Genomic DNA, 56255 nt, shown 5'->3' on the forward strand with positions numbered 1-56255 from the left:
TTCTCGGGCGGATCGGCGCCCGCCGGGGCGTCGCCCTCGGGTGCCCCCGCGGCGGCGGCCGGATCGCCGGCCGGCGGCTCCGCGGGCTGGTCGCCGGGCTGCTGGGCCGGAGCGTTGGTGTCGGCCGGCGGGGCGGTCGTCGACGTGGGCGTCGTGGACGAGCGCGGCGTCGCGGTGCTCGACGGGGTCGGTGACGACGAGTCCGCACGGCTCGCCGTGTCGCCCGGGTCGGACCCCGCGACCGGGGTGAACGGCCCGAACGTCTGGCGTGGCGTGTCGTCCAGCGCCTCGTCCATGAAGGACTTCCAGATCTCGCTGGGCAGACCGTGGCCGTACACCGGGCGCCCGTCGGAGGTCTTGATCGGCGTGTTGTCGTCGGTGCCGACCCACACGGCCGTCGAGGCTCCCGGCGTGTAGCCGGCCATCCAGGCGTCGTTGTTCTGGTCCGCGACGTGCGACTGCACGGTGCCGGTCTTCGCCGCCGACTGCCGGCCGCCCTGCAGCGACACCCCGTCGTAATCGGGGACGTCCCGCATGGCCTCGGTGACGTTGCGCGCCACGCGCGGGTCGATGCGCTGCTCGCCCTGGTCGGTCGACTGGTCGAACAGCACCTCGCCGTTGGCCGTCGTGACGCGCTGGACGAGGTGCGGGCGGTGGTAGACGCCCTCGTTGGAGAACGTCGCGTACGCCGACGCCAGGTCGACGGCCGTCGTCTCCTGGTTGCCCAGCGCGATGCCCGAGTTCGGGTTGTCCATCGGTTGCGAGATGCCGGCCTGCCGCGCCGCGGCCGCGACGGCCTGCGGCCCGACCCTGTTGCCGAGCGCGTTGTAGACGACGTTGTTCGACAGCGTCATCGCGCGCTTGAGGCTGCAGTTCGCGCAGTCGGCGCCGTCCACGTTGCGCGGGGTCTGGCCGGGGATCGCGCGGCCGTCGAACTCGGTCGAGATACCGATCGGCGGGTCGTGCTGCAGCGCCGCGAGCAGCACGAACGGCTTGAACGTCGAGCCGGCCTGCTTCTCCACGCGGGCGTAGTCGAGGCCCGAGCCGTTGGCGCCGCCGAAGTAGGCGAGGATGCCGCCGGTCCGCGGGTCGATCGACACCGTCGCGCTGCGCAGGTTGTCCGGCTGGCCGCGCATCTGCCGTTGGTTCGCCTCGGCCGCCTCGCGCTGCGCCTGGGGCTGGATCGTCGTCTGGATCTGCAGGCCCTGCGTCACCAGCGCGTCCTCGTCGATGCCGAGCGTGCGCAGCTCGTCGCGGACGGCGCTGTAGATGTGGCCGCGGTCGTCGTCGGGCACGCCGCCGGTGACCCGCCGGGGCGGCACCGTGGCCGGGAACTGCGCCGCCGCGCGTTCCGGCGCCGGCAGCCAGCCCTGGGCGACCATGCCGTCCATGACGTAGTTCCAGCGACGCACGGACTCGTCGAGGTTCTGCGCCGGGTCCCACTTGGACGGCGCCTGGATGACCCCGGCCAGGAGCGCGCCCTCGGCCGGGTTCAGCGTCTCGACCGGCTTGCCGAAGTAGGCCTGCGACGCCGCCTGGATGCCGTAGGCGCCGCGGCCGAAGTAGATGCTGTTGAGGTAGTCCCCCAGGATCTCGTCCTTCGAGCGCTCCTGGGAGATCTTCAAGGAGATGATGAGCTCCTTGTACTTGCGCGTCAGCGAGTACTCGTCGCCCACCATCGCGTTCTTGACGTACTGCTGCGTGATCGTCGACCCGCCGCCGCTGCCGCCGGTGAGGTTCTTGTAGACCGCGCGGCCGAAGCCGGTGATGTCGAAGCCGCTGTTGGAGAAGAAGCTGCGGTCCTCGGCCGAGAGCACGGCGAAGCGCACCGGCGGCGGCACCTGGTCGAGGTTGACCTTCTGCCGGTTGCCCTGCTCGCCCGGCGCGATCCGCGCGAGCACGGAGCCATCAGCGAACGAGACGGTGTTGAGCTGGCTCTCGACGGCGTCGTCGGCGTTGGGCACCGGGATGAAGATGAAGCCCAGCACCATCGACAGCACGGGCGCGGCGACCATCGCGGCGAGGCCGGCGTAGACGCTGCGGCGCACCCGGCGCCAGCGCAGGGCGGTCGCCGTGAGCGCCTCGGGGTGCGGGCCGTCGAGGTAGAGCACGGCCCGGTCGCGCATCCGGCGGCCGAACGCGACGACCCGCTCCCCGCCGGGGAGGCCGACGATCCGCGCGGCGACGGCCGACAGCACCGTCGCGACGAGGACGGCGAACCGGCCGCGCGGGACCGTGCTGACCGGCGCGCGGGAGCCCGCCGTGTTCCGGGCGGCGGTGGTGCGGCTCGCACCGGCGCGGCCGCCGCCGCGGGTCGTGGGGCGCTTCGCGGGGTTGCGCGAGCGCGTCGTGGACCGGGCCGAGGTGCGCGACGTCGCCCGGGCGGCCGCGCCGTGGCGGGCGGACGCGCGCCCGGTGCGCGAGGCGGCGCGGGTGGCGACGTCGTCCTCGTCGTCCTCGAGGTCGTCCTCCTCGGGGAGCTCCTCGAGGTCCTGCTCGTCGAGCTCGTCGTCGTCGCGGTCGCGGCGTCCCTTGCGGTCGCGCGGGAGCGGGCCCGACCCCGGCCCGCGGGGCGAGGGCGCGTCGACGGCGGGCATGGCGGCCGTGCCGGTGGGGCGCGCCGGGCGCTGCGGGGCGGACGTCGTGTCGGTGCTCGTGGGCGGCGCGGCCAGGGCGGTGCTCGTGGCGGCCGCGGTGGTCGTCGTCGCCTGCGCGGGGCGTCCGGGCGCGTCGCGGCCCGGGCCGGCGGTGCTCGGGGCGCCGCCGGGCGGCGGGCCGCCCGGGCGGCCGGGCGCCGCGGCCGGGGGTGCTCCCGCGCCGGCCGAGGGAGCGGACGCGCCGGCGGGGCCGGTGGGACGTGCCGGCGCGGCCAGCGGGCGGGGCCCGGCGGTGCCGGTCGTCGCGGGTGGGGCCGCGGGCGCACCGGTCGGACGCGCGGGCGCACCGGCGGGGCGGGCGGGGCCGGCCGGACCGCCGGGGGGAGGCGTCGCCGGGGCGGACGGGCGGACGGGCCGGTTCCCCCGCGGCGCTCCGGCGCCGGGCGCACTCCCCGGAGGAGCGGCGGGAGCGACTCCCGCACCGCGGGGACCGGGGCCCTGAGGCGCCGCGCGGCCGGGCGCGGCGCCGGCGGGAGCGGTGCCGGTCGGGGCCGGGCCACCGGGAGCGGGGCCACCGGGCGCGGGGCCACCGGGCGCGGGGCCGGCCGGAGCCGCACCGGCCGGAGCCGGGCCGCCACCGGGTGCACGCCCCGGCGCGGGCCCGGCCGCGGCCGCACCTCGCGGCGGCGCGCCGGCGGGCGGCTTCGGTGCCTGGCCCTGCGGCGGCCGGCCGTCCGGGGTGGGCGTCGCGGGCGGCGGTGTCGGGTTCTGCGTTGCGCCCGGCGGCGTCCGTCGCTGCGTCGGGTTCTGCGGCGGAGCCTGGCCCGCCCCCGGGGGTCGCGCGCCCGGCGTCCCGGCGCCCGGGGGGCGTCCGGCCCGCGGCGCGGCGGTGGCCTTCGGCGGAGGCGGCGGGACGGTGGGCGGCGCGGCGGGAGCGCGCCCCGCCGCAGCCGGAGGGGAGGAGGCCGACGGACCGGACGAGGTCGCCGGGCTCGACGAGGACGCCGGCCGGGACGCCGCGCCGGCCCGGGTGCTCGTCGCGGCCCGGCCGCTCGCCGCGCCGCCGCTCGTCGCGGCCCGGCCGCTCGCCGCGCCGCCGCTCGTCGCGTCGCGCGCGCTCCTCGCGTCGCGGGCGCTCGTCGCGTCGCGGCCGGTGGACGTGGCGCCGCCGCCGGCGCGGGTGCCGGACCGCGCGCCGGCGAACGTGCCGGTGCTCGTGCGGGAGCGGAAGGAGCCGGTGGAGAGGGCGGAGGGGAAGCCGACGGGGGGCGAGGACGGGGCCGGCTCGCCGGTGATCCGCGCGCGGACGACGTCGCCGTAGTCGTCGTCCCGGCTGTGCCGCTCGGGAGGCGAGGGCAGCTCGGACCGTCCGCGGTCGTCCGCGGCGCGGGAGCGCCGGCCGCCGGAGGCGCCGTGCGTGCCCCGGTCGGCGTCGTCGCCGGGTTCGACGGGGTCGACAGCGTCGACGGCGTCAGCGGCGTGGCGCCGCCCCGACGAGCGCGCGTGCGTGCCCGCCACCGAGCAACCACCTCCCCGTGTCGCTCGAAGTCACTGTCCGTGCACACGACCGAGTCGGCGTGTCGGCTCGGCCGCGGGGCCCGACGCAGGACGTTCGGACCCGCACGAAGGCAACGCGCCAGCAACGGCCGCGTCGCGCCCGGATCGGGGTGCCGTCCACGACCGGAGCGCACGATGCGGTGAGTGGTGGTGTGATGTCACTCCGTCGTGAGGTCCGGCCGCTGGTCTCGGACCGTCGCGCTGAGTGGCGACCGCCGCCACCCACTGCTAACGGCGGAGCGCTGCCGACCGATGACCGGTTCGACGATGCCCCGGCGAGAGGACACACGCGGCATGGACCCCGACCAGGACCGGCCCTGGGTCCCGCGCCCCCGCGAGGGCGGCGAGGACACCGGTGACGCGTGGTTCCCCGTCGTCCCGGCCCCGCGTGCCGCGCCCGTCCTCGAGCAGCTGCCCGGCCGGGTGGCCACGCTGGCCGAGCGCCCGGCCGCCGCGTCCGCCCCGACCGCGGCCCCTGTGCCCGTGGCGCCGCGGTCCACCGCCCTCGCCGTGCGCGACGCCGGCGTCCCCGGCCTGCTGCTCGCGTGGCGCCGCGCCGCGGTCCGCCTCGTCCGCGCGGCCGTCGACGGTGTCCGCTCGGTGATCGGCCTGCTGGTGGCCGCACCGGGCTCCCCTTAGAGCTGCACCCCGCGCGTCAGCGCACCGTCGACCACGAGGTTCGTGCCACTGATGAACGTCGCCGCGGGGCTGGCCAGGAACGTCACCGCCCGCGCGATCTCCTCCGGCCGCGCCATGCGGCCGGTCGGGTTGAGGCCGAGCGCGTGGTCGTACAGGTCGCGGTTGTTCTGCTCGATCGACTCCCAGACACCGCCCGGGAAGTAGACGTTGCCCGGCGAGACGGTGTTGGCCCGCACCTTGCCGGCCAGCTGGTAGGCGAGACCCTGCGTGTAGTGCACGATCGCGCCCTTGAACGTCCCGTAGGGCCCGGCGGCGAAGTCGATCTCGCGACCGGAGACACTCGAGATCGTCACGATCGCCCCGGCGTCGCTGGCCTCGAGCGACGGGAGCGCCGCCTCGACGAGACGCACCGTGCCGAGCATGTCGGTGGTGAAGCTCGCCGCCCAGTTCTCCTCGGACGACGGGATCGCGAGCGCGGAGACGTTGGCGACCACCACGTCGATGCCGCCGTGGGTCGCCGCGCTGTCGGCCACCCACGCGCCGAGCGCGTCGCCGTCCGCGACGTCGACCGTGGTGCCGTGCACGTCCCGGCCGGCCTCGCGCATCTCCTCCTCGGCGGACCGGACCCCGTCGGCGGAGCGCGCGCAGAACGCGACCGTCGCGCCCTCCGCGGCGAGAGCCTCCACCACCGCGCGCCCGATGCCGCGGCTGCCACCCGTCACGAGCGCGGTGCGGCCGGTCAGCTGCAGATCCATGGTGGGCTCCTCTAGATCACCGACGCCGCACGGGCGCGCAGGTCCGCGTGCAGGCCGTCGAACGGGCGCAGTCCGGGCACGAGCGCCTTGGACACCTTCGTCACCGCGCTGTAGTTGGTGTCGACGACGTTGGCGAGCGGCGCCAGCGCGGTCTGCGTCAGCAGCTGGTAGGCGTCGAGGCGGTCGAGGCCGAGCAGCCCGCTCAGCCAGGTGATCATCTCGACCTGGCTGATCCGCCAGGCGTCCTCGAGGGGCCGCGACGAGCCGACGACGAGGATCTCGTCGTCGTTCTCGAGCCGCGGCCACGCCGGTGCCGTCGCCGCCGACGCCTTGACCAGGTCGACGAGGAGCGTGACGTCCATGGCGCCCTCGACCGCGGTGCCGCAGGCCTCGCCCTCGCCCTGCCGGTAGTGCCCGTCACCGACCGAGAAGATCGCGCCCGGCGTGTTCACCGGCAGGTAGCAGGTGGCGCCCGCCCGCATCTCGGGAGTGTCCATGTTGCCGCCGAACGCGTCCGGTGTGAGCGACGAGCGCACCTCACCGAGGGCGGGCGCGACGCCCACCGTGCCCAGCATCGGGGCGAGCGGCAGGTCGATCGCGAGGTCCGCCCGCTGCGCCGAGAACGTGACCGTGCTCCGTGCGCGGTCGACCTCGTAGATCCAGGTCCGTTCCTCGAGCGGCTCGTTCAGCAGGGCCGTGCGGTCGGTCCCGGTGAGCCCGCCGAAGAACGGGACGAGCGTCGAGGCACCCCAGTCACGGGCCGGGGTGAGGTCGACGAGGTGCAGGACCAGGGTGTCGCCGGGCTCGGCGCCGCGCACCGAGAACGGGCCGGTCTGCGGGTTGAGGAAACCCATCCGCAGGTTCGCGCTCGCCAGGTCGGACGTCGAGCGGATCGTCCCGCCGAACGCGTCGTCGCACCACAGGCGCAGGACGCTGCCGGGCTCGACCTCGCGGATCGGGGCGGCGCCGCCGAAGGTGTACGCGTACTGCGACGGCTCGGGCCGGAACTCCACGACGTCCACGACGACCTCCCGCGATCAGTACTCGTCGGATCCCGTCAGGGCGTGCTCGAGCTGGTCAGCAATGCGGGTGACCAGCCGGAACGGGCCGTCGAACTCGGCGAACGAGAGGTCCTCGATCGGCGTGGCGTGCCGGAACACCGCGACCCCGCCCACGGCCGCGGCACCGCCCACCACGGCGTCCTCGGCGAGCTCCAGCAGACGGCGGGCGTCGATGTCGTCGAGGCGTCCGATCGGCGACTCGATCTGGAGCCAGTCGTGCCCGTCGACCTCGCCCTTGTGGTGAACGTAGACCAGCTGCGTGCGGTCCTCGGACGTCGGGAGGCGGAACGTGAGGCTGTGCCGGTCCTGGGCCATGACCTCGTAGCGCACGCGGACCCACGTCACGAGGTCGTCCCACGAGGCCACCGACCACTCACCGTCCTCACGCCGGCCCTCGGAGCCGGAGCCGTCAGACCCGTCCGGGCGGCGCGCCGGGCGGAGAGATCGCACCGTAGCAGCGCGTGCCGTCGTCGATCGTCGTCCGCGGTCGGTCACCGGACGCCCCCGCCGACCAGCCGGTCCCAGCCCGCCGGGTTGACGGCCGCGGTCGCGCCGCTGCGGTCGAGCAGGCGCAGGAGCGCCGCCCCGTCCCGGGGCCGGTCGCCGACCTCCTGGGCGGTGGCCCGGCGCAGCACCGGCACCAGGCGCGGGGAGAGGCGGTGCACCGCCGCGAACGCCTCCGGGCCCGGTCCGTCGAGGATGCGCCGGGCGATGTCGAGGATGTTGTCGCCGTCGAACAGGTGGTCGCCGCGGGCCGCGAACACGACGCAGCAGGCCCACGCCCACACGTCCGTGGCGGGTCCCGCGCCGTTGCCGGTGACCTGCTCGGGCGCCATGTAGCCCGGCGTGCCGACCATGTTGCCCGCCGGCGTGTGGTGCGTCTGCCCGACGACGCGGGCGATGCCGAAGTCGACGACCTTGGGCCCGGCGGAGGTCAGGAGCACGTTGCCGGGCTTGAGGTCCCGGTGGGTGATGCCGTCGGCGTGCAGCGCGGCGAGCGCGCGGGCGAGCGCGATGGCGGTGCGGGTGAGCATCTCGCCGTCGGTGACCGCGCCCGAGGCCGCCACGAACGCGTGCAGCGACGGGCCGTCGAGGCGCTCCATGACGATGTAGGGCATCGAGCCGTCGAAGCCGACGCCGAGCACGCGGGCCGTGTAGTCGCCGGTGACCTTCCGCAGCGTCTGGCCCTCCCGCAGGAAGCGGGTGCGGGCGTCGACGTCGTCGAGCAGGTGCGGGGCGAGCACCTTGATGGCCACGACACCGTGGGTGCCGGCGCGGTGCCCGAGGTAGACGGTGCCCATGCCGCCGGACCCGAGACGTCCGGTCAGCGTGTACTCGCCCACCGTGCGGGGGTCGTGGGGCGTGAGCGGCTGCTCGGGGGCGGCCAGGTCGACCAGGCGGGTCGACGGCCCGATCGACGGGCCCATCGAGGGTGCCGCCCGCGGCGCGGGGGGCGGCGGGACCGAGGGCCGGCCGGGGCCGGGCGCCGCGGCGGGCAGGGCCGGGCGCTCCGGCGGCGCCTCGGACTGCGCCGACTTCCGGGCACGCAACAGGCGGCGCTCCTTGACCGCCGGCAGCCGGGCCGCGCGCAGGGCCTCGGGCACCACCGGTGCCTCGCGGCAGGCCCGGGGCCGCCCGCCCCGCGCCACGATCTGCTGGGCGAGCAGGAACAGGGCCGCCCCGACACCGATCCCCGGGGCCGCGAGCGTGCCGCCGACCGCGACGAGGACGCCGAAGACCACGACGGCGAGCAGCACCGTCGCCTTGCCACGGCTCGTCGGCCACGGGCGCGTCACCGGCATGGCCCGGCGGCGCTCGAGGTCGAGCCCGCCGACGTAGAGCCCCGCCACCGCGAGCGACAGCAGCGCGAGCAGCACCAGCCCGCCGACCGTGACCGTCGGGCCGCTGGTGGTCGGCGCCGGGAGGCCGGCGTCCTCCAGGCGGCGGACCAGCGCCCGCAGCGCGGTGCGCCGCCCGTCGGCGAGCTGCTCGGCGACCAGCGAGACCGTGAGCGTGCCGACGAGCGCCGTCACCGCGGCCGTCAGCGCCGTCAGGCCGAGCGCCCGCGGGACGGGCAGGTCGGCCGCACGGTGCAGGTGGCGACGGGCCCGGCGCCGCTCGGCACCGGAGAGCCGCGACACGCGGTCGGTCACGACGCGGTCGACGAGCATCGCCGTGCGCCGGTGCGCGGCCGCACGCCGGTGCAGCGGCGCCATCGCGAAGCCCGTCAGCACCCCCGCCGCGATCACGACGAGAACGGGCAGTCCCGGGCCCAGCTCGGCCAGCCCCACCGCACGTCCTCCTCTCGTCGATCCCGGCACCGACTTCTTCCGCGACGGTACCGGGGGTCCGGATCATCCCTGAGCGCGTCGTCCCGGCGTGGCGTCACCCTCACGCGTCAAGGTGGTTTTCCCGTGTCACGGCCCGGCGCCGGTGCGTTGAGCGCCCTGCTCATGTATCCGGCTCCGTTCCGCTGCGCGCCCGGGTCATCGGTCCGGCTCCGCTGCGCTGCGCGTCCTGCGCCCCGGGCGCCACCGTGACTTGCGGGGATGTCGGAGCACCACGTCACCGAGGCTGTGGCGCCCGCGGACGACGACGTGCGGCACCCCGCGCTCGCGACGGTGCGCGGTGTCGTCCTTGACCTTGCCGGCCGCGATCCGCAGGTCGTCGACGTCGGCGGTCGCGTGGTCCGGCAGCACGAGCAGGGGCGAGCAGAGCCCGGTCGCGAGCTCCACGATCACGACCGGCGCCGTGAACTCGGCGCCGGTGAAGTCGAGCGTCACCCCGCCCACCCAGCTGTGGACGCGCACCAGCGGCGGGACGCGCCAGTAGCCCCGGCGTGTGATCGCCCCGGCGAGCCCGGCCTGCAGGTCGAGGACGTCGACGGGGCGGGTGGCCTGCAGGGACGCGCCGGGCAGGTCGTCGAGCAGGCCGTCGAGGTCGCCGCGCACCCGGGCGGCCAGGGCGGTCGCGCTGCGGTCGGAGTACTCCGCGGGCGTGATCTGCCCGGCCACCATCGCGCGCGCGAGGAACTGCTGCACCTGCTCGCGCTCCACGTCGGAGACACGCAGGGACGCGGGGTCCCCCGGCTCCGGACTCGCGGACGTCACAGTCGCGATGATAGGGCGCCGCCGGCGAGGGTCCGGGGGCCGCGAGGGAGGTGAGCGGGTGCCGCGAGGCCTGCGTGTCGTCCTCGCGGTGGTCGCGGCCGCCGTCGTCGCCACCCCGCTCGCGGGATGCGGGAGCGCCGGGCGGGCGTCCCCGCTCACCGGCCTGCCGGTCGCGTCCGACCGGCCGGTGCTCGCCGTGAAGGTCGACAACTCGCCCGCCGGGCGGCCGTGGACCGGGGTCGAGGACGCCGACGTCGTCTACGTCGAGCCCGTCGAGGGCGGCACGACCCGGCTCCTCGCGGTGTTCTCGTCGCGCCTGCCCGCGTCGGTCGGACCGGTCCGCAGCGCGCGGGAATCGGACGTCACCGTGCTCGCGGCCTACGGCCACCCGGCGCTCGCGTTCTCCGGCTCCGCCCCCGAGCTCGCCCCGACGCTCGCCGGCGCGCCGATCGCGGCGGTGACCCCCGAGACCGCGGCCCCGGCCTTCCGCCGGGATCCCGCGCGGCGGGCTCCGTCCAACCTCTACGCCGACCCGGCCGCGCTGCTGTCCGCCGCGGGCTCCGCCGGTGGCGCGTCGCCGCCGCGGGACGTCGGCTTCCGCTTCGGGGCGCTCCCGTCGGGCGGGGAGGTCGTCCGCCAGCGCGACGTCGCCTTCGGCACCGGTGAGCTGGTGCTGACGTGGGACGCCGTGCGGGGGCGCTGGATCGTCGAGCCTGGCGCGGCGGGCCCCGTCGTCCCGGCCACCGGCGGCGACCCGGTCGGCGCCGCGACCGTGCTGGTCCAGCACGTCACGACCCGGCCCTCGGCGATCCGTGACGTCGCCGGCGCCGTCTCGCCCTACGCGGTGACCGTCGGGGAGGGCGCGGCCGAGGTCCTGCGGGACGGCCGGTCGTTCCCCGCCCGGTGGTCCCGGCCGACACCCACCGACCCGACCGCGGTGCTGGGCGCCGACCGCCTCCCCGTGCCCTTCGCGGCCGGCCCGGTCTGGGTGCTGCTGGTCCCGGACGGTTGAGGACCCCCTCCGATCGGGTAGGCCCGCGGCATGGGTGCTGACGACAAGATCGACAACCAGGCCGACAAGCTCAAGGGCAAGGTCAAGGAGACCGCCGGGACGCTCAACGGTGACGAGGAGCTCCGCACCGAGGGCAAGGCCGACCAGACCAAGGGCGACATCAAGCAGGCCGGCGAGAAGATCAAGGACGCCTTCAAGTCCAACTGACGCGTCACGGCCCCGGGAACCGATCGGTCCCGGGGCCGACGTGTGTCTAGTAGCCGCGCGACTCCCGGCGTCCGGTGAACCCGTAGACCGGCGTCCCGTCCTGGTCGCGGCGCGTCAGGCGATGGACGGCGAAGACGTTGATGCCGGGGATCGAGCCGCCGAACACGTCGCTGACCTTCTGGCGCGGCCCCTGCTCGACCAGCACCAGGAACTCCTCGGGGAGGTTCACCCCCTCGGCGATGGTGAGGTCGTGGTCGCCCTGACACGGGCCGTCGGCGAGTCGGATGCGCATGCGGCCCTCCCCTCGAACTCGTCGGCTGACCGGCGTCATGGTGGCACGTCCAATGGGCCCGGTCAGATCGTCCGGGCCCGCTCTTTGCAGCTGTACTTGCACATGCAAGGATGATCGCCGCCGGTCATGCCCCCCGTGATCGGCATGGACCCGGTCGGTGTCCCCCCGCCGGCCGGGTCCCCCCTTCACCCGTCGGGCGAGCCCGATCTCACGCCCGACGAGCATTCCGGGCTGGATTGGACCGGGCCGCGAGCGGACACTCTCAACCCGTTCCCCGAGTGATGGGTGAGAGCGGACGTGCAGAAGGACGAGGCGGCGGCCAGGCTCGCGCGGCAGGCATCGGATGCGCTCACCGCGCTGCTCGAGCACACCCGCACCCGCCCGGCGACGTCCGACCGCTTCGACGCGTGCAGTGACTCCCTCGACGAACTCGCCCGGGCCGTCATGGCGATCGGCGAGATCGTGGACGGGTGCACCGCGCCCTCGGGCGGCGACGACGAGGACGGCGTCGCCGACCGCACCCGCGAGCTCGCGACCGTGATCGTGCGCCGGCGCAACTCCTTGCTCGCCGAGAACGCGACGGCTCGTCTGCGTCGCGCGGCCACGGTGCCGGTGCGTCGGGCGGGCTGACCCTCACGCCGCGGGTGCACCGCCGAAGCCGATCTCGTTGCCGTCGGGGTCCCGGTAGACGACCTTGCGGACGCCGCCGGGGTAGTCCTCGTGCCGGGACGGCTCCACGCCCCGGCCGCGCGCTCCGTCGACCGTCGCGTCCAGCTTCTCGGGGAAGATCGTCAGCTCGCCGTGCCCGGCGTGCGCACCGTTCTCCTTGATGTAGAGCCACCGGTGCTCGGCGAGCTCCCAGACGGCTTCGGTGTCGGAGGCGAGGAAGCTCGGCTCTCGTCCGAGGAGGCGCTCGTACCAGGTCTTCGACGGCCCGAAGTCGCTGACGAAGAGACCCGCGAAGAGGTCGAGCTCGGTGCTCATGACGCCGGAGTCCACAGCCCGACGCGCGTCCCGTCGGGATCGAGGACGACGGCCATCGTGCCCATGCCCGGGACGACCCACGGTTCGACGGCCGTCGTCGCCCCGAGTCCGACCGCCCGCTCCAGCGCGGCGGGGACGTCGTCGACGGTGAAGTACGTGACCATCCCGACCGGGTGCCGGTGCGCGTCCCCGGCCTGCCCGATGCCGCCCGGCAGCCGTTCCGCACCAGGCGGGACCACGCCGTAGTCGATCTCCTCGAGGACCTCGACCGGCCACCCGAACAGGCCCGCGTAGAACGTCCGCGACCGCCCGGCGTCGGACGCGGTGATGTCGATCCAGGCCGCGGGACGCGTCATCGCCTATCTCCTCCATCGCACCGTCGAGTCCTGTTTCAGGACTGGACGGTAGCAGGATCGCTAGGAGCTGGACGAGCGGCGGCGCCGCGCCTCGTGCGCCGCGACCTTGCTGCGGTTGCCGCACACCTCCATGGAGCACCAGCGCCGCGCGCGGTTGCGGGAGGTGTCGAGGAAGACGAGCACGCAGGTGTCGTGGTTGGCGCAGCGCCGCAGGCGGTCGAGGCGGTCGCCGGCGAACAGGCGCGCGCCCGCGTCGGCGAGGAGCCACGGCAGCACGGCGGGGTCGGCGTCGAGGTCGGTCCGCACCCCGTAGCGCAGCGCGCCCTCCGGGCCGCGAGTCAGCTCGGTGCCGGGCCCGGCGGCGAGGACCGCGTTGAGGGTCTCGATCGTCGCGTCGGGCACCGGCCCGCCCTCGACCACCGCGTCGACCCAGGCCCGTACCGCGTGGCGTATCGCGAGCGTCCGCGCGTGGACCGCCGGCGGGATCGCGGACGGGGCGCCGTCCAGCGGGGAGGCGGCGACCCAGTGGGCGAGCTCCTCCGGCGTCGCCACGGTGTCGACGAGCGCACCGCCGTCGACGAGCACGGTGTTGACGAGGTCGAGCGCGAGGGCTCCCGCGAGGAACACGAAGCGCTCCTCGTGGCGTTCCCGTCTCGACATGGCTAACCTTCGTCAATCGTTGATGGTGGTTAGCACGATACGACGGGAGACGTCATGGCGCACCGCGGGCTCGTCGACACCGGGTTCCACGAGGGCGAGCTCCGCGTCCAGCAGCGGGCCGGGGTCGCGGACGACGCGGACCGTCTCGCCGGGATGCTGACGACGCCGCACCTCGGCGAGGGCATGAGCCGGTTCGTCGCCGAGCGCGAGCTCGCGTTCATCACCGCCGAGGACGATCACGGGCGCCTGTGGACCTCCCCGGTGTTCGGCCCGCGGGGGTTCGCGTCGGGGAACGGGCAGACGCTGACGCTCGCGAGCGCCGTGCCCGAGGGCGACCCCCTGGCGGGACTCCCCGCCGGGCGGCAGGTGGGCGTCCTCCTGATCGACTTCGCGCGGCGACGGAGGCTCCGGGTGAACGGGGTCCTGAGCTCGGTCCGCTCCGGGGCGCTGACGGTCGCCGTCGAGCAGGCGTACGGGAACTGCCCCCGCTACATCCACCCGCTCGACGACACCGCCCTGGCCGGCGCCCACCCGGCCGGACGTGGCGACGGGCTCCGGAGCGAGGACCTCGCGCAGATCGCCGCCGCCGACACGTTCATCCTCGGCACGAGGCATCCCGACCGCGGCGCCGACACATCCCACCGGGGCGGCGATCCCGGGTTCGTCCACCACGCGGACGGCCGCCTGTGGTGGCCCGACCACCCCGGCAACAACCTGTTCAACACGCTGGGGAACCTCGAGGTGGACCCGTCGGCGTCGCTGCTGTTCCTCGACCCCGGCCGCGGGGCGATCCTCCAGCTCTCCGGTACCGCCGTCGTCGAGTGGACCGACGACGAGGAGACCGGGCGGCGCGTGTGGTTCACGCCCGAGCGCGTCGCGAACTCCGCGGTGGGCGACGCATGATCGCCGCGGGGACCTCGCGTCAGCGGCTGAGTCTTCCGGCATCGGAGCTGCGCTGACAGGATCACCGGCGATGCCAGCGACACCGGATCCCGACCAGCTCCGCCAGCTCCTCCACGCGTTGTCCTCGGACGACCGCGATGACCGTCGACCCTGGGCGGATGCGCTGGGCGACTGGTGGCGTGGAGGTCAGCTCGATCCGCAGACCGCGAGCACCCTCGGCACGGTGGTGACCTGGTGCGCGATGGTCGACGACGACGCCGGCGGCATCAGGGCCCGGGTCCTCGACTCCCTCGCCGCGCTCGCCGAGGACGGGCGCCTGCCCGAGGCCGACCTCGACCGGCTCACGCGCGGCGTCGACGCCCAGTGGGTGCCCGACAACGAGCAGGCGGCGGTCAAGACGCTGCGCGGCGCCCTGGGCCGCTCGCCCGGCGGCCGGCGAGACCCCAAGGGCTACCTCTGGACGCTCGTCGACCACGTCCACGCCCTCACGTCCCCCGACCAGGCCCAGCGCGAAGCTGCCGTGGGCCCGGCTGCTGCCGAGCCCGGCATCGGTGCCGCGGACGCCCAGGCCCTCGCCGTGGTGTCCGGGTGGGCGAACGCCTGAGGACCTGACCAGCGACGACGCCGGTTCCCCGAACGCACTGCTACGGGGGCGCCGCTGTTCCGACTGCGACACGTGAGCCGGCGTCAGCTGATGTTGTGCAGGTCCTCCGCGGCCTGGCGCTCGGACCGGCCGGGCTGCAGCTCTCGCCACGCGGTGTCGGTCAACTTGCTCAGTTGAGCGCCCGCGTCGACCACCAGCGACCACCAGCCGCCTCCTGGCGAAGCGCAGCGAGCTTCGGACTCCTGCTCCCGGCCGAGCTCGTGGAGGTCCCTCATCACCTGTGCGGAGATCGGCATGCCCAGCCGTTCGTAGGAGTCAGCTCGCTGCCTCAGGGTCGGCGGCTGCGGCTGGGTCGGGTGCTGGAACGGCGCGCTCGACTGCTGCCACGGTGCGATCCACTGCTGCCACTGTGCGGCGCACTGCTGGGACAGCTCGGTCGCGCGCCGCACCAAGGTGGGCGGCTGCTGGGCCTTCCATGCCTCGTACGCCTTCCATGCCTCGTGCTCCTTGCGGCGCTTCTGTGCATAGATCCCGATGCACACCCCGATGATCAGCATTCCGGGGACCGCCGGCGGCGAGGCGATCGCGGAGACGAGCAGGATGCCGTAGATCACCCACACGGCGTTCGGCATCGGGCTTTCCCGACGCCGACGTGCGCGCTCCGCCCTCCGAGCTTCCTTGCGCTTCTGCTGCGCCTTCCCCTCGAGGTGGAGCAGCGCGCCTGCCGCCAGCCAACCGATCACGTGAACCCCCTCGGTGTCGACCAGCTATCGCAGAGATCCAGTCGCCGTTACGACACCGCCCGACTTCGGGGTCTTGCGGCGGGGGTCGCCTCGGTCGTGCCGCGCAGCGTTTCGGGCTGCACGACCTCCGGCACACGTGCGTGAACCTGCTCCCGGCGCTCGGCGCCCACCCGCCGGACGGTGACGAGCTGGGCGCGTGCGCCGTGAACTGCACCGGCTCGTTGCTACACGGCGCTGCTCCAGGGGCCCAAGACAAAGGGGCCGCAGCGTTGCTGCGACCCCTCTGTGCTGCCTCGACCGGCGCGCGCCCGAAGGGATTCGAACCCCTAACCTTCTGATCCGTAGTCAGATGCTCTATCCGTTGAGCTACGGGCGCATGTCTGTGGTTGTGAAGCCCCGACCCTGTCCGGACCGCGGCCGCGGAGGCTCCGGGATTTGAACCCGGGAGGGAGCCGAACTCCCAACCGCATTAGCAGTGCGGCGCCATAGACCAGACTAGGCGAAGCCTCCCGAGGTCCCCCTGGGGCCTCCGTCGGGAAACAGTACACACCGCCGTCCGCCCGCCCGGCCGCCACCCCCCGTCAGGCGTGACGTGTGCACGTCCCTGCATGCCTGCCCGGCGGCCTCGGGTAGCCCACAACCGAATCGATCCCGGAGGAAGGACTGCATGAAGGCGACGCTGATCTACGGAGCGGGCGACATCCGGGTGGAGGACGTGCCCGACCCGACGCTGCAGAGCTCCACCGACGCGATCGTGCGGATCACGCACTCGTGCATCTGCGGCAGCGACCTCTGGCCGTACAAGAGCCGCGAGCAGACCGAGCAAGGCGACCGGATCGGCCACGAGTTCATCGGGGTGGTCGAGGAGACCGGCTCGGACGTGAGCCGCATCCGGCGCGGCGACCTGGTGGTCGCGCCCTTCTACTACGGCGACGGCACCTGTGAGTACTGCCGCCAGGGGCTCACCAGCGCCTGCCCGAACGGCAACGCCTGGGGAGCCGAGACCGACGGCGGCCAGGGCGAGGCCGCCCGGGTGCCGTACGCGGACGCCGTGCTGATGAAGCTCACCGTGCCGCACGACTCGGAGCTCATGCCGAGCCTGCTCACGCTCTCCGACGTCTTCGGCACCGGGCACCACGCCGCGGTCTCGGCGAGAGTCGGCCCGGGCAAGGACGTCGCCGTGATCGGTGACGGTGCCGTGGGCCTGCTCGCGGTGCTCGCCGCCAAGCGCCTCGGCGCCGAGCGCATCGTGCTCATGGGTCGTCACCAGGACCGCACCGACCTCGGCCGCGAGTTCGGCGCCACCGACGTCGTGTCCGAGCGCGGCGAGGAGGGCGAGCAGCGGGTCCGTGACCTGCTCGGCAGCGACGGGGTGCACTCGGCGATCGAGGCCGTCGGCTACGAGCAGTCGCTGACGTCGGCGATCAATCTCACGAAGCCCGGCGGGCACGTCGGCATCGTGGGCGTGCCCCAGAGCGGCGAGCTGCCCAACCTGGCGCAGAAGTTCTTCAAGAACGTCACCGTCGCCGGCGGCATCGCCCCGACCCAGGCGAACATGTACGAGCTGCTGCCCGACGTGCTCGACGGGCAGATCGAGCCGGGCAAGGTGTTCAACCGGACGATCAAGCTCGACGAGACCCCGGACGGCTACCGCGCCATGAACGACCGCGAGGCCCTCAAGGTGCTCGTCCGGCCCTGAGGTGCGCTGCGCGCGCGTGAGCACTTCGGAGTGCTCTGGCACTCCGAAGTGCTCACATGCGCCGGAGGCGCACCTCAGGTCCGGCGCAGGAGGCGGAGCAGGGTCGGCGGGCGCCCGCCGTACCCCTCCGCCTCGAACGCCGCGACGGCGATGCGCGGCAGGTCGCGGACGGCGTCGAAGACGAGGAACCGCGGCAGCCACTCGGGGCCGAAGCGGGCGTTGAAGCGGTAGAGCGTGTCGATCTGCCACCAGCGCGAGGCGATGCGCAGCAACCGTGCCCACAGACGCGCGACCGGGCCGGCGCCGATCTTCTCGCCGCGCTCCAGCGCCGAGCGGAACACCGCGAAGTTCAGCGACACCCGATCCACGCCCAGGCCTCGGCAGGCCGCGAGCAGGTCGGCGATGAGCAGCTCGTTGAGACCGTTGTCGGGCACCGCGGGGTCGCGGATCATGAGGTCGAGCGAGAGCCCCTCGGTGCCCCAGGGCACGAACTGGAGCAGGCCCCGGGTCGCTCCCTCGGCGGTCGCGACGACCACCACGGCCTCGGGGTCGGCCTCGCGGTCGGCGACCCGCGAGAGCGCCATCGAGAACCCGCGCTCCGCCGGCCCGCCCCGCCACTGCGCCACGAGCTCCCGCAGGGCGGCGAGCTCCTCGTCGTCGATGTCGTGCAGCCGGCGCACCGTGGTCTCGTAGCCCGCGCGCCGGACCCGCGAGACGGCCTGCCGCACGGTGCGCATCGACCGGCCCTGCAGCGAGAACGTGGTCACGTCGACGACGGCCTCGTCCCCGAGCTCGAGGGCGTCGAGCCCACCCTCGCGCGCCCAGACCCGGGCGCCCGACTCGGAGCAGCCGAGCACGGCGGGCACCCAGCCGTAGCGGCGGCAGACGTCGAGGAACTCGGTGATCGCCCCCGGCCAGGCCTCGAGGTCGCCCAGCGGATCGCCCGACGCCAGCGCGACCCCGGCGACCACCCGGTAGCCGACGGCCGCCTTGCCCGTCGGCGAGAACACCACCGCCTTGTCGCGGCGCAGGGCGAAGTACCCGAGCGAGTCGGCCCGACCGTGGCGGGCGAGCAGCGCCCGGATGCCCTCCGCGTCCTCACCCGTCAGCGCCGGGCGCGGCTCAGCCGAGCGGAGCAGGAAGTAGCCCCCGAGCACGAGGGCCGCGATCCCGAAGGTCAGGCCGACGGCCGCCGTGAGGTCGTCGAACCACAGCGCCCTGAACTCCACCGGCCCGCTGACCCCGACCAGCGAGAGCCCGGCCTGGGCGAGCTTGTCCCCGACGTCCGGCCGGCCCGCGAGCAGCGACGGGCGCACGAACAGCAGCAGGGCGACCACCACGAACCCGCCCAGCAGCATCTGGACGACGACGCGCACGGCGGCCAGCCGCCCCACGGGGTCGGGCAGGGCCGTGAACTCGCGTCGGGTGAGCAGGAGCCCGACCAGCAGCACGAGGGTGATCACGGTCGGGATGACGGCGTGCCGCCCCACGACGTGGGAGACGATCAGCAGGACGCACGCCACCACGGCCAGCTGCCACGCGCGTCGTTTCCGGCGCCGCAGCCCCGTGGCCAGCATCATCAGCCCAACGCCGAGCGTCGCCACGACGGCCGTCCCGACCAGCGTCGCCTCGGGCGGGAGCCCGAACCACGTCGCGGGCTGCAGCCGCCGGCGCAGCAGGGGCGTCACCAGGGAGAGCACCGTGAGCAGCCCGGCGACGCGGGCCGCCCACACGACGACGCGCGCGACCCGCCGTCCACGCCAGCGGGCGAAGCGGCCCTCGACGGCGGCCGCGGTGGGGCGGTCCGTCGGCACCCCCGACGCCATGTGTCCTCCGGTCGGTGTGGGCCCCGGCCGGAGTCCACGACGGCGAGCTAGCGCAGATGCGCGTCCAACCAGTTCAGTACCCGGCTGCGGGCCTCCATCTTGGTCGCCTCCTCGGAGTTCCCCTCGTCCAGGGGATCCGGCTGCGCGGCGGCGTGCTCGTCGACGTCGAAGCGGTGCTCCCGCGACGGGTAGACGACGACGTCGACGACCCGGCCGGAGGAGTGCGCGGCCTCGCGGAGACGGTCGACCTCGGAGGGGTCGACGGGGTCGCCGCGCTCGCCGTAGAGCCCGAGCCACGGGCAGGTCAGCTCGCCCACGACGTCGACCAGAGCCGGGAGGCCCGCCGAGAGAGGTGTGGCGACACCGCCGGCCGAGACCGTGATGACCGCGCCGAGCGAGCGCTGCGCGGCGACCACGAGCGCGGCCGTGGCGCCGAGGTCGAAGCCGAGGACGGCCATGCGGTCGGAGGTGACCCCGCGGTCGGCGAGCATGCCGAAGGCAGCGTCGGAGTCGGCGAGCACCGACTCGCCCGAGACGACCGCGGCCGCGCGGTCGACCACCTCGTCCTCGCCGGTCTGCTCGTCGATGCCCGGGTCGTCGCGGTGGTAGAGGTGCGGGGCGATCGCGAGCCAGCCCTCGCCCGCGAGGGCCTCGACGATGGCCTGGGTGCGCGAGGTGACCCCCCGCGACTCGTGGAGGACCACCACACCGCCGCGGACCGCGTTCTCCGGTTCGCCGATCGTCACCCGCAGCTGGGTCTCGTCGACCAGCGGGATGGTCTCGGTGTGCGTCCCCGTCATGGTCCTCAGCCTTCCACGTCGCCGGTCGGCCGTCCTGCGGGCCCGGGCGATCCCGGGCAGGGACCGGGCCGGGGTTTCCGGTGCGTTTACCGTGGTGACCGTGCCCGTCCGACTGCGTGACGACCTCGCCGCCCTCCCCACCTACGTCGCCGGTCGCACGGTGCCGGGCGCGGTGAAGCTGGCGAGCAACGAGATGCCGCTGCCGCCCCTGCCCGCCGTCCTCACCGCGGTCGCGCGGGCCGCGGAGGTCGGCAACCGCTACCCCGACATCGCGGTCACCACCCTGACCGCCCGGCTCGCCGAGCACCACGGCGTCGCCCCGGCGCGGATCGCGGTCGGGTGCGGGTCGGTGGCGCTGTGCGGGCAGCTCGTGCAGGCGGTGTGCGCCCCCGGCGACGAGGTCGTCTACTCCTGGCGCTCGTTCGAGGCCTACCCGATCGTCACGCTCACCGGCCACGCGACGGCCGTCCCCGTGCCGCTCACGCCCGAGCACGTCCACGACCTCGACGCCATGGCCGCGGCGATCACCCCGCGCACGAAGATGGTGATCGTCTGCAACCCGAACAACCCGACGGGGACGGCGGTCGGCGAGGACGCGCTGCGGGCGTTCATCGCCCGCGTCCCCGACGACGTCCTCGTGGTGCTCGACGAGGCCTACCGCGAGTTCGTCACCGATCCCGACGTCCCGGACGGCCTCGGGCTCGCCGCCGAGTTCGACAACGTCTGCGTGCTGCGGACCTTCTCGAAGGCCCACCGGCTCGCGGGCCTGCGCGTGGGCTACGCCGTCGGGCCCGCGGAGCTGGCCGCCGCGCTGCGCGGGGTCTCGGTGCCGTTCTCCGTGTCGGCGCCGGCCCAGGCCGCGGCGCTGGCCGCGCTCGACCACCTCGACGAGCTGCTCGCCGACTGCGCGGGGGCGGTCACCGAGGTCGGCCGGATGACCTCGGCGCTGCGCACGCTCGGGTACGAGGTGCCGCCGTCGCAGGCCAACTTCGTCTGGCTGCCGCTCGGCACGCGCGCGGTCGAGTTCGCCGAGCACGCGCTGGAGAACAAGGTCGTCGTGCGGGCCTTCGACGGCTCCGGGGTGCGGGTGAGCGCCGGCACGCCCGAGGAGGTCGACCTGTTCCTCGCGGCGGCGGGCTCCTTCGGGCGCTGAGGGCGTTCGGGCGGTGTCGTCCGCTGCGACGGGCGGCGGACCAGCCAGCGGTGCGCGGGGCGCTCGACGACCACCGTCAGCACCCAGCCGAGCAGCACCGCCACCGCCGCGACGAGCCCGAGGCGCCACCAGGGGTGGTGGCCGACGGTCGCCTCGAACGCCCAGGCGACGAAGTAGCCGATCTGCTGGTTCATCAGGTAGATGCCGTAGGAGATCCCGGCGAGCCAGCTGATCACCCGCGGGAGCGGGCCGACGCGCAGCACGCCCCAGTCCTGGCCGGCCGCGGCGGCGGCGATCCCGACGACGGCCACGGCGAGCACCAGCACCGACGGCAGGTCCGGGGTGTGGAGGTCCTCGGCGACGAGGCCGGCGAGCACCAGCGCGAGCAGGTGCACGGCGTGGACCCGTCCGCGCGACCACAGCCACACCGCGAGGCCGATCCCGAAGCACTGCCACCGGAACATGACCAGGCCGTAGAACACCTCGCCCAGCGGACCGTCGGGCGCCCCGACCTCCATCATCACGACGGGCACGACGATCACGCCCCACGCCGTGAGCGGCAGCGTCCAGCGCCGGCGCCAGAAGTCCCGCCCCACCGCGGCGGCGGCCGCCGCGGCGAGGGTGAACATCCCCAGCTGGGCGGGCAGCGTCCAGTACGAGTGGTCGAGGTAGACGACGGCCGGATCCCAGGTCTGCAGCAGCAGGAGGTTGCCGATGAGGTCGCGTCCGGAGGGCGTCCAGTAGCCGAACTGCGCGGCCCCGAGGGTGGCCAGATAGGTGACGGCGACGGCGACGACGTACGCGGGGAGCAGGCGGGCCAGACGATCGACCCACCACCGACCCGGCGGACGGGTCGACAGCGTGCGGCACACGAAGTACGCCGACAGCACCATCAGGGTGTTGGCCCCGGCCTCGATGAACCACTGGAAGGGCATGTGCGGCAGCCAGGGCATCACGCCGATGACCGAGTAGGTGGCGTGCTGGACGACCACGCTGGCGACCGCGACGACGCGTACGACGTCCCAGCTCAACTGCCGGGTTCCGCTCACAGCGCGCGGACGCTAGGAACGCTTTCTGAGAGGACGCTGAGATGACACCACGGCGGACCTAAGCGCTTCGGCCGTCCAGCTCACACGCCGGTACTCGCCGCGTGATCTCGCGCACCGGGCCCTCCCGGCGCGCTCCGAGGAGCCGGACCACACCGAGACAACACTGGATCCACAGCCCCGCCTGGATCTCGCGTCCCACGCCGAGACGACGGTAGACGATCTCCGCGGCACGGTCGCCGGCCCGGGACCACACCTCGATCGTGAAGTCCACGGTCCCCGGTCCGGCGTCGGTCGCGCGGAACTCGATCACACCGGCCTCGAGGTGGCCGTCGAGGGTGCCGAAGCGGAACGACGTGTCGGTGCGCGCGAGCACCCGCACCGGCCCGTCCCACGGCGCGGGCATGTACACGCGGTACTCGTCACCGACGAGCATGCGGCCCGGCTCACCACGCTGGCGCGCGAACGTCACGACGTGCGGCGGCGCGGCACGGTCGAGGTCGTGGGAGAGCACCGCGACCACGTCCCGGGCGAGGCCCGCGGCACCGACCGCCCGGACGCCGAAGCGCCGGTGGAACAACGGCCCGAAGCCGTCGGCGACCGTCTTGGTCCGCCCGTCGACGAGGGCGACCGGCCACGGGGCCGGCAGGTCGGTGCCGTCGCCCGGCTCGTGGCGCCGCCCGGTGGCCGGCAGCGTCCGCAGGTGCCGGCCGAGCATGACCAGTGCGCCCCAGCCGCGGCGGAGGCGTCCGAGCGGCGGGCGGAACGAGATCAGGCGGCGGGGCGACACGGTGCAGCGGGTAGCCGCCCGACGGTGACACCATGCGCCGGTCCGTCCGGCGCTCGACGACTCCCAGGGGGAAGCACCGCGTGAGGATCACGGCCCACCCCGACCCCGCGGGCGCCCTCCGCGAGATCGCCGGCTACCGGCTCAACTACGACCCCGCCGACACCGAGGGCCGGGGCTGGCACCACGACCGGGTGCGCCACCCGCTCGGCGACGAGGAGCCCGGCGAGCCCGTGCCGGGCGGGCCGTTCGAGATCGCCCGCGGTCTCGTGCACGACTACGAGTTCGCCGAGCCAGCGATCATGCGCGCCTACTTCCACCGCGACGCCCCGCTGGTCGGGCGGGACATGCTCCTCGAGGGCCGCTTCGCGGTCCTGCGTTTCCCGATGGGCGTGCGCGTCGACGCCGAGGTCGACGAGGTGCGCGACCGCGCCGACGGCACCCGCGAGCGGTCGTGGGGCTGGAGCTACCGCACCCTCGAGCACCACCTCGAGCGCGGCCGTCTCCTCTACGAGGTGGTCAAGAACCTGGACACCGGCCGCGTCGAGTTCGTCATCACGGGCGTCTCGAGCCGGGCGGCGATCCCCAACCCGGTCATCGCGCTGGGCTTCGGGGTCTTCGGTCGCTGGACGCAGACCCGGTTCTACCGCGCGGCGGGCCGCCGGCTCGCCCGCGTCGTCGCCGACGTCGTGGCGGGCGCCGACCCTCCCGTCCCCCGCGGCATCGGCCCGGAGGATCTCGTGGTCGCCCCCACGGGCTGACCGGATTGCCCCGCCCTGGGGCGTCGGCCAGGCTGACCCCCGCCGATCTCGACGAGTCTGGGGGAGCCATGAGCGAGACGAGCTCGCCGGTCGCGCGCCGGCCGTGGCACCGGCTGATGGGCGCCCGGGACCCGGAGCAGCAGCACCGCGCCGCGACGCCGCTCGAGCTGCTGTTCGACCTGGCCTTCGTCGTCGCCATCGCCCGCGCCGCGGCCGAGATGCACCACACGATCGCCGAGAACCACGCGGCCCAGGGCATCCTGACCTACCTCGTGGTCTTCTTCGCCATCTGGTGGGCGTGGATGAACTTCACGTGGTTCGCCTCGGCGTACGACTGCGACGACGTGCTCTACCGGATCCTGACCATCGTGCAGATGGCGGGCGTGCTGGTGCTCGCCGTCGGCATCCCGGCGGTGTTCCGGAGCTTCGACATCACGATCGTCGTGGCCGGCTACGTGATCATGCGGGTGCCGCTGATCGTCCAGTGGCTGCGTGCGGCGCGGGAGGACCCCGAGCGGGCGTCCACCTGCCGCACGTACGCGCTCGGGCTCACCGTCCTCCAGGTGCTCTGGATCGGCCTCGTCTTCGTACCGATGCCGTGGGCCGCGATCGGCCTGGTCGTGCTGATCGCCGGCGAGCTCGCGGTCCCCGCGTACGCCGAGTTCCGCGGCGGACGCCCCACGACGTGGCACCGCGAGCACATCGCCGAGCGCTACGGCCTGCTGACGCTCATCGTGCTCGGCGAGGTGATCCTCGGCGTGACGAACGCGATCGCCGGGGCGTTCGAGGAGGGCTTCTCCCTCTCCCTGCTCGCGCTCGCGATCGGCGGCCTGCTGCTGGTCTTCGGCCTCTGGTGGACGTACTTCCTCGGCGGCGACGACGCCGGGCTGGGCAACCTGCGGATCGCGTTGACCTGGGGCTACGGCCACTACTTCGTCTTCGGGGCGATCGCCGCGCTCGGGGCCGGCCTCGAGGTCGCCGTCGACGCCGAGGAGCACATCGCCCACATCGGCGCCGCCAGCGCGGCGTTCTCGGTGGCGGTCCCGGTCGCGATCGTGCTCGTCACGCTCGCCTCGCTGCGGACGCTGGTGTGGGCGCGCCAGACGCGCAACCCGGTGCTGATCGGCCTGCTCGTGGTGCTGCTGCTGGCCTGCGCGGCGCTGGCCGGGGTCGTCGGGGTGGGGCTCGCGGTCCTGCTCATGGGCCTCGTCCTCGGCGCCGGCGTCACGACGTTCCTCGCGATCGCGGCCCGGCGGACCGAACGGGCGGGCGCCGACACCGGATAACGGTGGTACGCAACCCGCCGCAGCGGGCACCCTCGTCTCACCCGCGAGAGCGCCGAGGTGACGCAATGGCCGCTGACGAGGACGACACGCGCGAACCCGAGCCGGACCCCCAGCTGGCGGGTGCCGTCGACGACGCGATGAAGCGGGAGGTGTGGCGTGCCCTGGCGCCGCAGTTCCAGCACCTGGCGTTCGAGAGCAGGCGGGTCCAGCCGCCGCGCGACCGCAACGAGATCGACGAGATCCTCGACAAGATCCGGGACGAGACGCCGGACGACGAGCGTCCCGACTGACAGACTGCGGGCATGCGGGACCTCGCCCCCGACATCACGCGGCAGCGGCTGCTCGTCGAGGGCTTCTACACGACGCCGGTCGATGCCGACGACGTGCGGCGCTTCCTGCTCGACCTGCCCGCGGCGCTGGACCTGCGCAGCTACGGCGAGGTGACGGTCCACGCCCCGGGCGGGCAGGGCAAGGACGACAACGCGGGCTTCGACGCCTTCGTGCCGCTCATCGACTCGGGCATCTCGCTCTACGTCTGGACCGCGCGCCGCTTCCTCGCGCTCGTGGTGTTCACCTGCACGAGCTTCGACGCCGAGGTCGCGGTGTCGTTCACGCGCGACCGGTGGGGCATGACCGACGTCGAGCACCGGGCGTTCTAGGGAAACCTGCGGTCAGTGGATGTCGTCGAGCAGCTCGGCGGGGTCTCGCCCGCTCATCATCGAGCCGGCCCAGGTGCTGAAGAACATCGCCTGGGTCTCCGACTGCCCGAAGGCGTGCGCCTCGGTCGCATAGAAGTTGATCGACGCGACCGCGCGGTGCTCGGTCTGCAGGCCGTTGCGGAGGGCGCTCCACGGCACCGCGATCGACAGCGACGAGCGCACACCGGAGGCCTCGACCGCGTGGCACAGACGCGGCCACGACCGCGCGTCATCACGGCCGGCGAGGTCGTCGGCGAGCACGTAGGTGACCGCGTCCAGCTCCACGGCGTCGATGCAGGGTCCTTCGCGGAGCTCGTACTGCAGGGCGTCGACGGATCGCGAGACGCCGGTGCAGCAGACCGTCCGGTACGGGTCGGGATCGCCTTCGAGCTGATCGACGGTCGTGACGCTGATGGAGGCACAGCCGCCGTAGACGAGCTCGGCGGTGTCGAGGATGAGCTGGAGCGCGTCCGCGTGCCCCAGTGGAGCGCCCGTGGACGCCACACCGTAGGCGGCGAGCCAGCCCGTGAAGAGGCGGCTCCGCTGCTCTCGTATCTGCGCTCGAGCAACGCCTGCATCGCGCTTCAGGGCTGCGTTGTCCGTCCGGACACGGGCCATCAGCGTGCGCGAGGTCGTCACGCGGTCCTGGAGCCGGGCGCGCAGGGAACGCAGCTCGGCTGCTCTTCCGGTCCCCGACACCGCTGTAGCGTAGGGGCTCCGTCACCCGTGGCGACAGGGGCGAGACAAGCTGCGTGAATCGGCGGAAGCGGGGGGATTCGAACCCCCGGTCACTTGCGTGACGTCCGCTTTCAAGCTGTAGGACCAGCGGTTCAGCAGAGGTCGGCCAGCACCCCAACCTCGACGGGCGCCCAGCTCGCGACGTGGGCGAACCTCGGCGCACCAGGGCGACTGAGACCAGGTTTGAGACCAGGCACCGACACACGTTCCCGTGGAGCATCCGCTCCACCCCCACGGCCAGGACCTCCACCTCGGGTCGCTGAGCGGTGACGCAAGTCTGTGACCCACGGCACGCCGCCCCTGGCCTCGTGCCACTGTCTGTCAGGTTCAGGCTGTACCGTCGTCTCATGACCGAACCGCAGCGACGCCCATTTGGCGAGCTGCGTTTGCGCGGCGGGCGGTACGAGGCCCCTGGGTTCCCCGTAGAGGTCCTTTCAGAGTTGTCTCGCTACGAACAGCTAATTCAAGATGTGGCCCGCGGGTTGTGGAAGGACCGAAACCCGCGTCGCCAGCGAATCCCGAAGGGCTTCAGCGACAGATTGAGCCTCCGTCTAACCTCGATTGAAGACGGAAGCACGATTCCCGTGCTCGAAAGAGACGTGACCGAAGACCTATTCGGATTGGGCGTTGGCGATATCTTCGAAGAAGCTGGATCGCTAATTGTCCAAGCTGTAGGCGCACTTCAGAACGATGACGAGCTGCCGGAGCTACTTCCAACTTCCGCTTACTCCGCCTTCTTGCAGCTAGGCAAGAGCCTTCGGGACGACGAAAGAATAGAAGTCGGCTGGCAAGGATTAGAGACTAGAACCTACAGTCGCGAGAGTCGCCATCGACTACTAGAGCGATGGTCTATCGATCGCTTCTGGGCTGACGGCACGGTCGTCGGCCGAGTTATTGGCGTAAACGCCGAGAATCGGACGTTTACCTTTTCGACTCTTCGGAACGAACAGCTTACCGGGTACTACTCCGACCCAAGCATTCTGGAAGACCTGACCGACGTAATCCAGACCAAGGTGCTAGCGCCGGCAGTTCGATTAGACGGTGAGCTCGAATGGACCGCGACGAGTGGCGATCCTGTGGCGATTGCCAACGTTCGCTCGCTAGAGCTTTTCGCATCGGATAATGAGCCGTGGGCTGACCGCCTCCTGTCACTGCTGGCAGCTGAGGCCGGCTGGTTGGACGGCAAGGGTGAACGGATCGAGCTCGCGGCAATTGAAGCGGCGCGGTCAATCATGCAGCTAGCCAATGTGACGGACTCCACGCGGCCGGGAATTTTCCCGATGGCCGACGGAGGAGTCCAGCTCGAATGGCAAGCTCAACGCAGGTCTATTTCAATCGAAGTTCGACCAACAGTGACGTTCGAGTGCTACTTCCTCGACCTCGACTCGAAAGAAGATCGAGAGCTGTTGACGCCCGACATTCGAGCCGCTGCAGCGTTCGTCGAGGCGTCGTTGGGAGGATCGTGACAAGCGGCCCCAGCCCCGAATGGAACGATCTCCTGGAGGGAGAGGAGCTCTGCACCGAGCCCAACGAGCTCCTATGGCGCCAAGTAAGCCCGTCCTTCTTCATCGACGGGGAGCAAGTAACGTCTCAGGCTTTCCGACCTGGCAGCGAAGACGCTGGCCAGCTTTCTACTAGTCGGGAGTCGAAACAGACCGCTGAGGGTGCGTTCCACTTTCATACTCGGGTCCGTCGGCTGCAATCTGTCGGCACGTGGGCTGTCACTGTCGCGGAGGTTGAGGCGGCGGGTTCGCGAGCGGTTGATGACGAGGCAGCACCGACAGGCCCTCCGCCTCCGTGCCCACCTGGTCATACCTATCTCGACTTCCGGCCGTATGGTGGTAATCGTCAGAAGAAGATCGGCGCCCTATTGCTCGACAGTGCGGTTCAACGCGGGCGAGTGCACCCCTGAGCGTCTGCCGTTATGCCTCTATCGCGGCTAGGTGAAGCCAAGGCGGCAGCGCCAGCCCCCGGCCCGCCGAAGCGGAGCGGGAGGCCAGGGCCGGAGGGCGGCGCGCGGCGCCGGAGGCGCCGCCTTGACTGATGAGAGGTCAATTCGGCAGCGCGGTCACAGGGCCTCGCGGTAGGCGGTGACGTCGACGCCGATGCGCTCCTGGCAGTCGACGGCGTGTGCGAGGTCGGCGTGTACCTGCTCGACGGTCGCTCCGGTGGCCTCGGCGATCTGCTCCCACGTGGCGCCTGCGCGTCGGGCTGCGTAGACGGTCTGCCATCGCCAGGCGGTGAGCAGCTCGACGAGCTCGGAGGCGGCCCGCAGGGCGTCGAGCGGGTCCACTTGGGGCGTGACGGCGATGGCCCCGTGTAACCGGTCGCGGGCGTTGTCGGTCGTGACGTTGTTCAGAGCGCGGGTCAGGGTGTCGCGGGCGGACCAGTTCTCCCAGGTGGTGAGCAGCTCTCGCAGCATGATCGGCCTCCAAGCTCAGAGCCCGCAGGGCTGTCGGCCCCGGTCGGGGTGGCGGGGCGCTGCCCCCGCCACGCTTGGAGCGCAGGGACACGGGCGTGGAGGCTCGCGGTCAGGAGCGGACGGAGTCCGTCGCGTAGCGATGCGCAGCACTCTTGATCGGGAGTCAGCCCGTGTGACGCTCCGGGGTCGACAGGCCGCCCGACGAAGTCGGGTCCACCGTCCCTGTCATGGCCAGCGCGGCCTTGAGCGCAGACCTGACCCGGCCAGCGCGTCAGGGCCGCCGGCGTTGGTCCTGACGCTCCTCGAAGCGGGATCGCCAGGCGCGACAGCGCTGGAGGTAGGCGCCCAGACCGTCCGGGTCCAGGCTGGCTGTGGTCCAGGTGCTGGGCAGCGACTCCTCCGGCCAGACATACGCCAGTGCCGTTCGCCCGTGGCGCACGATGAGTGGGGCCACAACGTAGGTCGGGTTCTCGAACGCGTCGAGCACGGACCATTCGGCGTCGCTGAGGTCGGTGTAGACCCGGCCCGGAGCTTCGGCCGATTCGTCGGCGACGAGCCCGGGGTAGGGGAGTTCGGGGAGTCGTGCGGCGCGCCATCCCGCAGCGCTCGTCTCGACGTGGTCCGGAACGCGGTCGATGAGAGCGCGGACGACGTCGTCGAGGGCGAGGGTGCCGTAGACGAACAGCTCAGGCGTTCCCGCCGATCCGTGGTCCGGCCGGCCATCGCTGTTCGAGCTCGCCCGGGCCAAGCGGTCGCTGATAGCCGTCACGCAGCACCTCCGCGAGCAGGCTACCGCCGGCTTCGTGGAGGTTCATGAACCAATCGATCCCTGCGGGGTAGGCCCACAGGTAGGTCCGGAGCTGCGGATCGAGTGTCCGGTCCCGTAGGAGGGCGGCGACGTCGCCGCCGGTCCAGAACGGCACCCGTGACCGTGCCTCGTGCCAGCACTCGCGGGCGCTTCCACCGGCGTTGATGCCGCGGTGAAGGTCGGCGCTGACGAGCTGGGTGTAGTGGTCCAGCCGGGTCCGCGCGATCACGGCCGGGTCGCTCGGCGCTGCCGCCAGGGGGAGGACTTGGGCGAGTCCTTCGAACAAGACTTGATGCGGGGCATGGACGGCGAGGAGGCGCGGCCAGTCCACGTCGCCGGTCTCGGCGACCCCGGCGAGGTTGGAGTACTGCAGGGCGTGGCCGAGGACTTCGTGGAGCGCGAAGCGGTAGGCGTCGAGCTGGGTGAACGCGGCGCGGCGGGTGTTGATCCGCAGGCGGGCGTCGTGGCCGGCGCCGTCGAGCCAGTAAGACCAGTAGGCATCGAGGTCGACACTCTCGACGGTCAAGGTGAACTTGGCGGTGGCGCCGGTGAGGTCACGGATCGTGGCTTCGTGCTTGTCGGCGTAGCCGCGGATGACGTCGCCGGCTGCGTCGGCGGGGACGTCCTCGCTGAGCGCGGTGAGGTCGTTGCGGGTGGTCGGTCCCCACGGGACCTCCAGGTCGGCGAGGGCTTCGCGGGCGAGGTCGCCGCGGTGCTCGACGTACTCCCGGGTCCAGCCGCGGGGCTCGCAGCCCTGAGTGGCGGTGACGTATGTGCTCAGGTCGGGGTGCTCACCGAGCAGGCACCGCAGGTAGGCGCGGTGCGCCTCGAGGGCGTCGGCGACCGGCCCCGGTGAGACGTCGGTGCGGAGTTCCTCGAGCTGGTCGAGGACAGCGAAGCGATCCGAGGCCGGCGCCACAGGCTCAGCGGGTGGGGCGCAGTCGTAGTCGACGATCGCGCCGCCGCCGGTGCGGGCTTCGTGGGCGTCCCATGCGCGGACGATGTGTTCGAGGGCGTCACGCGTCGCCACGGGCGACCTCCCATCGGACGGTGACTGCCTCGCCGGGCTGGAGGTAGTCCCGGGTGACGGTCATGAAGGCGCTGCCGTCCTCGTCGTCGCAGACCAGGTCGTCGATCGCGGAGACCTGAGAACCGTCGACCTTGTCCTCCACCGCGCTGCACCCGACGAGCATGTCCACCCCGTGATGGCGAATGTTGAGCGTGAAGTGCCGCGAATGGCGCGGGCTGGCCTGGCGCCAGAAGTGGTCGTGGGTGAACCGCCCGCCGCGCACCGAGTAAGCGAGCGTCCCGATCTCGCCGGGTTCGATGGCCGGCGAGCACACGAGCGCGAACTTGCTCATGTTCGCGGTGTCGTGAATCCGCTGGATCGACATCTTGCGGTCGGCGCTGGGGTCAGGCTCGATGCGTAGCGGCCCGTCGGTGGTCTCGAACCACTGCTCGCGGTGCATCCGCTTGATCGGGTTTGCGGTGAGGTTGAGCAGCTCGAACCGGTAGGTGATCGTCGACCAGCCCTCGGCGTCGATGTCGACGGTGCACTCCAGCTCCAGGTCGACCGGCATCCCGGCGAGCTGGGCCAGCTGGGATACCTCGTCGTCCGAGAGGCGCAGGCGCCGCCCCAGCAGGCGCAGCGATCGCGCCAAGGACGTGGGCGATCCCTCGGGGTCCTTGTGGTCGCTGACCGGTCGCGGGAAGCCGACGTTCGGGGTCGGTCGCTGGGTCGGGACCGGTGCTGACCAGCCGGTCGTCTCCGAAGAGGCGTCGAGGCTGCGTTCCACGACCTCGGACAGACGCACGGCCTCGCCGTCCTCGTCGCCCTGGGCAGCCGGCTCGAACATGGCGGCCGCGGGGACGCCCGGGAACATCACTTCCAGGACCTGGCAGTGATGCGGATAGGGCATGCCCTTGAGGTCGCCGGCCTGCCAGCGGTGGAGCTGGGCGCGGCTCGGGCCGCTTCCGACGAGCTTGTCGTCGATGGTCTTCGCGGCGCGGTCGTACTCGCGGTTGAAGCTGCTGTAGCTCTGCCAGTGTCGCGAGCGGAGCAGGTCTTTCAACATCACCGGCTGCCCCATGCCGCCTCCTGCTCTCGCTGCCGAAGATCTCACCGTAGGCGGAGACGAGACACAGACGCAACAACATTGGACCGAGAAGTTCGGGACGCGACAGCCACGACGTCGTGACGAAACGGTCCTCCCGCGAAGTGTCGGACCTGCCCCGCAGCGGGGCGAACGACACGACGAAGGAGAGCCAGAACCGTGGCTATCAAGAGGCGAATCAAGGTCTCGATGGGGGACGTCTTCCCCCACGGCGCGTTCCTGACCACCGACGGCGCCGAGCCCGTCCCCGACTACGACCGCTCCACCCGCGACAAGTTCGTCCAGGCCGTCGACAAGGACAACGGACTGCTCGTGTGGGAGGTCGGGGTCCACGACCCGGACCCCGAGGCCCGCAAGAACGAGCGCGCGGTCAACGTCAAGATCGCCGCCGAGGTCCAGCCCGTGCCGCCCGAGGCGCTGCCCGGGCTGCCGTTCCGCCCGGTCGAGTTCGAGGGCCTGGAGGTCACGCCCTACCTCGACACCAACGGCGTGCGACCGAAGCTGGCGTTCAGCCTGCGCGCCCGTGGCATGCACGCCCCCGGCGGCGACAGCCGACGCAGGGGCGGCGGCCAGCAGGGCTCCTCCGGCACCGAGGCGGCGGCCTGATGCCCGGGGTGTCGGTCCGTCTCAACCCGGTCGGGCGCGCCGAGGTCTTCCTCCCCGACGACATGCCCCCGATCCTCGACGTGATCAGCGAGCACCGGGTGGTGCTCACCCTGACCGCCCGGCGCCTCGACGAGGTCACCACCGAGGAGCTGGAAGCGGCCCATTCGCTGCACGCGGCCCTCGGGGTGTTCGTCGAGCACGCCGCCCGCTGGGTTCCGCCCGTCGCGGATCGGGCGATCGGCGGTGCCGCATGAGCACCACCAGCCACGGCCGCACGAGGATCACTGCGGCCACGCCGACCCGCACCGCGCGCCGGCTGACCCGGGAACGGCTCCGCCTGCTGGTCCGGGACCTCGTGCTCGACGGCGACCCCATCCCGGACTGGCACGAGCACGCCGCCTGCGCCGGCATGGGCGAGGACCTGTTCTTCCCGGTCGCCGAGACCGGCGGCGCCGGAACGGCCCTGGTCGAGCAGGCCAAGGCGGTATGCGCCGGCTGCCCCGTGCGCACCGCCTGTCTCGCCGACGCGATGAGCCGCGAGTCCCCCTCCGCGCGCTACGGCATCTACGGCGGCCTCTCCGCCGGCGACCGCAACCGGCTCTACACCGACCTCCGGACCCACGCGTTCGCCACCGACGACGATCACGCCGGGACCTCGGGAGCGGTCGCATGAGCCGCGCCCCGGCCGGGCCGCGCTGTGAGGTCTGCGCCGCCCGGCTCGACGCCGCCCCCACCAACCGCCCTCCGCGCTGCGCGGAGCACGCCGCGCAGCAGGCCCTGTTCCCCCTCGCGGCACTGCCCGGGCGCCGACGCCGCCCCACCGGCGACGACCTCTCCCCGGCGCACGACCGCCACCACACCACCACCGGCCGCCCCCTCTCGCGGGCACGCCGAACCCGGAAGGACTGAACACCCATGCCCATCGGACGCAGCGTCGGGCGCGGCGCCACCATCCGCCGCCGCGCCAACGTCCAGCCCACCCTCATCGAACCTTCGCGCACCTTCGCCGGTCGCCTGCGCCACCGCGGCCTCGTCGCCGCCGGACGCCTCGTCGTCGTCGCCGTGTGGGGCGCGATCATGGCCGGCTGGCTGCTGCTCTACGTCCCGGTCCTGCTGGCCGCGGCCGCGCTCGTCGCGCTGGTCTGGACCACGCAGGGCCGTGGCGGCGGCCTCGCGCTCGTCGCCCTCGTCACCGTCGCGTTCGTCGTCTGGTCGCGTGCGCACCCGAACTCCTGGGAACGGTGGGTCGCTTCCCGCTGTCACCGCTTCGCCCGCCGTATCCGCTACCGGTGGAACTGGGCCGACCTCATGGCCGCCGCCGAAGTTCAGTCCCGCGACGCCCACCACATCGTCCGCGTGCCGCGCCTGCTGTTTTGCCGGCTCGGGCGCTACGCGGACCTGCTCACCGTGCAGCTCTGCCCCGGCATCACCCCCGAGGACCTCGAAGCCGCCACCGAGGCGATCCGTTCCGAGTTCCGCGCCCTGGAGGTTCGGGTCCTCCCCCACGAGCGGTTCCGGGGCTGCGTGTGGTTGCGCATCATCTGCTCGGACACCCTGCTCGACCCCACCGCCCCACCGATGGGACCCGACGCCGACCGTCCGCCCGACCTGACCAAGCTGCACCTCGGCCGTCGCGAGGACGGCGAGCAGTGGCTGCTGCGGCTTCTCGGCCGCCACCTGCTCGTCGCGGGCGCCACAGGTGCGGGCAAGTCCAGCGTCGTGGCGTCCCTGCTCGTGCAGCTCGCCCCCGCGATCCACGCCGGCACGGTGCGGCTGATCGGGATCGACCCCAAGGGCGGCATGGAGTTCGGCCTCTACCGCGACCTGTTCCACCTGCTGGCCTGCGAGACCGAGGAGGACATGGTCCGCGCGCTGGAAGCCGCCGCCGAGCTCGTCGCCGAGCGCGCCCGGGCCATGGCCGGCGTGACTCGCCAGCACGAACCCACCATCGCCGAGCCGTTCTACGTGGTGCTGGTCGACGAGATCGCCTCCCTGACCGCCTACATCGGCGACCGCCAGCTGAAAGAGCGCGCCAAGCAGGCCCTCGGCCGGCTGCTGACCAAGGGCCGCGCCCCCGGCGTCTCGGTCGTCGGCTGTGTCCAGGACCCCCGCAAGGACGTCCTGGAGGTCCGCAACCTGTTCACCACCCGCATCGGGCTCCGCCTGGCCGAGAAAACCGAAGTGCCGATGGTGCTCGGCGAAGGCGCCCGCGAGCGCGGGGCGCTCTGCGACCGCATCCCCATGCACACCCCGGGCGTGGGCTATCTCGTCGAGGACGGCTCCACCGTCGTCACCAAGGTCCGCGCCGCCTACGTCGACGACGACCAACTCCGCTGGCTCGCCACCACCTACCCCTGCCCGACTCTCGAAGTCCTGCCCGAGGTCGTCGACCTGCCCGACAAGCCCCGCCGGCCCCGCAAGCCCAAGAGCGAGCGGGAGGCCTCCTGATGACCGTCCACGAGCAGGACGAGCAGGTGGCTGGGCCGGTGCCGGTCGGGAAGCTCACCGGCCCGGTGATGCGCGAGGTCGCGAAGACCTCGGCCGAACAGGTCGGAGCGTGCATCCGCCCCCTCGCCGTGCGGCGGATCGAACGCGAGACCGGCGCCACGACCGTCGTCCCGATCCCGTGCGGCGCCACCCGCGCTTCGGTGTGCGGGCCGTGCGCCGACCGGGCCCGCCGGCTGCGGCTCTGGCAGGCCCGCGAGGGCTGGCACCTCGACGAGGAACCCGAAACCAGCACGCAGGAGCCGACAGCGCGCCAGCGGGCGCTCCTAGGACAACGGGCCGACCTCGAGCACGACCACGCCGCCGCGCTCGAGGCCGGCGAGATGACTCGCGTCCTCGAGGTCGAAGCCGCCATCGACGAGACCGACTCGCTACTGCGGGCCGAAGGAGTCCGTGGCTCCACCGGCATCAGCCGCAGTAAGCAGACCAAGCCGAAGCGGCGGACCCGCTCCACCCGGCGACGTCAGGACGTCCCCGACCTGCCCCGGCTCCCGGTCCGCGCCGCCACCACCGGGCGGGTGTTCGAGGCACCGGACGGCAAGACCTACCGGCCGTCGACCTTCGTCACCCTAACGTTGCCCTCCTACGGACCTGTTCGAGGCGACGGCGCCCCGCGGGACCCGGAGCGTTACGACTACCGGCGCGCTGCTCGCGACGCTCTGCACCTTGGGGAGCTGTTCGACCGCTTCGTGCAGAACCTCCGCCGGGCAGTCGGGTGGAACGTGCAGTACTTCGCCGCCGTCGAACCCCAACGGCGCGGCGCACCTCACCTGCACGCCGCCATCCGCGGCACCATCCCTCGAAAGCTGATCAAGCAGGTCGTCGCGGCGACCTATCACCAGGTGTGGTGGCCGGCCCATGACGAACCGATCTGCGGCGAGGACCACGCGCCGGTGTGGGACGAGACCCGCGACCCTGCCTGCTACGTCGACCCCGACACCGGCCAACCGCTTCCGTCGTGGGAGCAGGCGCTCGACGAGCTCGACGACGACCCCGACGCCAGCCCGGCGCACGTCATCGAGTTCGGCTCACAAGTCGACATCCAGGGCGTCATCAGCGGCACCGAGAAGACCGACAAAGCGCTGCGCTACCTCACCAAGTACCTGACCAAGAGCCTCGGCGAGACCGCCGAACCCGACACCTCGGCCGCCGCAGCGCACATGGACCGCTTGGTCGAGGCCCTGCGGTGGGAGCCTTGCTCTGAGGCCTGCCCGAATTGGCTGCTTCACGGCATCACCCCCGACGACCCGAAGCCCGGGATGGTGCCCGGCCAGTGCCGCGGAAAGGCCCACAAGCGCGAACACCTCGGCTACGGCGGCCGCCGCTGTCTCGTTTCCCGCAAGTGGTCCGGCAAGACCCTCACCGAGCACCGCGGCGAACGCCGCGACCACGTGCTCAAGGTCCTCGGCGCCGCCGGCGTGACCGCCCAGCACGTCACCGACGACGGCGACGTCGAGCGCTACGACTGGCAGCTCATCGGGCCTCGCGACCGCGATCAACCCGACCGGCTCCACCTCCTGCTGCGCTCGATCGCCCAACGACGGCGATGGCGCGAGCAGTACGACCAGGCCAAGACCGACATCAGCTCGGCAACTCGTGATCAAGGAGAAGCGGCATGACCGAGCACGTTGAGAAGGTTCTCCTGACCGTCGAGGAGGCCGCAGAGCTCCTTGGGATCGGGCGGACGATGGCGTTCCGTCTTGTACGCCTTGGCGAACTCGAATCCGTTCAGATCGGCCGGCTCCGGCGGGTCCGCCGTACGGCGGTGTCCGAGTTCGCCCGTCGACTCACGCCTTCGATCCCGGCGGCCTGACATGGGAGAGCGAACGCGCGCCGCCAACGGGCGATCGTCGGTGTATCTCGGCAACGACGGCTGGTGGCACGGCCGCGTGACCATGGGTGTGCGGGACGACGGGAAGCCGGACCGCCGCCACGTCCGGGCGCGCACCCAGAAGGACGTCACCGCCAAGGTCAAGAAGCTGGAACGTGATCGCGCCTCTGGCACGCTCACGCGGCCCGGACAACGTTGGACGGTCGGCGGGTGGCTGGAGCACTGGGTCGAAAACATCATCAGCGCGACCATTCGGCAATCGACCCTGACAGGCTATCGGACGGCGGTCTATCGGCATCTGACGCCGGGACTCGGCAGCCACCGCCTCGCCCGACTCGGGGCCGAGCACATCGAGAAGCTCTACGCCAAGATGGCTGCCTCCGGGCTCAAGCCGGGCACGGTGCACCAGGCACACCGGACACTCCGAACTGCGCTCAACGAGGCAGTGCGCAGGGGTCACATCGTCAAGAACCCGGTGGAGCTCGCGAAGGCGCCTCGTCTCACCGAAGAGGAGATCGAGCCATTCACGGTCGACGAGGCCCGCCGCGTCCTGGCGACGGCCGAACAGCAGCGGAACGGGGCGCGCTGGGTGGTCGCCCTCTCACTCGGTCTTCGCAAGGGCGAGGCTCTTGGGCTGCAATGGCCGGACCTCGACCTCGACGCAGGAACGCTGCGCGTGAGGCGGGCCCTCCAGCGATATCCGTGGCGCCACGGCTGCGGCGGCTCGTGTGGGCGGCACCGCGCGCGGGAGTGTCCGTCGAGGACGGGCGGCCTCGTCACCGTGGAAACGAAGTCTCGTGCTGGCCGGCGCGGCATCGGTCTGCCTGATCCCGTTGTGGACCTCCTCCGCCGACACCGCGAAGCCCAGGATGTTGAACGAGCCAAAGCCGCCGACCTGTGGAAGGAAGGCGGCTGGGTCTTTGCCCAACCGAATGGGCAGCCGATCAATCCAAGAACGGACCACAACCATTGGAAGGCGCTGCTCCGGGAGGCTGGCGTTCGAGACGCACGGCTTCATGATGCACGGCACACGGCGGCTACGCTTCTACTTCTTCTGGGTGTCCCCGAACGAGCCGTGATGGACATGATGGGGTGGTCCTATACGGGGATGGCACAGCGATACCAACACGTGACTGGAGAGGTGCAGCGTCAGGTGGCGACAAGAATTGGCAGGTTGCTCTGGCAGCCTACTTAACGGCGTCGGTTGGCAAACCAGTGCGTAGAAGATTATAGCGTCGTAACGTGGATTCGTGGTCGTCGTCCACAAGGGGCAAGATCGCGGCTATAAACCAGACCACAGACAGAACGCCCGCCATAGTGGACGCCCAAGAAGGAAGGCTCGGAAGAAGTAATAAGAGGGGTACGATGATCAAACTAGGGAACAAGCCGACGAGTATTCTAACGCAACACTCCATCAGTGATGGCGGAGACTGAATGTCAAACGAAGGAAAGTAGCCGAAACGACGAATGAGGAGACCGGTAAGCAGCATGCTAAGCCGCTCTCTTGCGATATGCAACGAGTCCCCTTTGCCTAGTACGACCTCGGCCTGAAGCCCTCTAATTGCTGCGCCACATTGGCGCATATGCTGCCGCAACACCTGCGCCTCTCTTCCCGTTAAGGGGCGGTAGGCGTTGTAGAGACCCTCCTCTACGGCGAGACTTAGTTCCCGTACGATGCGACAGAACGTCCTGGTCTCGCTTGGACTTGGCATACGCCCTCGAAAGTGTTGAAAGTAGTCGAGCGCCGTGAAGGTCAACTCAATAGCCTCGCCTAGTACCGCGTCTCGGCGCGAGATACCGCCGAGTCCTAAGTATCGGAATCGTATGAATGGTCGACGCAGGCAGGCCGCGATCGTGAGTGCGAGCGTCACCAGGGTGAGGGCAGCTCCGCTCAAAAGAGCCAGGGGACTCGCCTCTGCGCCGCTACTCAGTCCCGCTAGGCTCAAAGCTGTTGTTAGGATCAGCGCGCCGTTAAGTAGCGTCAGCGCTCTGAAACTGTTCATGCTTGAGAGGTGAATGAAGTTTACGCCCGCAACAAGGGCTACCGACATGACCACAAGCAAGAAGAAGAACAGGTCGAGCTGTCTCTCATTGACAGCGAAGGTACCTGCCGGAATAACGACTATAGCTACAAAAAGTAGGAGTCCGACGAGCAACATGTACAAGGTAACGAGGCGCGCCGGGCTCGATGCGGTACTCCTGATCGTCGGTTCCTCCTGGGTGCTTACGATTCGACAGGAATGGAAGAACCCAGCGCGGAGCAGTTCCATCGGAGGACGAGGCTCTAACGACTCAGCGATCCGCCGAACATAAATCCAATTGGCTGCGTAGCAATTTCGGCCCTTAAGCTTACGTTGGACCTCAGGGTCTTCAAGAAGTCTCGAGCGCACCGTATGCTTCCGACGAAAGCGAAGCGAAGAAGGGAGTTTGAATCTGATGAAGCTCATTGCGGGCCGCTCCGAGGTCAAGTCTCGGCTAAGGGTAGTCGGCCAACGGATCGAGGCGCATCCAACCTTCCAGTCGCGCGCCTAGCAGGGCGACCGCGTGCCGCGCTGCCCTAGCCAGGGCACCAAGCACTGAGACCGCAATTGAGACCAAGGTGGGTGGCTCCGCGCCAGGCAGCCCCCACAGTCACGGACTCATCTGCAGGCCAGAGCAGCGGAAGCGGGGGGATTCGAACCCCCGGTACCTCTCGGTACGTCCGCTTTCAAGGCGGATGCAATCGGCCGCTCTGCCACGCTTCCGCGGGCCAGCGTAGGGCCGGTCAGGAGTCGGCGCGCAGCTTGGTCGCGACGCGCTCGAAGACGTCACCGATGACCTTGCGCTCGTGGTCGTCGAGGAGGTCGACGAAGTGGGCGCGGACGCCCTCGAGGTGGTCGGGCGCCGCGCGCTGGAGCACGTCGAAGCCGTGGGCGGTGAGCACGGCGAACACGCCGCGACCGTCGGACGGGCAGAGCTCGCGGCGCACGAGGTCGTCGTTCTCGAGGCGCGACACCTGGTGCGAGAGTCGCGACTTCGAGGCCACGACCTCCTCGGCGAGCAGACTCATCCGCATCCGGTGGTCCGGCTGCTCCGAGAGCCGCACGAGGATCTCGTAGTCGGCCAGCGAGAGGCCGTGCCGATCGGACAGCTCCCGGTTGAGGCGGCCGGCCAGCAGCGCCTGGCCCGCGATGTAGTTGCGCCACGCGTGCCACTCGCCGGAGTCGAGCCAGCGTGGCTCCTGCTCCCCCATCCCCCCACCGTACTGCCATCCCGTACCGGGGGTACGGGATGCGGCGGCGCGCCGTGTTCGCCGATAGCGTCACGGCCCGTGTATGCGATCGACATCAGCGAGTTCGGCGGCCCCGAGGTCCTCCGGTGGGTGGAGCACCCCGATCCTGAGCCGGGGCCCGGCGAGGTCGTCGTCGACGTCGTCGCGTCGGCGGTGAACCGCGCCGATGTGATGCAGCGGCAGGGCAACTACCCGCCGCCCCCGGGCGCCTCGGAGATCCCCGGCCTCGAGTGCTCGGGGCGGATCGCGGCGCTGGGGTCCGGTGTCAGCAGCTGGAGCGTCGGCGACACGGTGTGCGCGCTGCTGGCCGGCGGCGGCTACGCCGAGAAGGTCGCCGTGCCCGCGGCCCAGCTCCTGCCGGTCCCGCCGGGACTGACGCTGACCGACGCGGGCGGGTTCCCCGAGGTCGCGTGCACGGTCTGGTCGAACCTCGCCATGACGGGGCACCTGGGCTCCGGCGAGACGCTGCTCGTGCACGGCGGCTCGGGCGGGATCGGGACCCACGCGATCCAGGTCGGCAAGGCGCTCGGCGCCCGCGTCCTCGCGACCGCCGGTTCGCCGGAGCGTCTCCAGACATGCCTCGACCTGGGCGCGGACGTCGCCATCGACTACCACGACGACCTGCCCGCCGAGGTCGGCAAGGCCACCGACGACCGCGGCGTCGACGTCATCCTCGACAACATGGGCGCGTCGATGCTCAAGGCGAACATCGCCAGCCTCGCCGTCGGCGGGCGCCTGGTGATCATCGGGCTGATGGGCGGCGCCAAGGCCGAGATCAACCTCGCCTCCCTGCTCCCCCGGCGGCTCTCGGTGGGGGCGACGACGCTGCGGGCCCGCGAGGTCGAGGGCCCGGACGGCAAGGGCGCCATCGTCACCGCGGTCCGCGAGGGCCTCTGGCCGCTCGTCGGCGAGGGCCTCGTGAAGCCCATCGTGCACGGCTACCTGCCCGTCGCCGAGGCCTCCCGCGCCCACGAGCTGCTCGACGCCGGCGGCGTCGTCGGCAAGCTCGTGCTCGTCGTGCGGGACGAGGACGGGCTGCTCGGGAGCTGATCTGAGGAGATCAGGAGCGCGTCGGGCACCTCCGGCGGCCCCAGGAGGTGGACGGTGCGCTCGTGATCTCCAGCGGCGCCCCCGTCGCCCACGAACCCCGGGAGATCAGGAGCGCGTCAGGCACCGCGAGTGGTCCCACGAGGTGGACATCGCGCTCCTGATCTCCGAGCGCGGCCCGGGCGTCGCGCGTCCCCGGCGTGTCGGGACGGCGAGCGTGTGGCGATCCTGGCGTCAGACGCCAGGAAAGCCGCATTGCTCGAACACGCCGACCCCGGGCCCCGGCGCCACACCGGCGCTGCCCCGGCGCCTGCCGCTACAGCCGGGCGAGGGCGCTCACGAGCGTGTCGATCTCGTTGCGTGTCGAGTAGTGCGCCAGGCCCACGCGCACGACGCCGCCGACCTCGGCGCCGCCGAGGACCTCGAGAGCGCCCGAGTCGCCGGTGTCGGTGACCACGCAGACCCCGTGCTCCGCGACGCGTTCGGCGACCTCGCGCGCCGTGCGCCCCGCGACCGTGAAGGCGACGACCGGGATCCGGCGGGGCGGCTCGCCGATCACCATCACCCCGGGCAGGAAGCGCAGCTCGGAGACGAGGTAGTCGGTGAGCTCGTCCTGGTGGCTGCGCACCGAGCTCATGGAGGTGAGCACGCGGTCGCGGCGCGGGCCGTCGGCGGTGTCGTCGAGGTCGGCGAGGTAGTCGACCGACGCGACGAGCCCGGCGAGCAGGGCCCACGGCGCGTCCCCGACCTCGAGGCGCTCGGGACCGCGCGCCGAGGGGTCCAGTGAGGCGGCGGGGAGGCGGTCGAGCAGGTCCGGGGTGCGGAAGACGAGCGCGCCGACCGGCGGCCCACCCCACGCCGACGCCGAGAGCACGAGGACGTCGGCGCCCATCGTGTCGAGGTCGAGCGGCAGGTAGGGCGCGGCGGCGGTGGCGTCGACGACGAGCAGCGGGTCGATCGCGGACGGACGCGAGGGCAGGGCGTGCACCTTGCGGGCGATGGCCGCGACCTCGGTGCGCACGCCGATGGCGGGGCAGGCGGCCGTGACGGCGACGGCGCGCGTGCGGTCGCCGAGCAGCTCGTCGAACTGCCAGCTCGGCAGCTCGCAGGTCTCGACGTCGATCTCGGCGGTGCGCAGCCGCCCGCCGGCGCGCTGCGCGGCCCTCTCCCAGGGGGCGACGTTGGCGGCGTCGTCCAGCCGCGAGACGACGACCTCGTCGCCGAGGTCCCAGTCGGTACCCAGGGCGTCGGCGAGGCGCTCGAGCAGCGGGGCGGGGCCGGGGCCGAGGACGACACCCTTGGGGTCGGCGCCCACGAGGTCGGCCACCGCGCGGCGCGCGGCCTCGACGATGGCACCGCCGCGCTGGGAGGCCGGGAAGACCCCGCCGGGCCGGGAGACCGGCGCCCGCAGGGCCGACGACACCGCCGTGGCCACCTGCTCGGGGACCTGCATCCCCGTCGGACCGTCGAGGTGCGCCCACCCGTCACCCAGGGCCGGCACCAGGCCGCGGACCCGAGCGACGTCGAACGTCATGCCCTCGGAGGGTACGGAGCGCTCCACGCAGCAGCGACGCCGGTCAGCCCAGCAGACACCGACGGGCGCCGGGCGGGCGCCACGTGCCGCCGGGTGGAGGATGGACGGCATGAGTGAGGAATCGCCGAACACGTCCTCGTCGCCCGGCCCCGGCGACCAGGTCATGGTGGTCGGGCCCGACGGCCAGCCGGTCGGCACCGTCCGCGTCCCGGGCGGGGAGGACGCCTCCGGCGAGGTCGCCGAGGACCGCGGCGAGGACCTCTCCGGGGCCGTCGAGGAGCCCGCGAAGGTCATGCGCATCGGCATGATGATCAAGCAGTTGCTCGAGGAGGTCCGCGGCACCGACCTCGACGACGCCAGCCGCGGGCGCCTCCGCGAGATCCACGCCTCCTCCCTGCGCGAGCTCGAGACCGCGCTCGCCCCGGAGCTGCGCGACGAGCTGAACCGGCTCATCGAGCCGTTCACCGCCGACGAGCCCCCGTCCACGGGGGAGCTGCGGATCGCGCAGGCGCAGCTCGTCGGCTGGCTCGAGGGCCTGTTCCACGGCATCCAGACCGCGCTCGTCGCCCAGCAGATGGCCGCACGCGTCCAGCTCGAACAGATGCGTCGGGGCCTGCCCTCGGGCTCGTCCGGCCAGCCGAGCGGTGCCGGGGCGACGGGCCAGTACCTCTGAGGACACCTCCGGCGACCGGCGAGCCGGGGCACGGGGACCCACCCCCGGCGCAGGTACGCTCACCGGTCGTGGCTGTCCCCGCACTCGCGCGCCAGGACGCCGATGACTCGGCGCCCGAAGAGTTCGCGCCCTCCCCGCGCAGCTGGGGACGCGCGTTCGGCGACATCCGCGCCGCCCTGGCCCAGCGCGAGCTCTGGGGCCACCTCGGCTGGCAGGACATCAAGCAGCGCTACCGCCGCTCGGTGATCGGCCCGCTGTGGATCACGATCAGCATGGCGGTGACCGCGGCGGCGCTGGGTGGCCTCTACTCCCAGCTGTTCGGTCAGCCCATCGGCACGTTCATGCCGTACGTGACCGTCGGCTTCATGATCTGGTACTTCATCAGCGCGTGCGTGCTGGAGGGCACCGAGACCTTCATCGCCAACGAGGGCCTCATCCGCTTCCTGCCGGCCCCGCTGATGATCTACGTCTTCCGCACGGTCTGGCGGCAGATCCTGTTCTTCGCGCACAACGTCGTCGTCTACGTCGTCGTGATCGCGATCTTCTTCCGCCAGCTCGAGGACCCGTACACGATGGTCACGAAGCCGGACGCGATCGTTCACCCCGGCCTGAGCTGGTGGGCGCTGCTGGCGATCCCGGCCTTCGTGCTGATCGTGGTCAACGGCCTGTGGGTGACGCTGCTGTTCGGGATCATCTCGGCGCGGTTCCGCGACATCCCGCCGGTGGTCGGCAGCTTCATGCAGCTGTTCTTCACGATGACGCCGATCATCTGGACCACCGACCTGCTCACCGGCGGGGCGCCCGGCAGCCCGAAGGCCATCATCGAGTTCCTCGCGAAGCTGAACCCCTTCTACCACTTCATCGAGATCTTCCGGGCGCCGCTCGTGGGCCAGGTGCAGAGCTGGACGCACTGGGCGGTCTGCGGCGCCATCACCGTCATCGGCTGGTCGCTCGCGCTCCTGGCGCTGCGCAACTACCGCTCCCGCGTCGCGTACTGGGTGTAGGCATGGTCAGCATCGACGTCCGAGGGGCGTGCGTCGAGTTCCCGATCTTCGACGCCAAGAACAGGTCGCTGAAGAAGTCGGTCCTCGGGCGCGCCGGGGGACGGATCAGCGAGCAGAAGGTCCCGGTCGTGGAGGCTCTGCGCGACGTCGACCTGTCGCTGCACCAGGGCGACCGCGTCGGTCTCGTCGGGCACAACGGCGCGGGCAAGTCGACGCTGCTGCGCCTGCTCGCCGGTATCTACGAGCCGACGCGCGGCCGCGCGAGCATCCGGGGCCGGGTGGCCCCCGTCTTCGACCTCGCCGTCGGCATGGACCCGGAGATCTCGGGCTACGAGAACATCCTCATCCGCGGCCTCTTCCTCGGCATGAGCCGCCGCGAGATGGAGCGCCGGGTCGACGAGATCGCCGACTTCACCGAGCTCGGCGACTACCTCAACATGCCGCTGCGCACCTACTCCACCGGCATGCGCGTGCGCCTCGCGCTGGGCGTCGTCACCTCGATCGACCCCGAGATCCTCATCCTCGACGAGGGGATCGGGGCCGTGGACGCCGCCTTCCTCGAGAAGGCCCGCGACCGCCTGCGCGACCTCGTCGGCCGCTCCGGGATGCTCGTGTTCGCCTCGCACTCCGACGAGTTCCTCGTCGAGCTCTGCGACACCGCGATCTGGATGGACGGCGGCGTCATCCGCGAGCAGGGCTCGCTGCGCGACGTCGTGAGCCACTACAAGGGCCGCGACGTGTTCGAGAACCTCAGCAAGGAGACGCTCGAGCGCCTCGAGCGGGCGAACGCGGGATGACGGACACCGAGACCGTCACCGCCGTCGTCGTCACGCGGCAGCGGGCCGACCTGCTGGTCGACGGGCTCGCGGTGATCGCGAAACAGACCCGCAGGCCGGACCACCTCGTCGTCGTCGACAACGGCCCCGACGACGCGACGCGGGAGGTCGTCGAGAACTGCGGGCTGCCCGTGACGTACCTGCCGTCGCACCACAACCTCGGCGGCGCCGGGGGCTACGCGCTGGGCATGCTCACCGCCCTCGCCCGCGGGACCGACTGGCTCTGGCTCGCCGACGACGACGGGCGGCCGGTCGACGAGCACGTCCTCGCGACCCTGCTCGACGTCGCCCGCCGGCGCGGCCTCGCCGAGGTCTCCCCGGTCATCGCCGACATCGACGACCCGGACCGGCTGGCGTTCCCGCTGCGCCAGGGCCTGCACTGGATGAGACGGCGCAGCGAGCTCGACGCGTACTCCGACGGTGCTGAAGGGGACCTCCTGCCCGGGATCGCGCACCTGTTCAACGGGGCGCTCTTCCGCGCCTCCACGCTCGACGTCATCGGGGTCCCGGACCTGCGGCTCTTCGTCCGCGGCGACGAGGTCGAGCTGCACCGCAGGCTCGCCCGCTCCGGCCTGCCCTACGGCATCTGCCTGACCACCGCGTACCTGCACCCCGACGGCTCCGCCGAGTTCAAGCCGATGCTCGGGGGCCGGCTCCACGCCCAGGACCCGGGCGACGCCACCAAGCGCTACTACACCTACCGCAACCGGGGGTACCTGCTCGCCCAGCCGGGCCTGCGCAAGTTCGGCGCCATCGAGCACCTGCGCTTCGCCTGGTACTTCCTCGTCTCGCGCCGCGACCCCGCGGGCCTGCGCGAGTGGCTGTCCCTGGTCCGCCTCGGCCGGCGCGAGCGCTTCCTGCGCCGCTGAGGCCCTCCCGTCATGACGAGATCCCCCAGCCACCTCACGGCGCCCTCCGGCGCCCGGACTAGCCTCGCCGCGTGCTGACGTCGGAACAGACGGTGGGCCCGGCGGACCCGGGTCACGACGTCTCCGAGACCCCCGACGGGGGTCGGCCGACGCGCGGTCCGCGATGGTTGCGCCTGCTCGCGGTGGGTCTCGGCCTGCTCGGCACGGCGCTCGCGCTGCTCTTCCCGTTCCTGCCGGTCGTCCAGGACACCGCGACGATCACGTGGCCGAGCGCGACCACCGGCACCCGTCCGGTGGACGCCCCGCTGGTGGCCTACCGGCCCGAGACGATGTCGGTGACGGTGCCGTGCCGCGCCATCCAGGATCTCGACGCGCGCACCGGCCCGGCCGCGACGGTCTTCTCCAGCTACCCGCCGCTGTCGCCCGACGGCCCGCAGGTCGGCATGCGCCTGACGGTGCAGAACGGCCAGCTGGTGCTCAACGACCGCGGCCAGCAGTTCGCCAACGCGACGGTGCCGCCGGGCGACTGCACGGTGCGGATCGTCTCCGACGCCGGCTCGACGCTCATCGACCTCGGGATCGGCCAGGAGATCCGGGTCCCGTTCGACGCCCGCCCGCAGGTCGTGGGCATCTACTCCGACCTCGACCAGGGCCGCGACGACGTCAGCGGCGTCTCGGTGTCCATCACCCCGGACACGCGGTTCCAGACGACGCCGACCACGTTGAAGGTCCTCGCCGGCATCCTCGCGGTGCTCGCGGTGATCGGCGGGGTGTGGGCCCTGCACGCCCTCGACGTGCGCGCCGGACGCCGCGCGCCGCGGCTGGCGCCGCGGGGGTGGTGGTGGCCGACGGGCCGGGACGCCGTCGTCACGGCGGTGCTCGCCGTGTGGGCGGTGATCGGCAGTCAGACCTCCGACGACGGCTACATCCTCGGGATCGCGCGAGCCCGCGAGTCGCTGGGCTACATCGGCAACTACTACCGGTGGTTCAGCGTCCCCGAGGCACCGTTCGGCTGGTTCTACGAGCTCTACGCCCAGTGGATCCGCATCGACGACTCGGTGCTGTGGCTACGCGTGCCCTCGGTCGCCATGGGGATCGTGTCGTGGCTGCTCATCAGCCGCGAGCTGCTGCCACGCCTCGGCCAGCAGGTCCGGCGGTCGAAGGCGGCCGCGTGGGCCGCCGCGATGGTGTTCCTCGCGTTCTGGTTGCCCTACAACAACGGTCTGCGTCCCGAGCCCGTCGTCGTGATCTCGGCGCTGCTGGCGTTCTGCGCGGTGGAGCGCGGGGTCGCCACGCGACGGCTGGCCCCGGTGGCGCTGGGCCTGCTCACCGCGGCGTTCGCGGTCGCGGCCACGCCGACCGGCTTCATCGCCGTCGCGCCGTTCCTCGCCGCCGCGCGCCCGCTGTGGCGCCTCGTGGTCGAGCGGGTCCGCTTCAGCGGGTGGCTCGCCGTGCTCGCGCCGGTCACCGCGGCCGGCCTGCTCGTGCTCGTCGCGATCTACGCCGACCAGACCTGGGCCGCCATCTGGGAGGCGACCCGCCTGCGCACGCTGCTCGGCCCGAACTGGAGCTGGTTCCAGGAGTTCGTGCGCTACCAGTCGCTGTTCGGCACCGCGGCCGACGGCTCGCTGGAACGCCGGTTCCCGGTCCTGCTGCTGATGCTGGGCATCGCGGTGTGCATCGTCGTGCTGCTGCGCCGCGACAAGATCGCCGGCGCCGCCCTCGGACCGGCGCAGCGGCTCATCGGCTCCTCGGTCCTCGCGTTCGTGGTGCTCGCGCTGACCCCCACCAAGTGGACCCACCACTTCGGCGCCTTCGCCGCGCTCGGCGCCGGCATGGCCGCGCTGACCGCCCTCGCGACGTCCTCGGACGTCCTGCGCTCGCGCCGCAACCGGCTGCTCTTCCTCGCCGCGCTGTTCGGCACGCTCGCGCTGGCGTGCACCGGCCCGAACACCTGGTGGTACACGAACAACTGGGGCGTGCCATTCAACAGCAGCCCGCCGTTCTGGGACGGCTGGCCGTTCGTCGGGCTGCTCTCCGAGCCCCTGCCGGTGTACTCGCTGTGCCTCGCCGTCTCGGTGATCCTGCTGATCCTCGCCGGGATCGAGCACGTCCGCGGCGTGCCCCGCGGCCCCGAGCCCGAGGAGCCGGCGAAGCCCTCGGCCGCCTCGGCCGCGGTCGGGGCCGTGCTGGCCCCGCCGAAGGAGGCGATCGGCAAGCTCCGGCGCACCCGCGGCGGGTCGAGCGTCGAGCGCCGTGCCCGGGCGCTACGGGTCGGCTCGGCACCGATCGCGCTGGTGTGCGCCGCGCTCCTGGTCTTCGAGATGATCTCGATGACCGACGGCATCGAGGCCCAGGCCGGCAGCTTCTCCCTCGGCGGCGACGTCCTCGAGCACCCCTTCGGCGGCTCCTGCGGCCTGGCCGACGCCGTGCGCGTCGAGGGCTCCACCCAGGCCGGCGTCCTGCCCGTCGCACCCGCCGCGACCGGACAGGCGCCCTCGGCGCCCGGCGTGCTGCCCACCGTCGCCCCGGCCACCCCGACGACCGCACCGACGACGGGCACCGGCGCCGCCGGTGGATCGAGCACCACCGGCGCCGACGGCGGCGGCACGACGACCACCACCCCGCCGACCACCACCTCCGGCGCGCCCGGGGCGGCGACGTCGCCGAGCCCGGCCCCGCTGCCCCCGAACACGATCCCGGCCTCGGCACCGGACGCCCAGCTCGTCGACCTGACGCCGGGCAACGCCGGCTTCTCCCTGGCCGGCGCCAGCCCGCCGGTCGGGGGCGGCACCGGCGTGTCGGGCTTCGAGTACTCGCTGCGCAACGGCCTCGCCGACCAGGCGCTCGGGTCGTACGACCCGTCCGGCACCAACACCGGGGTCCTGCGCACCGACTGGTACTCGCTCAACGACGACCTGCGCCGCGGCACCACGCCGCTCGTGCTCACCGTCGCCGGGCGCCTCAACGGCGGCAACTTCCTGCAGATCCAGTACGCCGACCGCCTCCCCGACGGCCGCCTGCGCGTCCTCGGCCAGCAGCCCGTGGACGACGGCCGCGCCGGCGAGCCGGGCTGGCGCGAGATCCGGCTCAACCTCGCCGGGGGCATCGGCGCCCAGGCCGACGAGGTGCGGCTGATCGCGCAGGACCGGGCGCCCGTCCCGGACGGCTGGCTCGCGATCGCGCCCATGCGCGGGCCCCAGCTCGTGCCGCTGACGCAGATCCTCGGGCCGGAGAACCCGGGCTACCTCGAGTGGCCCGTGCAGTTCGCGAGCCCGTGCCTGCGCCCCTTCGACGCCCGCGACGGCATCGCCGAGGTCGCCCGCTACCGCCTCATCGCCGACGCGAGCCAGCTGCGTCCCGGGGGCGTGAACTGGTCGTCGGCCAACGCCGGCGGGCCGCTCGGGTGGATCGAGATCCTGGAACGGCGCACCGAACTGCCCACCTACCTCGCGGGCCAGCCCTGGCGCGACTGGGGCATCGTCGAGCGCCTCGACCCCTACACCCCCGACGCCGCCGCCCCGACCGTGCAGCACGGGCAGCGGACGGTGTGGGGGAACGACACGCCGGGCCCCATCGGTGACCCGCCTCCGGGCACGCCCTCGCCCTCGCGCTGACGGCTCGCGGGTGTTTGCAGCGAACGCGCTGTTCGCTGCTTCTAGGCGCGCGAAGTCCCCGTTGATCACGGAGCAGGGGGCGGGCGGGGCGCGCACCGGGTCGATCGCGGCTGCGCGGGTCGGCGCGGCCGGCGCACCGTTGATCAGGAGCACCTCATCGCCCGTGCGGGGCGGCGCGAGGTGCACAGCGCTCTCGTGATCTCCGCAGACCCGGGCGCCGCAGGAGCCGCGAGTGGAGCGAAGGCGTCCTTCGCTGCGTCCGACGCAGCGAGGGCGTCCCTCGCTCCCCATCGCCCGCTCGCCCGAACGCCCGAACGCCCGAACGCCCCCTCGCCCCAGCGCCCGCTCGCCCCAGCGCCCGGCGAGCGGGAACGTCAGTCGCGGAAGATCACGGTGCGCATGACGACGAAGTTGATCGTCGTGGCGCACGCCTGGGCGATGAACCAGGACAGGAAGCCCGCGAGGACACCGGGGTTGATCGTCGGCGCGTCCATGACGTGCAGCACCAGGGCCGCGACACCGACGTTGACCGCGAAGGTCGAGCCGTAGAGCACGACGAAGCCCAGGAACTTCCCGGCGCCGCCCGTCGAGGACGCGAACGTGAAGCGGCGGTTGAGCAGGTAGGCCGTCGTGGTGCCGAGGATGAACGCGATCCCCTTGGCCGCCGGCGCCCAGAGGCTCAGGGCCAGCAGGCCCGAGTACACGCCGAGGTCGACACAGGCCGCGACGGCCCCGATCGCCACGAAACGCACGATCTGGGCCTTGAGGCCCAGCGGCGCGGGGCGCTCGTCGGTGTCGGACCCGGTGACGGTCATGGGACGAGGGTACGAGCCGGCACAGGCCGACCTCGTCGGGGTGCGTCGCGAGCGCGTCGATATCGTCGACACCCATGGCCGTGGTGGCAGCGCAGGAGGGCCGGGCCGACCCGGCTCCCGAGGCGGAGCCCCACGACGAGACGGTCGGCCCGCAGCGGGGTGGTTCGCGCGCCGCCGGGTGGTGGCTCGCGGCGCTCGGCGCGGTCACGGTGCTACTCGGCCTGGCGATCCCCCTGGCGCCGGTGACCGCCGACGACCCCGTCGTCACCTGGCCGAAAGCCGGTGCGCCGGCGGCGTCGACGTCGTTGCCGCTGACGCCCTACCGCCCCCTGGCGCTGCAGGCCGACGTCCCGTGCGCCGCGCTGCGCGGGGGCGGGGACGCGCTGCGCACCGAGCCCGAGTCGGCCGGGGCGCCCGGCCGCGGGCTCACGGCGACCACCAGCGGCGGCCGGGTCATCGTCACCAGCTCGGGAGCCACCGTGCTGGACGAGCTGCTCCCGCTGGGCGACTGCACCTACCGGATCACCGCCGACCAGGCGGGCACGCGGGTCTCCCGGGACGGGCAGGTCCTCACCGACCAGCCGGGGGCGCTGGTCCCGCAGGTCGCCGAGCTCGCGACGGACGCGCCCGGCACACCGGGCCTGGCGGCGACCGTGCACACCGACGACCGGTACTCCTCGGTGCCGAGCGGGCTGAAGATCACGTTGCTCGTGCTCCACGCCCTCGCGCTCGTCGCCACGATCTGGATGGCGACCCGGCGATGGCGCGGCCGGGGCCCCGGCCTGCAACGGCCGCGCTTCCACCCGGCCGACGCGGTCGTCCTGCTCGTCTCGGCGGCCTGGGTCGTGCTCGGGCCGCTGCAGAACGACGACTCGTGGTACCTGCTGATGGCCCGGAACGCGACGCCGACGGGCTACATCGGCAACCAGATCTACATGTTCAACACGACGGAGAACCCGTTCGTGCTGTCGCAGTACCTCATGGCGCTCTGGGGCCACCTCGGCGAGGCGATCGGCCTGCCGGGCTGGGGTCTGCTCTGGATGCGCCTGCTCCCGCTGCTGCTCGGGCTGGTCACCTGGGTGCTGCTGCGGGTGCTGCTGACCTCGCTGCTCGGTCGGGCCGGGCGATTGCCCGGCGTCGCGTGGGCGCTGCTGGTCGCGCACCTCGTGTGGTGGCTGAACTACGGCATGGCGTTGCGGCCCGAGATCGTCATCGTGCCGCTCTCGGCCGCGGTGCTGGTGCTCGCCGAGCTCGCCCGCCGCCGGGAGGCGATCGGCCCGCTGATCCCGGCGACGGCGCTCGCGGCCCTCGCGGTCACGGTGTCGCCGTCGGGTCTGGTCGCCGCCGCGCCCGTGGTCGTCGCGCTGCCGTGGCTGTGGCGCTGGCTCGCGGCCCGTGGCTGGCGGTCGCGGCTCGGCGCGGCCGGCGCCGTCCTCGCCGCCGGCACGATCGCGATCCCGATCGGCTTCGGCGACGCCACCCTCGGCGACGTCCTCGAGGCCACCGACGTCCACAGCTGGTACTACCTGACCTTCCCCTGGTACGAGGAGTGGGCCCACTACCGGACGCTCATCGAGACCGGGACCTGGGGACGGCGGCTGCCGGTGCTCCTGACCGTCGTGCTGCTCGTCGTCGTCTCGATCGGCAGCGGGCGCGGCGGTCGCAGCGGCCCGGCCGGCGGGCGGCTGCGCGACGCGACGCTGGCCGCGGCCGTCACCACCGCCGTCGGACTCGGCCTGCTCGCGCTCGGGCCGACGAAGTGGGTCAACCACTTCGGCGCGATCGCCGCGCCCGCCACCGTGCTGCTGGCCCTCACGCTGCTGCACTCGCCGCTGCCGCGGCGGCCCGGCGCCCTGGTCACCGGCGCGTCGGTCGCGCTGATCACCGGCGCGACCGTGCTCGGCTTCGCGGGGCCCAACACCTGGAAGCCCTACAGCGACCGCGGGCAGCCGTTCGGGGACCACCTCGACACCGACATCTCGATGCTCGACCTCGAGAGCTTCGCGCCGCACTGGCACGACTTCTACCTGCGCGACGTGTGGTGGTGGCTGCTGGTCGCCCTCGGCGCGGCGCTGTGGGTGTGGTGGCGCCGGCGTCACCGGCGTCGCACGTTCGGCGTGACCCCGGATCGCGCGGTGCTGATCACCGCCTCGGTGGCGCTGGTCGGGCTCATGGTCGTGGTGATGATCGTGGCCCCGCTGACCCAGGGCCGCGGCTGGACGGTCGCCGGCAGCCAGGTGCAGGCCCTCGCCGGGCGGGGCTGCGGGCTCGGCGAGGCCGCGACGGTGATGGGACGGACCGCGCAGGACGTCGGCGCGCCGACCACCCCGGACACCCGCACCGGCGACTTCGCGCTCGCCGCGGACGATCCGTCCCCGGTGCCGGCGCCCGGACCGGGCCCGGTCTGGCACGACGAGGTCGAGCTGCCCCCCGGCGCCGACCCGACGACCGCGCCCGCCGGCGTCACGGGGCTCGGCACGCTGACCACCGGCTGGTACCCCCTGCCGAAGGTCGACCCGACCGCCCCGCAGGCCCCCACCCACGTCGTGGTGCCGATCGCGGGCAACGAGCCCGACCGCCAGCGCGTCGTCGTCCAGTTCGCCTCGGGCGACCCGCGGGCGCCGGTCGAGGCCGAGTCGGTGGCCGCGACGCCGGCGGGCGGGTTCACCGCGCGGCAGTGGCAGGAGATCCCCGTGCAGCTGCCGGGGAGCCGCCCGACCGCGGTGCGGCTCGTCGTCGAGGACCGGGTCGCGGGCCCGGACAGCTCCGTCGCGGTCGGGCAGCCCCACCTGGCGCGGATGCAGCCGGTCATGCCCCAGGCGACGGCGGAGGACCGGCCGTCGGAGACCATCGCCGGCGGCGCGTTCGCCGACCAGCTCTCGGCGGTGCTCTGGCCGTGCGTCGACCAGGTCGCCGTCAAGCACGGCATCGCCCCGACCCCGACCCTGCGCCTGATCGCCGCCGAGAACACCCCGGAGTTCATCCTGACGAACCCGACCTACGAGTCGTGGGGCGGCACGATGGTCCAGTCGGAACGGACGTGGGCCCCGGTCCGCCAGTTCTCGGCCGTGCCCGACGGCGGCGTCCCCGCGCTGCCGTGGGGCAACGTCGACCGGATCGTCTACGACCACCCCACCGACGGCTACGACCTGCGCGTCGACCAGGTGACCCGGGGCGGGCTCACCCGCTTCGCGACCCTGGCCTCCGAGTCCTACTCCGGCCGTGAGTACCTCGGCTGAGGCGCGGGCGGACGCGCGGGACGACCCTGCTCCGGCTCCCCCGCGCCCGTCCCGCCGCCCCTCGCTGCTGCTGGCGTCGGCCGTCGTCACCCTGCTGTGCGCGCTCGCCTTCCCGCTCGCCCCGGTCCACCAGCCGGCGGTGACGTTCAGCTGGCCCCAGGCGCCGGACCAGACCGCGGTCGCGCTGCCGCTGATGCCCTACCAGCCGGTGACGCTCGACGCCGCGGTGAGCTGCGACGCGCTCGCCGCGACCCCGCCGGGCGCGGCGACGCTCGCCACCACCCCGCCGGGCACCCCGCCTGCCCCGGTCGGCGGGCTCGCGATCCGTCCGGTCCCGGGCGGGGCGCTCGTGACGAGCAACGGCGAGACCCTCGCCGCCGTCGCCCTGCCGCGCGGTCCGTGCACCCTCGCGGTCGCATCGACGCCCTCGAGCACGGTGGTGACGGTGGACGGGCGCGCGGTCGCCTCCCGGGAGGGCGACGTGCGCCCGGCCGTCGCCGCCGTCGTCACCGCGGCCCCGGGCACCGACGGGCTGTCGCTGACGCTGCGCACGGACACCCGGTTCCAGACGACGCCGACCGTGCTGAAGATGCTGCTCGGTCTGGGTGTGCTGCTGGGGCTGGCCGGGATGGTCGTGGCGGCCTGGCGCCGGGACGGGCGTCGCTTCGGGGGGTTCCGGCGACCGCGGCCGCGGCCCGTCGACGCCGTCGTCGCGCTCGGTCTCGCGGGCTGGGCGGTGGTGGGTCCGGCGACGGTGGACGACGGCTACATCGCCGGCATCCTGCGCAGCCGCGGCACGAGCGGCTTCACCGGCAACGTCTACCGCTGGCTGAACGCGCCCGAGGCACCGTTCAGCTGGTTCTACGAGGTGACGCGGGCCTGGGCCGCGCTCGCGCCCGGCCCGGCGGCCTCGGTGCTGTGGCTACGGGTGCCCGCGACCGTCCTCGGCCTGCTGCTGTGGATGCTGCTGCGCCGCCACGCCCTTCCGCGCCTCGGCCCGGCGCTGCGGCGACCCGGTGCACAGTGGGTGGCCGCCGTCGCCTTCTTCGCCTGGTGGGCACCCTTCGGGCTCTCGCTGCGCCCCGAGCCGTGGCTCGCGCTCGGGGTGCTGGCGGTGTGGGTGTGCACGGAGCGGGCGGTCGCGACCCGCGCGCTGGTCCCGCTGCTCGCCGCGGCCGTCGTCGCCGGGTTCACCGTGGCGCTGACCCCCGGAGCGCTCCTCGGGCTCGCGCCGCTGCTCGTCGCGCTGCCGGCGCTGGCGCGGGCGGGGCTCGGGGCCCGCGAGGGGTGGACGCGGGCGCTGGTCGTCGTCGCGGGCCTCGCCGTCGCCGTGCTGCCGATGGCCGCCGACCAGTCCCTGGCGGGGCTGCTCGAGGCCACGCGCGTCCGGCAGCTGATCGGCGGCGGCCAGCCGTGGTGGCAGGAGCTCTCCCGGTACACCGAGCTGATCACGCCCGGCTCCGTGCAGGGCGGGATCGCGGCGCGCCTGGCCGTGCTGCTCACGCTGCTCGGGCTCGGCGCGACGGCGTGGGCGCTGTTCGGGGCCCGGGTCCGCGCCGGTGTCGCGGTCGGGCCGGTGCGCCGGCTGCTGGCGGTCGTGGCCCTCGCCCCGGTGCTGCTGATCGTCAGCCCGACGAAGTGGACGCTGCACTTCGGCGAGCTCGCGGGCCTCGGCACGCTCGTGCTGACCCTCCTCGTGCTGCTGTGGTCGCCACGGATCGTCACGACGGTCGCGCGCCTGCGCGGGACCGCGCTCGTCGTCGTGCTCGCCGGGTTCGGGCTGGTCACGACGCTCGTGCTCATCGGCGACAACCAGTGGGCCTACGCCTCGGCGTGGGGCGTGTTCTGGAACGACATCCCGCCCCAGATCGCGCGCGTCGCGCTCGGCGACGTCGCGCTGCCGGTGACGATCGTGGGGGCGCTGGTGCTCGCCGTGGTCGTCGCGGTGCGGGGCACGGTGCCCCGGCGCGCTGCGCGGGTGCTGGCGCCGGGCGCGTTGGCGCTCGTCCTCGTCGTCTGCGTCGTCGCGCTCGTGGGCGGGTCGTTCCTCAAGGTCACCGCCGACCGGCGCGGGACGTACAGCTACGGATCGGACTCGCTGCACGCGCTCGGCGGGAACCCCTGTGGCCTCGCGCCCGACCTCGCCGTCGAGACCGACCCGCGCTCCGGCCTCCTGCCCCCGGGCCCCCGTTCGGTCGAACCCGGGGTTGTCAGCGAAGTGCCGTCACAGACGCTGAGCGTCAGTAACGGCACTTCGCTGACACCGCAGTTCGGCCGGACGGAGCAGACGCTGGCCGTGGTGCCGTTGCGGGTCGGCGGGCAGGAGCTGCCGGGATGGGCCGCCGCGCCGACACGGGCCGGGCAGCCCCCGGCGGAGCTGCGCTCGGACTGGTTCCTCCTCCCCGACGAGGCGCGCGAGCGCCGGGCCCCGGTGGTGGTGACCGCCAGCGGGTCGCTGGAGCGCGGCAGCGTGTCGCTCGAGTTCGCCGCGTCGCCCACCGACGCGCCGGTCACCGAGGGCCCCGGCGGGTCCCGGTCGGGCACCGCGCCGCGCGACCTGCGGGCCCTCGCGCCCGAGGGGACGACGCTGGTGCGGGTCCGGGCCACGAGTGGTGCGCGGGACGCGGCGGCGGCGCAGGTCGCGAGCCCGGCCGGCCAGGAGCCGGAGCTGCCGCTCGCCGTGAGCGCGCCGCGGGTGCCGCACACGGTCCCGTTCGACGACGTCGTCCCGCCAGGCAGCACGGCGCTCGTCGACTGGCCGGTCGCGTTCGTGTTCCCGTGCCTGCGCCC

Annotated in this window: 53 protein-coding genes, 3 tRNA genes and 1 pseudogene (1 of these 57 running past the window's edge); 31 read left to right on the forward strand and 26 right to left on the reverse strand. The window is 72.9% G+C overall.

All coding sequences use genetic code 11. The annotated features are described in order from the left end of the window. Positions 1-2597, reverse strand: a 2597-nt coding sequence (locus tag ACR9E3_RS22670; RefSeq protein WP_460382828.1) for a transglycosylase domain-containing protein, incomplete at its 3' end; no start/stop codon positions are given. On the opposite strand from ACR9E3_RS22670, the gene ACR9E3_RS22675 reads away from it, so the two are divergent. The 3 genes from ACR9E3_RS22675 to ACR9E3_RS22685 all read left to right on the forward strand — a co-directional run bounded on the left by ACR9E3_RS22675 (position 2596) and on the right by ACR9E3_RS22685 (position 4793). Continuing rightward, positions 2596-3099: a hypothetical protein gene (locus tag ACR9E3_RS22675; RefSeq protein WP_460382829.1), complete on the forward strand. Its 504-nt coding sequence runs from the start codon at positions 2596-2598 to the stop codon at positions 3097-3099. The two genes, ACR9E3_RS22670 and ACR9E3_RS22675, sit on opposite strands and share 2 nt — an antisense overlap. Positions 3100-3486: 387 nt before the next feature. Next, positions 3487-3918 carry a hypothetical protein gene (locus ACR9E3_RS22680; protein WP_460382831.1) on the forward strand — a complete coding sequence of 144 codons (432 nt, stop codon included), beginning with the start codon at positions 3487-3489 and terminating at the stop codon, positions 3916-3918. 530 nt (positions 3919-4448) lie between these two features. Beyond that, the gene (locus tag ACR9E3_RS22685; RefSeq protein ID WP_460382832.1) at positions 4449-4793 is read left to right on the forward strand and encodes a hypothetical protein; all 345 of its coding nucleotides are present in this window, start codon (positions 4449-4451) and stop codon (positions 4791-4793) included. Here ACR9E3_RS22685 and ACR9E3_RS22690 read toward each other — a convergent pair. From ACR9E3_RS22690 to ACR9E3_RS22710, 5 genes are all read right to left on the reverse strand, one after another. Continuing rightward, positions 4790-5548: an SDR family NAD(P)-dependent oxidoreductase gene (locus ACR9E3_RS22690; RefSeq protein WP_460382834.1), complete on the reverse strand. Its 759-nt coding sequence runs from the start codon at positions 5546-5548 to the stop codon at positions 4790-4792. The genes ACR9E3_RS22685 and ACR9E3_RS22690 overlap by 4 nt on opposite strands. Positions 5549-5559: 11 nt before the next feature. Then, positions 5560-6570: an acetamidase/formamidase family protein gene (locus ACR9E3_RS22695; RefSeq protein WP_460382835.1), complete on the reverse strand. Its 1011-nt coding sequence runs from the start codon at positions 6568-6570 to the stop codon at positions 5560-5562. Between the two features lie 15 nt (positions 6571-6585). After that, positions 6586-6975, reverse strand: coding sequence for a hypothetical protein (locus ACR9E3_RS22700; protein WP_460382837.1), 390 nt, complete (start codon positions 6973-6975; stop codon positions 6586-6588). 125 nt (positions 6976-7100) lie between these two features. After that, positions 7101-8900, reverse strand: a complete 1800-nt coding sequence (locus tag ACR9E3_RS22705) for a serine/threonine-protein kinase (protein WP_460382838.1) — start codon at positions 8898-8900, stop codon at positions 7101-7103. 195 nt (positions 8901-9095) lie between these two features. Next, positions 9096-9719: a DUF1707 SHOCT-like domain-containing protein gene (locus ACR9E3_RS22710; RefSeq protein WP_460382840.1), complete on the reverse strand. Its 624-nt coding sequence runs from the start codon at positions 9717-9719 to the stop codon at positions 9096-9098. 58 nt (positions 9720-9777) lie between these two features. Between ACR9E3_RS22710 and ACR9E3_RS22715 the strand changes: the two genes are divergently transcribed. After that, positions 9778-10731, forward strand: coding sequence for a DUF3048 domain-containing protein (locus ACR9E3_RS22715; protein WP_460382841.1), 954 nt, complete (start codon positions 9778-9780; stop codon positions 10729-10731). 30 nt (positions 10732-10761) lie between these two features. After that, positions 10762-10938, forward strand: coding sequence for a CsbD family protein (locus ACR9E3_RS22720; RefSeq protein ID WP_460382842.1), 177 nt, complete (start codon positions 10762-10764; stop codon positions 10936-10938). Positions 10939-10984: 46 nt separating this feature from the next. On the opposite strand, the gene ACR9E3_RS22725 is transcribed toward ACR9E3_RS22720, so the two are convergent. Continuing rightward, positions 10985-11230 carry a hypothetical protein gene (locus ACR9E3_RS22725; protein ID WP_460382843.1) on the reverse strand — a complete coding sequence of 82 codons (246 nt, stop codon included), beginning with the start codon at positions 11228-11230 and terminating at the stop codon, positions 10985-10987. 297 nt (positions 11231-11527) lie between these two features. Here ACR9E3_RS22725 and ACR9E3_RS22730 point away from each other — a divergent pair, with 297 nt between their 5' ends. Then, entirely contained in the window at positions 11528-11860 is a 333-nt protein-coding gene (locus ACR9E3_RS22730; RefSeq protein ID WP_460382844.1) for a hypothetical protein, read from the forward strand. A gap of 3 nt (positions 11861-11863) precedes the next feature. Here the strand turns inward: ACR9E3_RS22730 and ACR9E3_RS22735 are convergent, their stop codons facing one another. Genes ACR9E3_RS22735 through ACR9E3_RS22745 form a run of 3 tightly spaced genes read right to left on the reverse strand, consistent with a single transcriptional unit; the run spans position 11864 to position 13230 of the window. Then, positions 11864-12214 carry a VOC family protein gene (locus tag ACR9E3_RS22735; RefSeq protein WP_460382846.1) on the reverse strand — a complete coding sequence of 117 codons (351 nt, stop codon included), beginning with the start codon at positions 12212-12214 and terminating at the stop codon, positions 11864-11866. Next, on the reverse strand, positions 12211-12570 hold the full coding sequence (locus tag ACR9E3_RS22740) for a VOC family protein (protein ID WP_460382847.1): 360 nt from the start codon (positions 12568-12570) through the stop codon (positions 12211-12213). Before ACR9E3_RS22740 ends, ACR9E3_RS22735 begins: the two co-directional genes overlap by 4 nt. Before the next feature lie 60 nt (positions 12571-12630). Beyond that, a complete protein-coding gene (locus ACR9E3_RS22745; protein WP_460382849.1) occupies positions 12631-13230 on the reverse strand; it encodes a CGNR zinc finger domain-containing protein in 600 nt (199 codons plus the stop codon). A gap of 54 nt (positions 13231-13284) precedes the next feature. Here ACR9E3_RS22745 and ACR9E3_RS22750 point away from each other — a divergent pair, with 54 nt between their 5' ends. Then, the gene (locus ACR9E3_RS22750; protein ID WP_460382851.1) at positions 13285-14133 is read left to right on the forward strand and encodes a pyridoxamine 5'-phosphate oxidase family protein; all 849 of its coding nucleotides are present in this window, start codon (positions 13285-13287) and stop codon (positions 14131-14133) included. Positions 14134-14203: 70 nt separating this feature from the next. Beyond that, positions 14204-14737: a hypothetical protein gene (locus ACR9E3_RS22755; protein WP_460382852.1), complete on the forward strand. Its 534-nt coding sequence runs from the start codon at positions 14204-14206 to the stop codon at positions 14735-14737. An 83-nt stretch (positions 14738-14820) separates the two neighbouring features. On the opposite strand, the gene ACR9E3_RS22760 is transcribed toward ACR9E3_RS22755, so the two are convergent. The 3 genes from ACR9E3_RS22760 to ACR9E3_RS22770 all read right to left on the reverse strand — a co-directional run bounded on the left by ACR9E3_RS22760 (position 14821) and on the right by ACR9E3_RS22770 (position 15990). Continuing rightward, positions 14821-15480 (reverse strand): hypothetical protein, encoded by a 660-nt coding sequence (locus ACR9E3_RS22760; RefSeq protein WP_460382853.1) that lies wholly within the window; start codon positions 15478-15480, stop codon positions 14821-14823. A 303-nt stretch (positions 15481-15783) separates the two neighbouring features. Then, positions 15784-15856: transfer RNA gene (locus tag ACR9E3_RS22765), tRNA-Arg, on the reverse strand. 44 nt (positions 15857-15900) lie between these two features. Next, positions 15901-15990 (reverse strand) — tRNA-Ser (locus tag ACR9E3_RS22770). Positions 15991-16147: 157 nt separating this feature from the next. Here ACR9E3_RS22770 and ACR9E3_RS22775 point away from each other — a divergent pair. Further along, on the forward strand, positions 16148-17179 hold the full coding sequence (locus tag ACR9E3_RS22775; protein ID WP_460382854.1) for a zinc-dependent alcohol dehydrogenase family protein: 1032 nt from the start codon (positions 16148-16150) through the stop codon (positions 17177-17179). Between the two features lie 74 nt (positions 17180-17253). On the opposite strand, the gene ACR9E3_RS22780 is transcribed toward ACR9E3_RS22775, so the two are convergent. Together ACR9E3_RS22780 and ACR9E3_RS22785 are read right to left on the reverse strand one after the other, a co-directional pair. After that, entirely contained in the window at positions 17254-19005 is a 1752-nt protein-coding gene (locus ACR9E3_RS22780) for a phosphatidylglycerol lysyltransferase domain-containing protein (RefSeq protein ID WP_460382855.1), read from the reverse strand. Positions 19006-19052: 47 nt separating this feature from the next. Then, the gene (locus tag ACR9E3_RS22785; protein ID WP_460382856.1) at positions 19053-19805 is read right to left on the reverse strand and encodes a dienelactone hydrolase family protein; all 753 of its coding nucleotides are present in this window, start codon (positions 19803-19805) and stop codon (positions 19053-19055) included. Between the two features lie 100 nt (positions 19806-19905). On the opposite strand from ACR9E3_RS22785, the gene hisC reads away from it, so the two are divergent. Continuing rightward, positions 19906-20958 (forward strand): histidinol-phosphate transaminase, encoded by a 1053-nt coding sequence (hisC, locus tag ACR9E3_RS22790; RefSeq protein WP_460382857.1) that lies wholly within the window; start codon positions 19906-19908, stop codon positions 20956-20958. Positions 20959-21044: 86 nt separating this feature from the next. On the opposite strand, the pseudogene ACR9E3_RS22795 reads toward hisC, so the two are convergent. Continuing rightward, positions 21045-22007 (reverse strand): annotated as a pseudogene (locus tag ACR9E3_RS22795) (acyltransferase family protein); the annotation flags it as partial. A 58-nt stretch (positions 22008-22065) separates the two neighbouring features. Then, complete coding sequence (locus ACR9E3_RS22800) at positions 22066-22794, reverse strand: DUF1990 family protein (protein ID WP_460382858.1); 729 nt, start codon at positions 22792-22794, stop codon at positions 22066-22068. Positions 22795-22874: 80 nt separating this feature from the next. Here ACR9E3_RS22800 and ACR9E3_RS22805 point away from each other — a divergent pair, with 80 nt between their 5' ends. The 4 genes from ACR9E3_RS22805 to ACR9E3_RS22820 all read left to right on the forward strand — a co-directional run bounded on the left by ACR9E3_RS22805 (position 22875) and on the right by ACR9E3_RS22820 (position 25497). Beyond that, positions 22875-23552 carry a DUF1990 family protein gene (locus ACR9E3_RS22805; RefSeq protein WP_460382859.1) on the forward strand — a complete coding sequence of 226 codons (678 nt, stop codon included), beginning with the start codon at positions 22875-22877 and terminating at the stop codon, positions 23550-23552. 68 nt (positions 23553-23620) lie between these two features. Continuing rightward, entirely contained in the window at positions 23621-24838 is a 1218-nt protein-coding gene (locus ACR9E3_RS22810) for a low temperature requirement protein A (protein WP_460382861.1), read from the forward strand. A 65-nt stretch (positions 24839-24903) separates the two neighbouring features. Then, the gene (locus ACR9E3_RS22815) at positions 24904-25128 is read left to right on the forward strand and encodes a hypothetical protein (protein ID WP_460382862.1); all 225 of its coding nucleotides are present in this window, start codon (positions 24904-24906) and stop codon (positions 25126-25128) included. A gap of 12 nt (positions 25129-25140) precedes the next feature. Then, positions 25141-25497 (forward strand): S-adenosylmethionine decarboxylase, encoded by a 357-nt coding sequence (locus ACR9E3_RS22820; RefSeq protein WP_460382863.1) that lies wholly within the window; start codon positions 25141-25143, stop codon positions 25495-25497. Between the two features lie 12 nt (positions 25498-25509). On the opposite strand, the gene ACR9E3_RS22825 is transcribed toward ACR9E3_RS22820, so the two are convergent. After that, positions 25510-26235, reverse strand: coding sequence for a hypothetical protein (locus ACR9E3_RS22825; RefSeq protein ID WP_460382864.1), 726 nt, complete (start codon positions 26233-26235; stop codon positions 25510-25512). Between the two features lie 386 nt (positions 26236-26621). Between ACR9E3_RS22825 and ACR9E3_RS22830 the strand changes: the two genes are divergently transcribed. Further along, complete coding sequence (locus ACR9E3_RS22830; RefSeq protein ID WP_460382865.1) at positions 26622-27740, forward strand: hypothetical protein; 1119 nt, start codon at positions 26622-26624, stop codon at positions 27738-27740. 602 nt (positions 27741-28342) lie between these two features. On the opposite strand, the gene ACR9E3_RS22835 is transcribed toward ACR9E3_RS22830, so the two are convergent. The 4 genes from ACR9E3_RS22835 to ACR9E3_RS22850 all read right to left on the reverse strand — a co-directional run bounded on the left by ACR9E3_RS22835 (position 28343) and on the right by ACR9E3_RS22850 (position 31594). Next, positions 28343-28696, reverse strand: coding sequence for a hypothetical protein (locus ACR9E3_RS22835; protein WP_460382866.1), 354 nt, complete (start codon positions 28694-28696; stop codon positions 28343-28345). 271 nt (positions 28697-28967) lie between these two features. Further along, a complete protein-coding gene (locus tag ACR9E3_RS22840) occupies positions 28968-29465 on the reverse strand; it encodes a gamma-glutamylcyclotransferase family protein (protein ID WP_460382867.1) in 498 nt (165 codons plus the stop codon). Next, entirely contained in the window at positions 29383-30534 is a 1152-nt protein-coding gene (locus ACR9E3_RS22845; protein WP_460382868.1) for a hypothetical protein, read from the reverse strand. The genes ACR9E3_RS22840 and ACR9E3_RS22845 overlap by 83 nt, the downstream gene beginning before the upstream one ends. Then, on the reverse strand, positions 30521-31594 hold the full coding sequence (locus ACR9E3_RS22850) for a hypothetical protein (RefSeq protein ID WP_460382869.1): 1074 nt from the start codon (positions 31592-31594) through the stop codon (positions 30521-30523). The genes ACR9E3_RS22845 and ACR9E3_RS22850 overlap by 14 nt, the downstream gene beginning before the upstream one ends. A 183-nt stretch (positions 31595-31777) precedes the next feature. Between ACR9E3_RS22850 and ACR9E3_RS22855 the strand changes: the two genes are divergently transcribed. From ACR9E3_RS22855 to ACR9E3_RS22890, 8 genes are all read left to right on the forward strand, one after another. Next, on the forward strand, positions 31778-32224 hold the full coding sequence (locus ACR9E3_RS22855) for a plasmid replication, integration and excision activator (RefSeq protein ID WP_460382871.1): 447 nt from the start codon (positions 31778-31780) through the stop codon (positions 32222-32224). After that, a complete protein-coding gene (locus ACR9E3_RS22860; protein WP_460382872.1) occupies positions 32224-32478 on the forward strand; it encodes a hypothetical protein in 255 nt (84 codons plus the stop codon). Before ACR9E3_RS22855 ends, ACR9E3_RS22860 begins: the two co-directional genes overlap by 1 nt. Continuing rightward, the gene (locus ACR9E3_RS22865; RefSeq protein WP_460382873.1) at positions 32475-32897 is read left to right on the forward strand and encodes a WhiB family transcriptional regulator; all 423 of its coding nucleotides are present in this window, start codon (positions 32475-32477) and stop codon (positions 32895-32897) included. Before ACR9E3_RS22860 ends, ACR9E3_RS22865 begins: the two co-directional genes overlap by 4 nt. Next, positions 32894-33133 (forward strand): hypothetical protein, encoded by a 240-nt coding sequence (locus tag ACR9E3_RS22870; protein ID WP_460382874.1) that lies wholly within the window; start codon positions 32894-32896, stop codon positions 33131-33133. Before ACR9E3_RS22865 ends, ACR9E3_RS22870 begins: the two co-directional genes overlap by 4 nt. A gap of 6 nt (positions 33134-33139) precedes the next feature. Then, the gene (locus ACR9E3_RS22875) at positions 33140-34672 is read left to right on the forward strand and encodes an FtsK/SpoIIIE domain-containing protein (RefSeq protein ID WP_460382876.1); all 1533 of its coding nucleotides are present in this window, start codon (positions 33140-33142) and stop codon (positions 34670-34672) included. Positions 34673-34740: 68 nt separating this feature from the next. After that, positions 34741-36348 carry a replication initiator gene (locus ACR9E3_RS22880; RefSeq protein WP_460383035.1) on the forward strand — a complete coding sequence of 536 codons (1608 nt, stop codon included), beginning with the start codon at positions 34741-34743 and terminating at the stop codon, positions 36346-36348. Continuing rightward, positions 36345-36542: a helix-turn-helix domain-containing protein gene (locus tag ACR9E3_RS22885; RefSeq protein WP_460382877.1), complete on the forward strand. Its 198-nt coding sequence runs from the start codon at positions 36345-36347 to the stop codon at positions 36540-36542. Before ACR9E3_RS22880 ends, ACR9E3_RS22885 begins: the two co-directional genes overlap by 4 nt. A 1-nt stretch (position 36543) precedes the next feature. Continuing rightward, on the forward strand, positions 36544-37755 hold the full coding sequence (locus tag ACR9E3_RS22890) for a tyrosine-type recombinase/integrase (RefSeq protein WP_460382879.1): 1212 nt from the start codon (positions 36544-36546) through the stop codon (positions 37753-37755). 1464 nt (positions 37756-39219) lie between these two features. On the opposite strand, the gene ACR9E3_RS22895 is transcribed toward ACR9E3_RS22890, so the two are convergent. Both ACR9E3_RS22895 and ACR9E3_RS22900 read right to left on the reverse strand, forming a co-directional pair. Further along, positions 39220-39304: transfer RNA gene (locus ACR9E3_RS22895), tRNA-Ser, on the reverse strand. A gap of 20 nt (positions 39305-39324) precedes the next feature. Further along, positions 39325-39792: a MarR family winged helix-turn-helix transcriptional regulator gene (locus ACR9E3_RS22900; RefSeq protein WP_285652934.1), complete on the reverse strand. Its 468-nt coding sequence runs from the start codon at positions 39790-39792 to the stop codon at positions 39325-39327. Positions 39793-39870: 78 nt separating this feature from the next. Between ACR9E3_RS22900 and ACR9E3_RS22905 the strand changes: the two genes are divergently transcribed. Further along, entirely contained in the window at positions 39871-40881 is a 1011-nt protein-coding gene (locus ACR9E3_RS22905; protein ID WP_460382880.1) for an NAD(P)H-quinone oxidoreductase, read from the forward strand. A 313-nt stretch (positions 40882-41194) separates the two neighbouring features. On the opposite strand, the gene ACR9E3_RS22910 is transcribed toward ACR9E3_RS22905, so the two are convergent. After that, positions 41195-42412: a cysteine desulfurase-like protein gene (locus ACR9E3_RS22910; RefSeq protein ID WP_460382882.1), complete on the reverse strand. Its 1218-nt coding sequence runs from the start codon at positions 42410-42412 to the stop codon at positions 41195-41197. Between the two features lie 100 nt (positions 42413-42512). Between ACR9E3_RS22910 and ACR9E3_RS22915 the strand changes: the two genes are divergently transcribed. The 5 genes from ACR9E3_RS22915 (at position 42513) to ACR9E3_RS22935 (ending at position 49411) form a co-directional block, all read left to right on the forward strand. Further along, entirely contained in the window at positions 42513-43085 is a 573-nt protein-coding gene (locus tag ACR9E3_RS22915; protein ID WP_460382883.1) for a bacterial proteasome activator family protein, read from the forward strand. Between the two features lie 68 nt (positions 43086-43153). Further along, positions 43154-44089, forward strand: coding sequence for a galactan export ABC transporter permease subunit Wzm/RfbD (gene wzm / locus ACR9E3_RS22920; RefSeq protein ID WP_460382884.1), 936 nt, complete (start codon positions 43154-43156; stop codon positions 44087-44089). Positions 44090-44091: 2 nt separating this feature from the next. After that, positions 44092-44886 (forward strand): galactan export ABC transporter ATP-binding subunit Wzt/RfbE, encoded by a 795-nt coding sequence (gene wzt / locus ACR9E3_RS22925; RefSeq protein WP_460382886.1) that lies wholly within the window; start codon positions 44092-44094, stop codon positions 44884-44886. Beyond that, a complete protein-coding gene (glfT1, locus tag ACR9E3_RS22930; RefSeq protein WP_460382887.1) occupies positions 44883-45794 on the forward strand; it encodes a galactofuranosyltransferase GlfT1 in 912 nt (303 codons plus the stop codon). Before wzt ends, glfT1 begins: the two co-directional genes overlap by 4 nt. Positions 45795-45865: 71 nt before the next feature. Next, positions 45866-49411, forward strand: a complete 3546-nt coding sequence (locus ACR9E3_RS22935) for an arabinosyltransferase domain-containing protein (RefSeq protein WP_460382888.1) — start codon at positions 45866-45868, stop codon at positions 49409-49411. 374 nt (positions 49412-49785) lie between these two features. On the opposite strand, the gene ACR9E3_RS22940 is transcribed toward ACR9E3_RS22935, so the two are convergent. Further along, positions 49786-50226 (reverse strand): GtrA family protein, encoded by a 441-nt coding sequence (locus ACR9E3_RS22940; RefSeq protein WP_285652912.1) that lies wholly within the window; start codon positions 50224-50226, stop codon positions 49786-49788. A gap of 74 nt (positions 50227-50300) precedes the next feature. Between ACR9E3_RS22940 and ACR9E3_RS22945 the strand changes: the two genes are divergently transcribed. Both ACR9E3_RS22945 and ACR9E3_RS22950 read left to right on the forward strand, forming a co-directional pair. Next, positions 50301-53465 carry an arabinosyltransferase domain-containing protein gene (locus tag ACR9E3_RS22945; protein WP_460382890.1) on the forward strand — a complete coding sequence of 1055 codons (3165 nt, stop codon included), beginning with the start codon at positions 50301-50303 and terminating at the stop codon, positions 53463-53465. Beyond that, positions 53449-56255, forward strand: partial view of an arabinosyltransferase domain-containing protein gene (locus tag ACR9E3_RS22950; RefSeq protein WP_460382891.1) — the 5' portion only. Its footprint extends 307 nt past the window's final position; 2807 of the gene's 3114 nt are visible here — the first part of the coding sequence; it begins with the start codon at positions 53449-53451; its stop codon lies beyond the right edge, outside the window. The genes ACR9E3_RS22945 and ACR9E3_RS22950 overlap by 17 nt, the downstream gene beginning before the upstream one ends.

Source organism: Actinomycetospora sp. C-140, from assembly GCF_054796175.1.

Coding starts and splice junctions, on each gene's coding strand:
- glfT1 (WP_460382887.1), top strand. CDS start 44,883: ATGACGGACACCGAGACCGTCACCGCCGTCGTCGTCACGCGGCAGCGG.
- ACR9E3_RS22775 (WP_460382854.1), top strand. CDS start 16,148: ATGAAGGCGACGCTGATCTACGGAGCGGGCGACATCCGGGTGGAGGAC.
- ACR9E3_RS22785 (WP_460382856.1), bottom strand. CDS start 19,805: ATGACGGGGACGCACACCGAGACCATCCCGCTGGTCGACGAGACCCAG.
- ACR9E3_RS22865 (WP_460382873.1), top strand. CDS start 32,475: ATGAGCACCACCAGCCACGGCCGCACGAGGATCACTGCGGCCACGCCG.
- ACR9E3_RS22815 (WP_460382862.1), top strand. CDS start 24,904: ATGGCCGCTGACGAGGACGACACGCGCGAACCCGAGCCGGACCCCCAG.
- ACR9E3_RS22750 (WP_460382851.1), top strand. CDS start 13,285: ATGGCGCACCGCGGGCTCGTCGACACCGGGTTCCACGAGGGCGAGCTC.
- ACR9E3_RS22880 (WP_460383035.1), top strand. CDS start 34,741: ATGCGCGAGGTCGCGAAGACCTCGGCCGAACAGGTCGGAGCGTGCATC.
- ACR9E3_RS22915 (WP_460382883.1), top strand. CDS start 42,513: ATGGACGGCATGAGTGAGGAATCGCCGAACACGTCCTCGTCGCCCGGC.
- ACR9E3_RS22755 (WP_460382852.1), top strand. CDS start 14,204: ATGCCAGCGACACCGGATCCCGACCAGCTCCGCCAGCTCCTCCACGCG.
- ACR9E3_RS22850 (WP_460382869.1), bottom strand. CDS start 31,594: ATGGGGCAGCCGGTGATGTTGAAAGACCTGCTCCGCTCGCGACACTGG.
- ACR9E3_RS22745 (WP_460382849.1), bottom strand. CDS start 13,230: ATGTCGAGACGGGAACGCCACGAGGAGCGCTTCGTGTTCCTCGCGGGA.
- ACR9E3_RS22820 (WP_460382863.1), top strand. CDS start 25,141: ATGCGGGACCTCGCCCCCGACATCACGCGGCAGCGGCTGCTCGTCGAG.
- ACR9E3_RS22735 (WP_460382846.1), bottom strand. CDS start 12,214: ATGAGCACCGAGCTCGACCTCTTCGCGGGTCTCTTCGTCAGCGACTTC.
- ACR9E3_RS22875 (WP_460382876.1), top strand. CDS start 33,140: ATGCCCATCGGACGCAGCGTCGGGCGCGGCGCCACCATCCGCCGCCGC.
- ACR9E3_RS22910 (WP_460382882.1), bottom strand. CDS start 42,412: ATGACGTTCGACGTCGCTCGGGTCCGCGGCCTGGTGCCGGCCCTGGGT.
- ACR9E3_RS22945 (WP_460382890.1), top strand. CDS start 50,301: ATGGCCGTGGTGGCAGCGCAGGAGGGCCGGGCCGACCCGGCTCCCGAG.
- ACR9E3_RS22940 (WP_285652912.1), bottom strand. CDS start 50,226: ATGACCGTCACCGGGTCCGACACCGACGAGCGCCCCGCGCCGCTGGGC.
- ACR9E3_RS22870 (WP_460382874.1), top strand. CDS start 32,894: ATGAGCCGCGCCCCGGCCGGGCCGCGCTGTGAGGTCTGCGCCGCCCGG.
- ACR9E3_RS22885 (WP_460382877.1), top strand. CDS start 36,345: ATGACCGAGCACGTTGAGAAGGTTCTCCTGACCGTCGAGGAGGCCGCA.
- ACR9E3_RS22740 (WP_460382847.1), bottom strand. CDS start 12,570: ATGACGCGTCCCGCGGCCTGGATCGACATCACCGCGTCCGACGCCGGG.
- ACR9E3_RS22725 (WP_460382843.1), bottom strand. CDS start 11,230: ATGCGCATCCGACTCGCCGACGGCCCGTGTCAGGGCGACCACGACCTC.
- ACR9E3_RS22720 (WP_460382842.1), top strand. CDS start 10,762: ATGGGTGCTGACGACAAGATCGACAACCAGGCCGACAAGCTCAAGGGC.
- ACR9E3_RS22810 (WP_460382861.1), top strand. CDS start 23,621: ATGAGCGAGACGAGCTCGCCGGTCGCGCGCCGGCCGTGGCACCGGCTG.
- ACR9E3_RS22690 (WP_460382834.1), bottom strand. CDS start 5,548: ATGGATCTGCAGCTGACCGGCCGCACCGCGCTCGTGACGGGTGGCAGC.
- ACR9E3_RS22835 (WP_460382866.1), bottom strand. CDS start 28,696: ATGCTGCGAGAGCTGCTCACCACCTGGGAGAACTGGTCCGCCCGCGAC.
- ACR9E3_RS22890 (WP_460382879.1), top strand. CDS start 36,544: ATGGGAGAGCGAACGCGCGCCGCCAACGGGCGATCGTCGGTGTATCTC.
- ACR9E3_RS22685 (WP_460382832.1), top strand. CDS start 4,449: ATGGACCCCGACCAGGACCGGCCCTGGGTCCCGCGCCCCCGCGAGGGC.
- ACR9E3_RS22860 (WP_460382872.1), top strand. CDS start 32,224: ATGCCCGGGGTGTCGGTCCGTCTCAACCCGGTCGGGCGCGCCGAGGTC.
- ACR9E3_RS22900 (WP_285652934.1), bottom strand. CDS start 39,792: ATGGGGGAGCAGGAGCCACGCTGGCTCGACTCCGGCGAGTGGCACGCG.
- ACR9E3_RS22780 (WP_460382855.1), bottom strand. CDS start 19,005: ATGGCGTCGGGGGTGCCGACGGACCGCCCCACCGCGGCCGCCGTCGAG.
- ACR9E3_RS22830 (WP_460382865.1), top strand. CDS start 26,622: ATGACCGAACCGCAGCGACGCCCATTTGGCGAGCTGCGTTTGCGCGGC.
- wzt (WP_460382886.1), top strand. CDS start 44,092: ATGGTCAGCATCGACGTCCGAGGGGCGTGCGTCGAGTTCCCGATCTTC.
- ACR9E3_RS22675 (WP_460382829.1), top strand. CDS start 2,596: ATGGCGGCCGTGCCGGTGGGGCGCGCCGGGCGCTGCGGGGCGGACGTC.